General features: G+C 33.0%; 49 protein-coding genes, 1 tRNA gene and 1 riboswitch. Of the genes, 4 read left to right on the top strand and 46 right to left on the bottom strand.

What is annotated here, in order from left to right:
* The 20 genes from SPJ17_RS04465 to SPJ17_RS04370 form a co-directional block, all read right to left on the bottom strand.
* The coding region (locus SPJ17_RS04465; protein WP_321093073.1) for a hypothetical protein at nt 1–3,801 on the bottom strand (3,801 nt) is incomplete at its 3' end.
* A gap of 50 nt (nt 3,802–3,851) precedes the next feature.
* A riboswitch (cyclic di-GMP riboswitch) is annotated at nt 3,852–3,931 on the bottom strand.
* Between the two features lie 238 nt (nt 3,932–4,169).
* Complete coding sequence (locus SPJ17_RS04460) at nt 4,170–5,024, bottom strand: diacylglycerol kinase family protein (RefSeq protein WP_321093071.1); 855 nt, start codon at nt 5,022–5,024, stop codon at nt 4,170–4,172.
* Nucleotides 5,024–5,788, bottom strand: a complete 765-nt coding sequence (locus tag SPJ17_RS04455; RefSeq protein WP_321093070.1) for a TrkA family potassium uptake protein — start codon at nt 5,786–5,788, stop codon at nt 5,024–5,026. The genes SPJ17_RS04460 and SPJ17_RS04455 overlap by 1 nt, the downstream gene beginning before the upstream one ends.
* Entirely contained in the window at nt 5,785–7,137 is a 1,353-nt protein-coding gene (locus SPJ17_RS04450; protein ID WP_321093068.1) for a potassium transporter TrkG, read from the bottom strand. The genes SPJ17_RS04455 and SPJ17_RS04450 overlap by 4 nt, the downstream gene beginning before the upstream one ends.
* 128 nt (nt 7,138–7,265) lie before the next feature.
* The gene (locus SPJ17_RS04445) at nt 7,266–8,156 is read right to left on the bottom strand and encodes a DegV family protein (RefSeq protein WP_321093066.1); all 891 of its coding nucleotides are present in this window, start codon (nt 8,154–8,156) and stop codon (nt 7,266–7,268) included.
* Between the two features lie 189 nt (nt 8,157–8,345).
* Nucleotides 8,346–8,873 carry a hypothetical protein gene (locus SPJ17_RS04440; protein ID WP_321093065.1) on the bottom strand — a complete coding sequence of 176 codons (528 nt, stop codon included), beginning with the start codon at nt 8,871–8,873 and terminating at the stop codon, nt 8,346–8,348.
* Nucleotides 8,863–9,390: an NUDIX domain-containing protein gene (locus SPJ17_RS04435; RefSeq protein ID WP_321093064.1), complete on the bottom strand. Its 528-nt coding sequence runs from the start codon at nt 9,388–9,390 to the stop codon at nt 8,863–8,865. Before SPJ17_RS04435 ends, SPJ17_RS04440 begins: the two co-directional genes overlap by 11 nt.
* Nucleotides 9,387–11,129, bottom strand: a complete 1,743-nt coding sequence (locus SPJ17_RS04430; RefSeq protein WP_321093062.1) for an ABC-F family ATP-binding cassette domain-containing protein — start codon at nt 11,127–11,129, stop codon at nt 9,387–9,389. The genes SPJ17_RS04435 and SPJ17_RS04430 overlap by 4 nt, the downstream gene beginning before the upstream one ends.
* A 524-nt stretch (nt 11,130–11,653) precedes the next feature.
* A tRNA-Leu gene (locus SPJ17_RS04425) sits at nt 11,654–11,737 on the bottom strand.
* An 82-nt stretch (nt 11,738–11,819) separates the two neighbouring features.
* The gene (gene mtaB, locus SPJ17_RS04420) at nt 11,820–13,109 is read right to left on the bottom strand and encodes a tRNA (N(6)-L-threonylcarbamoyladenosine(37)-C(2))-methylthiotransferase MtaB (protein ID WP_321093061.1); all 1,290 of its coding nucleotides are present in this window, start codon (nt 13,107–13,109) and stop codon (nt 11,820–11,822) included.
* Entirely contained in the window at nt 13,106–13,843 is a 738-nt protein-coding gene (locus SPJ17_RS04415; RefSeq protein ID WP_321093059.1) for an RsmE family RNA methyltransferase, read from the bottom strand. The genes mtaB and SPJ17_RS04415 overlap by 4 nt, the downstream gene beginning before the upstream one ends.
* Nucleotides 13,844–13,845: 2 nt before the next feature.
* On the bottom strand, nt 13,846–14,496 hold the full coding sequence (locus SPJ17_RS04410; protein WP_321093057.1) for a hypothetical protein: 651 nt from the start codon (nt 14,494–14,496) through the stop codon (nt 13,846–13,848).
* Between the two features lie 96 nt (nt 14,497–14,592).
* A complete protein-coding gene (gene dnaJ, locus SPJ17_RS04405) occupies nt 14,593–15,705 on the bottom strand; it encodes a molecular chaperone DnaJ (RefSeq protein WP_321093056.1) in 1,113 nt (370 codons plus the stop codon).
* 68 nt (nt 15,706–15,773) lie between these two features.
* Nucleotides 15,774–17,600 carry a molecular chaperone DnaK gene (gene dnaK / locus SPJ17_RS04400; protein WP_321093055.1) on the bottom strand — a complete coding sequence of 609 codons (1,827 nt, stop codon included), beginning with the start codon at nt 17,598–17,600 and terminating at the stop codon, nt 15,774–15,776.
* A gap of 20 nt (nt 17,601–17,620) precedes the next feature.
* Nucleotides 17,621–18,298 (bottom strand): nucleotide exchange factor GrpE, encoded by a 678-nt coding sequence (locus SPJ17_RS04395; protein ID WP_321093054.1) that lies wholly within the window; start codon nt 18,296–18,298, stop codon nt 17,621–17,623.
* Between the two features lie 2 nt (nt 18,299–18,300).
* The gene (gene hrcA / locus SPJ17_RS04390) at nt 18,301–19,320 is read right to left on the bottom strand and encodes a heat-inducible transcriptional repressor HrcA (protein WP_321093053.1); all 1,020 of its coding nucleotides are present in this window, start codon (nt 19,318–19,320) and stop codon (nt 18,301–18,303) included.
* 198 nt (nt 19,321–19,518) lie between these two features.
* Nucleotides 19,519–20,562, bottom strand: a complete 1,044-nt coding sequence (locus SPJ17_RS04385) for a mechanosensitive ion channel family protein (protein WP_321093051.1) — start codon at nt 20,560–20,562, stop codon at nt 19,519–19,521.
* A gap of 16 nt (nt 20,563–20,578) precedes the next feature.
* Nucleotides 20,579–27,121 carry a hypothetical protein gene (locus SPJ17_RS04380; RefSeq protein WP_321093050.1) on the bottom strand — a complete coding sequence of 2,181 codons (6,543 nt, stop codon included), beginning with the start codon at nt 27,119–27,121 and terminating at the stop codon, nt 20,579–20,581.
* A 17-nt stretch (nt 27,122–27,138) separates the two neighbouring features.
* Nucleotides 27,139–28,125, bottom strand: coding sequence for a glycosyltransferase (locus tag SPJ17_RS04375; protein WP_321093048.1), 987 nt, complete (start codon nt 28,123–28,125; stop codon nt 27,139–27,141).
* A gap of 17 nt (nt 28,126–28,142) precedes the next feature.
* Nucleotides 28,143–28,910, bottom strand: a complete 768-nt coding sequence (locus tag SPJ17_RS04370; RefSeq protein ID WP_321093046.1) for a sugar phosphate isomerase/epimerase family protein — start codon at nt 28,908–28,910, stop codon at nt 28,143–28,145.
* Between the two features lie 349 nt (nt 28,911–29,259).
* On the opposite strand from SPJ17_RS04370, the gene SPJ17_RS04365 reads away from it, so the two are divergent.
* Together SPJ17_RS04365 and SPJ17_RS04360 are read left to right on the top strand one after the other, a co-directional pair.
* A complete protein-coding gene (locus tag SPJ17_RS04365) occupies nt 29,260–30,414 on the top strand; it encodes an NAD-binding protein (protein WP_321093044.1) in 1,155 nt (384 codons plus the stop codon).
* The gene (locus tag SPJ17_RS04360; RefSeq protein ID WP_321093042.1) at nt 30,414–30,905 is read left to right on the top strand and encodes a cyclic nucleotide-binding domain-containing protein; all 492 of its coding nucleotides are present in this window, start codon (nt 30,414–30,416) and stop codon (nt 30,903–30,905) included. Before SPJ17_RS04365 ends, SPJ17_RS04360 begins: the two co-directional genes overlap by 1 nt.
* Before the next feature lie 30 nt (nt 30,906–30,935).
* On the opposite strand, the gene asnA is transcribed toward SPJ17_RS04360, so the two are convergent.
* The 3 genes from asnA to rpmG form a co-directional block, all read right to left on the bottom strand.
* Nucleotides 30,936–31,943, bottom strand: a complete 1,008-nt coding sequence (asnA, locus tag SPJ17_RS04355) for an aspartate--ammonia ligase (protein WP_321093041.1) — start codon at nt 31,941–31,943, stop codon at nt 30,936–30,938.
* Between the two features lie 156 nt (nt 31,944–32,099).
* Complete coding sequence (locus SPJ17_RS04350) at nt 32,100–32,714, bottom strand: MBL fold metallo-hydrolase (protein ID WP_321093039.1); 615 nt, start codon at nt 32,712–32,714, stop codon at nt 32,100–32,102.
* A 69-nt stretch (nt 32,715–32,783) separates the two neighbouring features.
* Nucleotides 32,784–32,933, bottom strand: a complete 150-nt coding sequence (rpmG, locus tag SPJ17_RS04345) for a 50S ribosomal protein L33 (RefSeq protein ID WP_321093038.1) — start codon at nt 32,931–32,933, stop codon at nt 32,784–32,786.
* A gap of 136 nt (nt 32,934–33,069) precedes the next feature.
* Between rpmG and ispG the strand changes: the two genes are divergently transcribed.
* Nucleotides 33,070–34,107 carry a flavodoxin-dependent (E)-4-hydroxy-3-methylbut-2-enyl-diphosphate synthase gene (gene ispG / locus SPJ17_RS04340; protein ID WP_321093036.1) on the top strand — a complete coding sequence of 346 codons (1,038 nt, stop codon included), beginning with the start codon at nt 33,070–33,072 and terminating at the stop codon, nt 34,105–34,107.
* A gap of 35 nt (nt 34,108–34,142) precedes the next feature.
* Here the strand turns inward: ispG and SPJ17_RS04335 are convergent, their stop codons facing one another.
* The 22 genes from SPJ17_RS04335 to SPJ17_RS04230 form a co-directional block, all read right to left on the bottom strand.
* Complete coding sequence (locus SPJ17_RS04335; protein ID WP_321093035.1) at nt 34,143–34,496, bottom strand: hypothetical protein; 354 nt, start codon at nt 34,494–34,496, stop codon at nt 34,143–34,145.
* A 98-nt stretch (nt 34,497–34,594) separates the two neighbouring features.
* Nucleotides 34,595–35,824, bottom strand: a complete 1,230-nt coding sequence (locus SPJ17_RS04330) for a PTS sugar transporter subunit IIC (protein ID WP_321093033.1) — start codon at nt 35,822–35,824, stop codon at nt 34,595–34,597.
* A 261-nt stretch (nt 35,825–36,085) separates the two neighbouring features.
* Nucleotides 36,086–38,299, bottom strand: coding sequence for an endonuclease (locus SPJ17_RS04325; RefSeq protein ID WP_321093031.1), 2,214 nt, complete (start codon nt 38,297–38,299; stop codon nt 36,086–36,088).
* 90 nt (nt 38,300–38,389) lie between these two features.
* Nucleotides 38,390–39,094: a sigma-70 family RNA polymerase sigma factor gene (locus tag SPJ17_RS04320; protein WP_321093029.1), complete on the bottom strand. Its 705-nt coding sequence runs from the start codon at nt 39,092–39,094 to the stop codon at nt 38,390–38,392.
* A gap of 289 nt (nt 39,095–39,383) precedes the next feature.
* Nucleotides 39,384–39,959, bottom strand: a complete 576-nt coding sequence (locus tag SPJ17_RS04315; protein ID WP_321093027.1) for a biotin transporter BioY — start codon at nt 39,957–39,959, stop codon at nt 39,384–39,386.
* On the bottom strand, nt 39,959–40,645 hold the full coding sequence (locus tag SPJ17_RS04310) for a biotin--[acetyl-CoA-carboxylase] ligase (protein WP_321093025.1): 687 nt from the start codon (nt 40,643–40,645) through the stop codon (nt 39,959–39,961). The genes SPJ17_RS04315 and SPJ17_RS04310 overlap by 1 nt, the downstream gene beginning before the upstream one ends.
* A gap of 1 nt (nt 40,646) precedes the next feature.
* Nucleotides 40,647–41,552 carry an ACP S-malonyltransferase gene (locus SPJ17_RS04305; RefSeq protein WP_321093024.1) on the bottom strand — a complete coding sequence of 302 codons (906 nt, stop codon included), beginning with the start codon at nt 41,550–41,552 and terminating at the stop codon, nt 40,647–40,649.
* Nucleotides 41,552–42,475 carry an acetyl-CoA carboxylase carboxyltransferase subunit alpha gene (locus SPJ17_RS04300; protein ID WP_321093023.1) on the bottom strand — a complete coding sequence of 308 codons (924 nt, stop codon included), beginning with the start codon at nt 42,473–42,475 and terminating at the stop codon, nt 41,552–41,554. Before SPJ17_RS04300 ends, SPJ17_RS04305 begins: the two co-directional genes overlap by 1 nt.
* Nucleotide 42,476: 1 nt before the next feature.
* Nucleotides 42,477–43,352 (bottom strand): acetyl-CoA carboxylase, carboxyltransferase subunit beta, encoded by an 876-nt coding sequence (gene accD / locus SPJ17_RS04295; RefSeq protein WP_321093021.1) that lies wholly within the window; start codon nt 43,350–43,352, stop codon nt 42,477–42,479.
* Nucleotides 43,333–44,700 (bottom strand): acetyl-CoA carboxylase biotin carboxylase subunit, encoded by a 1,368-nt coding sequence (accC, locus tag SPJ17_RS04290; RefSeq protein WP_321093019.1) that lies wholly within the window; start codon nt 44,698–44,700, stop codon nt 43,333–43,335. Before accC ends, accD begins: the two co-directional genes overlap by 20 nt.
* 2 nt (nt 44,701–44,702) lie before the next feature.
* Nucleotides 44,703–45,125 carry a biotin/lipoyl-containing protein gene (locus SPJ17_RS04285; protein WP_321093017.1) on the bottom strand — a complete coding sequence of 141 codons (423 nt, stop codon included), beginning with the start codon at nt 45,123–45,125 and terminating at the stop codon, nt 44,703–44,705.
* 4 nt (nt 45,126–45,129) lie between these two features.
* Nucleotides 45,130–45,372 (bottom strand): acyl carrier protein, encoded by a 243-nt coding sequence (locus tag SPJ17_RS04280; protein WP_321093016.1) that lies wholly within the window; start codon nt 45,370–45,372, stop codon nt 45,130–45,132.
* Nucleotides 45,369–46,106 (bottom strand): flavodoxin family protein, encoded by a 738-nt coding sequence (locus SPJ17_RS04275; RefSeq protein ID WP_321093014.1) that lies wholly within the window; start codon nt 46,104–46,106, stop codon nt 45,369–45,371. The genes SPJ17_RS04280 and SPJ17_RS04275 overlap by 4 nt, the downstream gene beginning before the upstream one ends.
* A gap of 17 nt (nt 46,107–46,123) precedes the next feature.
* Entirely contained in the window at nt 46,124–46,570 is a 447-nt protein-coding gene (gene fabZ, locus SPJ17_RS04270) for a 3-hydroxyacyl-ACP dehydratase FabZ (protein WP_321093013.1), read from the bottom strand.
* Nucleotides 46,567–47,295 carry a 3-oxoacyl-ACP reductase family protein gene (locus tag SPJ17_RS04265; RefSeq protein WP_321093012.1) on the bottom strand — a complete coding sequence of 243 codons (729 nt, stop codon included), beginning with the start codon at nt 47,293–47,295 and terminating at the stop codon, nt 46,567–46,569. Before SPJ17_RS04265 ends, fabZ begins: the two co-directional genes overlap by 4 nt.
* Nucleotides 47,296–47,308: 13 nt before the next feature.
* Nucleotides 47,309–49,687 carry a beta-ketoacyl-[acyl-carrier-protein] synthase family protein gene (locus tag SPJ17_RS04260; RefSeq protein WP_321093011.1) on the bottom strand — a complete coding sequence of 793 codons (2,379 nt, stop codon included), beginning with the start codon at nt 49,685–49,687 and terminating at the stop codon, nt 47,309–47,311.
* Between the two features lie 94 nt (nt 49,688–49,781).
* Nucleotides 49,782–50,018 (bottom strand): phosphopantetheine-binding protein, encoded by a 237-nt coding sequence (locus SPJ17_RS04255; RefSeq protein ID WP_321093009.1) that lies wholly within the window; start codon nt 50,016–50,018, stop codon nt 49,782–49,784.
* Between the two features lie 547 nt (nt 50,019–50,565).
* Nucleotides 50,566–51,618, bottom strand: coding sequence for an ATP-binding protein (locus tag SPJ17_RS04250; RefSeq protein ID WP_321093007.1), 1,053 nt, complete (start codon nt 51,616–51,618; stop codon nt 50,566–50,568).
* Nucleotides 51,619–52,264: 646 nt separating this feature from the next.
* Entirely contained in the window at nt 52,265–52,540 is a 276-nt protein-coding gene (locus tag SPJ17_RS04245; RefSeq protein WP_321093005.1) for a nucleotidyl transferase AbiEii/AbiGii toxin family protein, read from the bottom strand.
* Nucleotides 52,541–52,610: 70 nt separating this feature from the next.
* Entirely contained in the window at nt 52,611–53,396 is a 786-nt protein-coding gene (locus tag SPJ17_RS04240; protein ID WP_321093004.1) for a DUF6577 family protein, read from the bottom strand.
* 322 nt (nt 53,397–53,718) lie between these two features.
* Nucleotides 53,719–53,913 carry a hypothetical protein gene (locus SPJ17_RS04235; RefSeq protein WP_321093002.1) on the bottom strand — a complete coding sequence of 65 codons (195 nt, stop codon included), beginning with the start codon at nt 53,911–53,913 and terminating at the stop codon, nt 53,719–53,721.
* A gap of 119 nt (nt 53,914–54,032) precedes the next feature.
* Complete coding sequence (locus SPJ17_RS04230) at nt 54,033–54,266, bottom strand: hypothetical protein (RefSeq protein ID WP_321093000.1); 234 nt, start codon at nt 54,264–54,266, stop codon at nt 54,033–54,035.
* Nucleotides 54,267–54,514: 248 nt separating this feature from the next.
* On the opposite strand from SPJ17_RS04230, the gene SPJ17_RS04225 reads away from it, so the two are divergent.
* Entirely contained in the window at nt 54,515–55,561 is a 1,047-nt protein-coding gene (locus tag SPJ17_RS04225) for an ATP-binding protein (RefSeq protein ID WP_321092999.1), read from the top strand.
* A 109-nt stretch (nt 55,562–55,670) separates the two neighbouring features.
* Here the strand turns inward: SPJ17_RS04225 and SPJ17_RS04220 are convergent.
* Nucleotides 55,671–55,980, bottom strand: a 310-nt coding sequence (locus SPJ17_RS04220; protein WP_321092996.1) for a DUF1016 N-terminal domain-containing protein, incomplete at its 5' end; no start/stop codon positions are given.

The raw sequence follows: 55,980 nt of genomic DNA, 5'->3' as shown, positions 1-55,980 counted from the left end.
CCATGTACCATTAGAATAATCATAATCATGACCTAAGGCAGCGATTTGAGCATTCTTTGTTTGAGTAGCAAAACTAGAATCACTAAATGTAGCTGTATAAGTCATTACTCCTGTATTCGTACAGGTTGGAGCTGTTGTGATTTCTGATGTTATATTTGCCTCTTCTATAATCTTATGACTTGCATCATTTTGACATACTCTTGTTGCAGTACAGCTTGAATTATCACTTGTCCATACATAGCTTGGGTAGCTATAGCTATGGCCTAGCTTTTCAACTTTCTCTTCGTGAGTCTTGGTATAATCAATACCATCTACAGTAACCTTTGCCGTATAGGTTCTAATACCATCCTCTAGGCAGGTTGCATCCTTAGTTATTTCGTTTGTGATTGTAGCCTGTAGAGTTGTCTTATGGGTTGGATCATTCTTACATGTTGCCTCTAGGGTTACATAATAATTGTTATGCCAATTCCATGTACCATTTGAATAATCATAATCATGACCTAAGGCTTCCATTTGAACAGTCTTGGTTTGAGTAGTAAACCTAGAATCACTAAATGTAGCAGTATAGGTCATTGTACCTGTATTCGTACAGGTTGGAGCTGTTGTGATTTCTGATGTTATATTTGCCTCTTCTATAATCTTATGGCTTGCATCATTTTGACAAACGAGTGTTGCAGTGCAGTTTGAATTATCACTAGACCACACATAAGTTGCATCACCATAAGTATGACCAATGCTTGGTACGCTTAAGGATTCTAAAGTAACTTCATTATGATTTGTATCATAAATAGCGCCACAATCATCACAAATATAATAAGCATTATGACCATTATTCTCACAGGTTGGTGCTAAAGCATCAACAAGATTTAGCTTGTGAGAAATATTTAATGCTAACGTTGTTGCACTAAAGCCATCTAAATCAACGATAATCTTTGTAGCATTATCACTACAGTGTAGGGTTACTCCATTGGTTTTAGATACTGTAATTACACCATCTTCTCTTTCATAAACACTAGAATCAAGTGAATTAAAATCATTAAATGCGACATCCTTAGTCGTTTCATCATTATAGATAATCGTTACAATTAGATTCGATAAATCTAGGCTATCGAATGCAGTATAGTTTAAATTTAAAGATTGCTTAATAGATAAGCCTATAATACATTTTGGTAGAACCTTAACTGTAACTGCAGCGGATGCATAAGAAAGGAAAGTTTCCTTATAACGGAAATAATAATTTCCAACAGCTACATTTTCCATAGTTGTTCTGGTAACATCCATCCAATTTAAACCATCTGTAGAATATTCCATAGCTGTAGTAAGCCCTGTAATTCTACCAGAATCTACTCCCATAGTGGATTGCATAGATGATTGAATGGTAGTTGGAGCATCTGCTTTAGATTTTAACTTATAGAAATATACATTCGATGCAGCAGGTGATCTTTTTGGGGTTGTATCAGTAATGTCCAAATAATATGTTCTCCAACCACTTGAATACCTTATAGTTGCCGCAGAATTCGTAAATGCTACTGTTAAGTTTTGTGCTGTTGTAGAAAGAACTTTACTTGATAGACTTATATAATAATTTTCTGAATGAATTCTATAATTCGTATTATTTTGGGTTACAGTCCATAGCATTGCATCACTTGGATCAACTTCAATATAGCTTGCACCAGATAGAGTCTTTACTGTCACATTTTGAAAGGATCCTGCATTGCTTCCGCTAACTAACGCATTTGCACTACCTGCACTACTGCTACTTACAATTAAATAGCTTGCACCATCTTCAATAGAATCTGTAAGCACATAGGTTTTAACTCCAGACCCTACTGGAGTTTCCGTAACATAGCCTACACTATCCTCTGTCTTTTTGTTATTAAACTTAGGTACAACAAAGAAATAATATGTTGTTTCATTTGATAAACCACTTACGGTAATATTGGTACTTGTTGTTTCTTGATAATAGGTAGTTGATGATGAATTAAAATCATTAACTAATCCATAATATACCTCATAGTTTGAAATCGTATTTGTTAAGTTATAGGAGTTAGAATACGTATTCGACCATGATAAATTCCAACTTAAATCTACACTCTTATCGGCAGCTATACAATCTAAGGACATACAAATTGGCTGTAATACAATATCATATGCATTTTTAGATGCATCCCATGAATTTTGCATGATATCACTTGAGGAGGATGTATCAATGGTATAAGGATTTTCTGTTGAGATGATGGTAAGCTCCTTGCTATCCTCGTTTACAAGTGTCCACACAACAGTTTCATTTTCCTTATTTGCCTTTTGAGTTGCAGAAAGTGTAATATCTGTTGTCCCCTCAGTATCAACAATATAGGAATCTCCATATACTGTACCACCACTAACCTGGAAGTCTTGGTTTACGAAAACTGTAACTGTTACAATTCTTTCGCTATCCTTCATTGCCATACCACCACCAATGGTCGTTGGAGCTATGGTTGTGCTTGAGCAAGAATCTCCTGTATTATAGGTAATATCAGATAAATTGGAATGATCAAATTCAACCTTTACTGGTGTTAGGCTTGAATTGCCAGATATTGCCATAGAATCGGATGCAATTGGAGCATAGGTAACTCCATTTTCATCCTTAACTAAAGCAACCTGATTATAGGTTAGAGTACCCTGTGAGCCATCTTCATTAATTAAGGATCCTGTCTTTGTTGCTGCAAATACAGAATCATCCTCACTTGCCTTATAGCAGGAATCCTCAACCTTAATTGCATTCGCAAGAGCTGCTGTCTTACCTGTTACTGTGCCATATACACAGCCCTCAAGCGTTACAGAACCAGAAGAATATTCATAGGCATCCTGTTCTTCTACTGTATCGCTAGAAAGATATACATTGTCTAATAAAATTGAGTTTGTACAAACTAGGGTAGAATCATTATTACCAATACCACCACCAGAAAATGTACCATTCGTTGTTGCATTACCTGCAACAGTTGAATTAATTACATATAAATTACCATTCTTACAGTTATTGATACCTCCACCAATTTCCTTTGAGGTATTATTTGCAATCGTGGAATTGTAAATATACATATAAGCATTTGTGCCATTCCCCTTGTTGTTACCCGTGTTTTCTCCACCGCCACCACCATAGGATAAGCTTCTATTTTCAGAAACGGAACAATTATCTAATATAAATGTACCTTGCTGATTTTGGAATCCAGCACCATATTCAGCAACATTTCTTGTAATTGATGAATTGGTAAGTACAATTTTACCTCCAACGGTATTTCTTATACCACCACCATGAGTGGATGCTGAACCTGAATTAGAGATTTGTGATTTATCGATATAAAGCGTGGAATTATTTGAGGTTGCACTATCGCTTGCACCATTAACGATAGCACTATTTCTTCCACCCTTAATGATACAGTTGTTAATATGTACTGTTGCATTTTTTGCAATATAGAATAGTGTGTAATTGGATGCATTGCTATTGATTACACCCTGATCGGTTGTACCTGTAACTAAAGCACGAATGGTCTTTCTTACCCCATCGTCATCTAAATCACCATCTAAGGTTGTACCATTTGTTAATGTAATCGATGCTGTAACAATAATTTCATCATACTCTGGTGCTTCAAGTGCACTCTTTAATTCTGCTTCTGTAGATACTTCCTTTGATAAACCATATACACGAGTAAAAGGATTTGAGAATAAAGAAAAGACAAGCACAAAAAGGGCAACCAATACTGCAACTACAGATAAAACTTTGGTTACCCATTTTCTAGTTGTCCTTTCTCTTGTACTCATAAATCTCACTCCTACGTTTTTGAAGAATAAAAGCCAGTCCCCCCAATATAATCGGTAACTGGCTAGCCATCTCCCTATGGCCCCTTTAGCTTTGCGTCGCTAGATTACTCTAGTTTTGCCTTTATTACTTTTTCTATACTTGTGTTTTCATAAATATTCTATATTTATGTATATCACAAAATAAAAACGTTTTCAATATCTTAAAAATGAAAATAATCTCTAAATTTATTGTCTGTTTTTTGAATAGGTACAATAACATAAATATTGTTTATGTAACAGATAAAGCCTTCGTTATAATACGAATAATAATAGAAATCAATGCAAAAATATTGTGATGCTTCCCAACCCAAAAGAAAAGAAAATCACAACTAAATTATGATTTCCTTTTGTTCTCCTGTAATAATTTTTATTGCATTATTAAGCTTATTTATTGTTGCATGGCTTGTAATATATCTTTCTCCATCCAGAGTAAAGCATATGTTTTTTCCATCTATTTTTATATCCTTACCTATAATTTCATTAGAATGTCTTTTGGCTTTAGATAGTAAAAAGAAAAGGAATTTAAACGTATCTATAAATCTATTTTTGGATAGGATGTATTTCAAATGAATCGAATCATCATTTATAGCTTCTATAGGGTATCCTGCCATGTATTTATTATCAATAATAAATGCTTGTGATATTTTTAAATTAATTCCATTTATGTTTACATCTGTCGCTTTTGATTTAAAGAAATCCTTTATACAAGCAAAATAATAGGCAAGCCTTCCCAGTTCCTTCTTTTTATCTGCTCTATAGGATACAGAAGTATATCGACCTATAGCTAGTCCATATAGGAAATACGTATCATTTACATGGTATGCATTCCTTTCTATGGAATTTCCTTTTATAATGATTTTTACGCATTTTTTAAGGTTTTTAGGTATTTTATAGCACTTTGCTACATCATTCATCGTTCCTCTTGGAATGATGGCTAAAGTAGGATTTTTCTTGCTATTTAGAATGCCTATTATAGCCTCATGTATGGTGCCATCTCCACCTGAGGCAATGATTAAATCATAATCCTTCGCATGAATAGATACATATTCTTTAATAGAGCCTCTTCCTAAAGTTTCAAAAATGTCTGTGGTGTATTCCACAGACAATTCTTTTTTTATATAATCGATTTCTTTTGTCTTAAGCCTTTTTCTACTGTTAGGATTATGTACTAAAAGAGCTCGCATTATTTCTTTTTTGTCTCCTTAGCATTCGCTTTAGGCTTAGCTTGAGCCTTTTTTTCAGGGGCAGGCTTCTTTTCTTCTACCTTTGGCTTTGACTTAACATTTAAGAATTGCTCAAACTTAGAATAATTATCCTTAGTACCCACAACAACTAAAATGTCTCCTGGAACAATTAAATCCATAGGCTTAGGAATTGCAAATTTATCATTTTTAATGACACCAACAATATTTACATCAAATAATACACGAACATTCATATCGATAATGCTCTTAGGCTCAAAGCCCTCACCAACAGAGATCTTTACCATTGTGTAATCCTCTGATAGCTGATAATAATCCAAAATGGAATCGGACATGATTTGGTTTGCTAAGGAAAGTGCTGTTGCCTCTTCAGGAATGATTACCTCTGTTGCTCCAAGCATTCTATAAACCTCTTTATGTCCTTCTTCGTCTGCACGAACCGTAATCTTTTTTACACCGAAGTTCTTTAAATTTAAAACGGTTAAAATAGATGCCTGTAAATTGTTACCAATCGCAACTACCGCATGGTCAATTTGATTTGCTCCAAGCTCCTTTAAGGCATTTGCCTTTGTGGAGTCTGCAACAAGGCAATGTGGGACAAACGGAGCAACCTTAGTTACGGATTCCTCATCAATATCAATAGCTAAAACATCTGCATCCATATTTGCTAACATCTTGGCAATATTTGCACCAAAACGACCAAGACCTATAATCATAAATGATTTCTTTTGTTGTATCTTTCTCATCCTATAATCACATTCTCCTCTACATATTTTATCTCTTCTTTTGAAGCACCAAGCCAATTCTTATTCACTACACCAATGATAGTTAATGGGCCAAGTCTACCAAAGAACATAATAAAGCATAATATAATTCTACTTGCAGCATTTAAGCTTGTAGTAATACCCATAGATAATCCTGTTGTTGAGAATGCACTCGCAACCTCAAATAGGATTTCTTGCATACCATACGTATCTGTTGTACCTGCTAAGGTTCTATCTGTCTGTACAATACTTACTGAGAAGGCACCTAAGAATACAATAAGTACACACATACCAATTAAAACAAACGCTTTAAATATTTGCTCATTGGATATTTTTCTTCCGAAGGCTCTAGCACTTTTACCTCTTGCATAGAACACAATCGCAATTAAAACGACGGCTAAAGTTGTCGTTTTAACACCACCACCAGTACCACAAGGGGATGCACCAATAAGCATTAAAACAACATACATTAAATAAGCACCTGGATAATCCTTTAAATTCGCTAAATTGTAGGTTGTAAAGCCTGCAGTTCTACAGGTTACTGACCCGAAAAGTGCCTGAAGCCATGTAAAATCTGGATCTCTTAGTGTTACTTTAATGAGTAATGCACCACCGAAGATTAAGAATAATGTCGTAACAATAGCTAGCTTAGAATGAAGAGAGAGCCTCTTCCATTTAAATCTCTTTTTAAAGATATCATCTATTACAACAAATCCACAAGATCCAATGATAATCATAGATATTGTTGTCATATTTACTAAAATATCATCCTTAAATCGGATTAAGGAATCCTCACCTAAATCGCCAAAAATATCAAATCCTGCATTATTAAATGCGGATGCAGAATGGAATAAGGATACTCCTAATGCATCCCACCAATTATCAAAATAATGTGTGAAGGAAAACATATTAATTCCAGCACATATAATTTGAACAGAAAAGGATATAATAACAATTTTTCTGACGAGCGGTATTAAACCAGATACAGAGTGTTGGTTTAATGCCTCTCTAAGTAAAAATCTATTGGAAACTCCAATTTTAGCACCAATCATCGTATAGAAAAATATAGCGATTGTAATGAAGGATAATCCTCCTATTTCCATAAGTATTACCATAACGATTTTTCCATAAATCGTAAAATTTGTAACACTATTTGTAGCAAGACCTGTAACACATACAGCACTGGTTGCCATAAATAGAGAATCCACAAATCCAATGGAATGATAGTCCTTTGTTGTAAATGGCATAACTAAAAGAATTGTTCCAACGATAATAATACTTAAAAAGCTTACAATGATTATAATGTAGGGATGAATCTTTTTGTTTTTCATATCCAACACCTCAACTTATGTTGTATTATACTATATTTTTTATATGTAAACAAGAAAAAGCCATTTTTATCATTGATTACGAAAAATATATTTTGAAAAAAAGAGCCAAATCATTTGGCTCAATTTTGTTATTCTTCAAGTTCTGGAATAGCCTTAGATATCGCCATCGCAAGTGCTCCTGTACCAATATGGCAAGAAACAGATAAGGAAAGTGGGCAGCAATCGATATGCCTATTAGGGAAAACCTCTTCTATTTCTTTAATAAATTCTAATACAGGGCCCTTATCCGTACCTGTATAGGCAACCTCTAAATATACATTATCGGTTCTACCATCTAAATCCTTTAAAAAACCATTGATGGATGCTTCACAAGCAGAAATCATAATCTTCTTTGCATTATTCAAATCGCGATTTCTCATTCTATATTTATCTAGCTTTTCACCCTTAATTGTTAAAATAGGCTTAAGCTTTAATAAGCCACCTAAGGCTGCAGCTGCAGGAGTGATTCTTCCACCCTTCTTTAAATAATAAAGAGTATCTAATGTAATATAAATATCTGAATTAAATTTTTCTCTTTCTAAGATCTCTTTAATCTCTTTTCCACTATAGCCCTTCTTTGCAAGATTAATGGCATCTAGGGTATGCTGACGCTGTGTTACAGAAATTCTTTGATCATCGACAACGAATACCTTATCCTTATACATTGCCTCAGCACTAACTAAAGCACTTTGGCAGGAATTGGATAATCCGCTAGACATAGGGATATAGACTACCTCATCATAGGATTCAAGTGCCTCATCCCATACAGAATTTACAAACCCAATGGAAGGCTGCGAAGTAGATACATTCGCCTCTCCTTTTAATTTTTCATAAAATTGTTCTTGTGTTAATGTTATATCCTCTAAATATTCCTCACCATCTATCATAAATGGCATAGGAACAACTCGAATTCCTAATTCCTTTGCTTCCTTCTGTGTGATTCCACTATTCGAATCTGTAATAATTGCTACTTTTGCCATAAAAGCCTCCTTATGTCAGAAACTGACAAACTCTCCATATCGGTTGTAGTATATCAACAAATGTAAAGCTTGTCAAACATTTTTTTATGTCATAATGTGATATAATTCAAGTTTTAAGAAACAAAAATATGAAAACTTGAGTAATAATGATATATCCTTATCTTTATTTGAAAGAGAAAAAGAGAGGCATTAATCTGCCTCTTCTGCTTCATTATCATTTCTTTTAATTTTGCCAAACACAATTAATAATAAATATAATCCACTATACATTGCAAGTAATATACCAAAGGCTACAATTGCAACTTGGAATATAACATGAGATATATTTAAAACTAATGCCAATCCTAAAAGAATATAGGGAACCTCATGTAAAAATCGCATTTTATGGTTTTTAGCTAACAGGATACGAATGAAAGATAAAAGGATTAGAAATACACCAAAAATAATAGAAATAATCATCTCATGGTTGATGATGAATACTATTCCTAAAAGAATAAATATAAGAGATGTGATAAACATATATATAAATCTTTTATTATATTTCATTTCCTTAAAGGAAAATAATAAAGGATATATGTTCACAAGTATGATAACAATACCAACAGAAATACAAATGGCATGAAGGAAATAATCATAATATAGGATACCAATGAGTGCTAAGGTAATGCCTAACACCATCCCTATAACTCCAAAGTATAAATTTCTTTTATTGTTCATTCTTCATCACCTTTATTTGCTCTATTATTTTTTCAATATTTGGCGATATTCTAGCTTTTTGAACCTGGGTTATTAGGCTCCCCTTCCAAATTTCTTTAAATTCTTCTTCCTTAAACCAATAATAAGCATCTGTTTCTCCCTTTTGTAAAACAATAGAATCTGCCTCAATATCTAAAATGGCAAGAAAGGTATGAGCTATTGCATGATCCGATATAAAGGTTTTAAAAAGTGAGATTCTATTTGGGCGTATACCAGTTTCCTCCATCAATTCTCTTTTTATGGATTCAAGGGGTTCTTCTCCATGCTGCATACAGCCAACAGTTACCTCTAAATGTCCTGCCATATAGGGCTTATCCTTACTTCTTTTTGTCATCAAAAAGGAATCATTTCTTAAGTTATAACAAACACATTCTACAATTCCAAAATAATACCCTTCAGGTATATGATTTGGACGTTCTATTAATAAATCACATGGTTTTAGGTTTTTATCATAAACCTGATAATATTCATGCATCATATCTTATAGGACTCCTTTATTTCTAGCAATTCAAAATAACGTTCCATTAAAGAATCATATTCCATAGATAAATTATCCTTTTCTAAAGATAATTCCATTAGCTTTTTATAATCCGTTTGGCATTCTTCTAATTCTTTTTCTATTTCACGGATTCTTTCTTCAATTTTAGGCATTCTACCCTCAGCCTCTTCAAGCTCACGACGAAGTGCGCTTGGCATACGGTTTGCCTTAGGCTTTTCCTTTTTGATAGCCTCTTCCTTTATCGTATTCGAATCATTCTTTGATAGATATTCGCTAAAGGATAATAAGGATTCTTCAATATAGCCATTTTTGAAAATAAATAGCTTATTACATATTTTATCTAGGAAATATCTATCGTGAGATACAACTAAAATAGGTCCTTTAAAATCCATTAAATAATTCTCTAATATTTCTAAGGTATATAAATCTAAATCATTCGTAGGTTCATCAAATAATAATACATTCGGGTTGTCGATTAGAACCTTTACAAGCTGTAATCTTCTTTTTTCTCCACCCGATAGCATCTTAACCTTAGTGTATTGTAAATCCCTAGAAAACAAGAAATTTTCAAGTAGGGTTTCTGCATCCATCTTACCCTCTAGGGTATCGATGATATTCTTTGTGTCCTTAATATAATCAATAACTCTAATTTCTGGATCAATCAATTCTAAATTCTGAGAAAAATAGCCTATTCTTAGGGTTTCACCCTTAATAAGCTCTCCACTAGATAATTGATCAAGCCCCATTAAAATACGGAATAAGGTGGATTTTCCTGCGCCATTATCACCTACGACTCCAATGATATCATCCTTAGCTAAATCAAAACTAAAATCTTGGAATAATATATGATCATTAAAGGCTTTAGAGGCATGCTTCATAGAAATAAGCTTTTTACCAAGCCTTGTTTCAATGCTTTTAAATTCCATAGATTTTTGTTCATTAAATTCAATTTCACTTAAAGCCTTAAAGCGTTCGATTCTAGCCTTATTTTTCGTTCTTCTTGCCTCTACTCCTCTTCCCATCCATTCTTTTTCGGATTTTAGGATTTGCTTTAGGTGCTTACTAGCCTTTTCCTCTTCTTCAAGTCTTTCAGCCTTTAAGGCTAAGAAGGAATCGTAATTCGCATCATATAAATAGATTTTACCAAAATCTAATTCCATCATTTTATTACAAACCCTTTGCAAGAAATATCTATCGTGGGTTACCATGAATAAGCCTTTTTTCCATTTGATTAAATATTTTTCTAGCCATAAAATAAGTTCATTATCTAAATGGTTTGTAGGCTCATCTAATATTAAAATATCACATGGAGTTACTAATACCTTAGCTAGGGCCAGTCTTTTTCTTTGGCCACCAGAAAAATGCTTGGTTGTAACACTTAAATCACTAAAACCCATCTTTGTCAAAATGCTTTTGGCTTCATATTCTATAACAGGGTATTCCTTAGTGGATTCCTCCATTACAATGGATAATAAATCCTTATTTTCATCAAATATAGGATCTTGCATCAAATAATTTATTCTCATTCCACCAGAAATGATAATAGCCCCTGAATTCGGCTTTTCATAACCCATAATAAGCTTTAGCATTGTGGTTTTTCCTGTACCATTAACACCAACAATACCAACCTTGTCTAAATCTGTAATAGAAAAGGAAGCATGGTCTAATATTTTTCTTTCGATATATTTAAATGAAACATCATCAAACGTAATATTCATAAGTGCCTCCCTTTTGTCTGTAATGAATTATAGCACAACTATAGATTGAACAAAAGTGAATAAAAATTTACTTTTGTTCTAACCGTGCCATCATTCTTAACACCGAAAAAGATCGTTCCTTCTCCAAACTTGTTTAGCATACCACAAACAGATTTCATAGCATTATTTGCTTTTCCGGAACTCTTTTTAAATTCTACATTTTCATTTTCTCTTTTTAACCTCTTGGCACCTCTTTCTACATTGTTATTATATCAAAAAAGCTTAATCTTTGTCACCAATTTTGCCACCAATTTTGTCACCAATTAATACATTTTCTTAATTTCAATATTAAAATTTAACACATTCCGAATCTCACCATTTGTTTTATTTTGTTGTCGAGACCAAGGTGAGAAAAACAACTTTGATACACTATTATGTTCAATCTTTTTACTTTGCACTGACCAGAATTTAGAAAAAAGAGCATTTTCACCACTAAAAAAGAAAAAAACTTTGATATTTAGCATATCAAAGTTGTTGTTTTCATATGGTGCCGGCGACAGGACTTGAACCTGCACGCTCGTCGCAATAGATTCTAAGTCTATCATGTCTGCCAATTTCATCACGCCGGCACGTTAATACTCTTGCAGTTCAAACTGCAATAAGTATTATACATAATGGTAAATCCTTTGTCAATAAGAAAAAAATTAATTTTTAAAGTATTTCTCCGTAGATTTTACCATTTTCTATTTTTGTGATTTTTACATTATAAAGCTTACCTATTTTATCTAAATCCTTAGGCATAAATACCTGTAAGAAATTAGAGGTATGTCCCATCATCATTCCTCCTAGAGTTTCCTGTTCTGGAATAATATCTAGGATACTTCCAATGAATTTCTTAGCGTATTCCTCCTCTAGATGATTCGATAATTCGATTAGTCTTTTCGCTCTATCCTTTTTCTCGCTATCCTTGATTTGAGGCATTAAGGATGCCTTAGTGCCCTTTCTCATAGAATAGGGGAAAACATGAAGCTTAGATAAGCCTAAATCCTTACATAGATTATAGGTTTCCATGAATTCAGCGTCCCCTTCATAAGGGAATCCTACAATGACATCGGTTGTAATAGAAATATCTGGTCTAGCACTTCTTAGGGCTTTTACCTTATCTATATATGCCCCTACATCATATTTTCTTTCCATTTTCGATAGGATTACATCACTTCCTGATTGAAGTGGTAAATGCAAGTGATTTGCAATGACCTTATGTCCCTTCATAAGAGCAATGAATTCATCATCTACCTCATTCATTTCAATAGAGGATACTCTTAGTCTTTTAAGCTTTGGTACCTCATCCAATATTCTTTTAACAAGTCCTGAAAAATTAACATCATGATCCTTGTATCTTCCTGTATGGATTCCGGATAAAACAACCTCTAAATAGCCCTCATTCGTAATTCTTTTTAATTCCTCTATTACCTCATCTATAGGCTTACATCTTACTCTTCCTCTAGCAAAAGGAATTATACAATAGGTACAATAGTTTTCACAGCCATCCTCAATTTTAACGAAGGCTCTAGTGTGATCATAGCTTGTTACACCAAGCTTTTCATACTCTGTTGTCTCTAAAATATTTAGAATATCGATTCTTTTTTCTTTTCTTTTTCCACTAATCATAGAATCAATAGTATCTACTACAGATTTCTTATTCCCATTACCGATGAGAATATCGATTCCATCAATTTCCTTTACCTCATCATTGGTTTGGGCATAACAGCCCATAACACAAATGATGGCAGAGGGATTCATTTTTATACATTTATGAATCATTTTACGGCTTTTAGAATCTGCTGTATTCGTTACACTACAGGTATTGATAATAAAGCAATCACAATCGCTATCTGCCTCACCTACTATATACCCTCTATCCGTAAGCTCGCATTTTAGCGCATTGCTTTCATAAATGTTCACTTTGCAGCCTAAGGTTATAAAGCCTACCTTTTTCATTTTTTTAGCTCCATTTCATAACTGATTGCAGATAATATATAAAATACTGCTGTTTCTGTTCTTAATATTCTTGGACCTAAGGCACAAGGAATAAAGCCCTTAGCCTTTAGGTATTCCAATTCCGCATCATCAATTCCACCCTCAGGACCAATGACGCATGCGACTCTCATATTCTCACTTAAATTGGATATAATGTTCTTAAATGCCTTTAATTCGCCATTTTTTGCAGATTCCTCATAACATACAATTTTTACATCAAAAGACGAAAAATCGATAGTTTTTAGATGAGGTATGGAAGGTATTTCTGGAATACTATCTCTATAGGATTGTTCTGCGGCCTCTTTGGCTATTTTTCTAAAGCGTAGAAGCTTAGAATGAATCTTTTTTTCTTCAAGCTTTACTATGCTTCGCCTCATAAATGTAGGAACAATTTCTTTCGCACCAAGCTCAGTTCCATGCTTGATAATTTCTTCCATTTTATCGCCCTTAGGATAGCCTTGAAATATAGATACAAAAACCGGCAACTCTGTATTACCGGCTTTTTCTTCTAATATTTCAAAAGTAACCTCATCCTTAGTAACGGTATTAATTTTTGCATAATAGGTTTTATTAGAATCACTTACCATTATCTTCTCCCCACCCTTAAAGCGTAGGACTGTTTGAATTTGGTATGCATCATCGCCTAAAATAACTCTACTTGATAAATTTTCTTTTGTGATGAAGTATTTTTGCATAATTATTGTTCTTTATACTTTCTATATTTCATTTCCATTAGGAATAATAATGGTAATCCTAAAACATCAGCTGTAATAAAGCCACATGCATAGAAACAAGAGAAATATACAGCCTGAGCAAAGCTTTGATCTACCATTGTAAAGAAAGCCATAGCCCAAATAACAAGGCCGATGGCAGCAAAGGCTAAATAAACTGCATAAGCTGTAATACGTAGGGCAGGTACGAATACGCTAATATTATGCTTTGCAGCCTTTAATACCATTTGATATGTTTCCTCATCCATTGCCTCAGTTACAATACAATCATATGCATATGGTGCCATATTCTTTTTTTCATCTACATCACCCTTGTTATTTTCAACAAGAGGGCAAATGAATACTAATTCCATAGTTTCATTATTCTGATATAGGTTATATAAGCCTTTAAACTTTCTTTTCATTTCAATTCTTGTGTATTTTGAGAAATCAATTACAGGCTCCTCTACTTGATTAAAGCAACCAGCGTTAACCAAATGGATAGCCTTCTCTGCAAGCTCTCGATTATTTTCAGCTAATAATAGCTTTTCATATTCCTTAAGTTCTTTTTGATTATCAGGAATTAAATTTTCTTCCTGTTCAACCTCTTCTAATCCTTCAAATTGATTTTGTTCCATAACAAATACCTCCAAAAGTAAACTATTGTAATTTTATCATTATTCCAACGTCAATTCAAGCATAAGAGAAAAGACCTGATGAAATCAGGCCATATCTTATTTAAATAAGCTCTTAAATTTTTCCCAAGGAGATTTCTTTTCCTTTTTTTCGCACATTTGTAGCTGAGAAATAATATCTGCCTCTTCCTTAGATAGGCTCGTTGGAACTACGACATTACAAATGACGTATTGGTCACCTCTTGAGGATCCACCCTTAGGGTTTTTGGTACCTCTACCTCTAAGACGAAGCTTTGTGCCTGGCTGAGTTCCCTGAGGAATCTTTAAAGAAACATTACCATCGACGGTTGGAACCTCGATAGTATCACCTAAGGCTGCTTGGCTGAAGGATAGTGGAATTTCAAGATAGATATCTTGGCCATCACGCTTAAATTGTGGATGCTCAGCCGCAAAAATCTTGATATATAAATCGCCATTAGGGCCACCATTAAAGCCAGCCTCACCTGCACCTGCCACACGAATGGTCATACCAGATAGGATACCTGCTGGAATGTTTACATCGACCTCTTTTGTTCTTCTTACTCTACCCTTACCATTACAATCTGGACACTTCTTTGTGATGATCTTACCCTTTCCGTTACAGTCTGGGCACTGAGCCTCTACATTGGTGTAGCCGAATATTGTCTGTTGACGCATAATAACTCGACCACGTCCACCACACTTAGGACATGTTTTTACATCGTTTTTCGATTCGGCACCAGATCCACCACAGCTCATACATTCATCATCTACTGTGATACGGATTCTCTTTTTACAGCCGAAAACTGCCTCCTCGAAGGTAATATTCATTTGTTTTTCTACATCCGCACCCTGGTGAGGTCCACTTGAGGTTCTTCCTCCACCACCAAAGAAGGAATTAATAATATCCTCAAATCCACCAAAGCCAGCACCACCAAAGCCAGATGCGCCTGCACCACCGAATCCAGCAGTAGGATCATCAAAGCCATATTGATCATATCTTGCACGCTTTTGTGGATCGGATAAAGTCTCATATGCCTCATTGATTTCCTTAAATTTTTCCTCAGCACCTGGTTCCTTATTTAAATCTGGATGATATTTCTTAGCCAAGGAACGATATGCTTTTTTTATTTCATCATCTGAGGCTCCCTTTTGCAATCCTAAAACCTCATAGTAGTCACGCTTAGCTGCCATAACTACACCTCCTATATCAAAGATAATTGAAGGGCAGAGTTGCCCTTCAAAATCTTAAACTCTATTTATTATTGTACATCCGAAAAATCAGCATCTACTGTTCCATCAGAGCCTGCGCCACCCTGGTTTCCACCATCGTTTGGAGTTCCCTGGCCCTGAGTCTCTTGATATGCCTTAATAGCGATATCCTGAGCTACCTTTTCAAGTTCTTCCTTCTTAGTACGTACTAAGTTTAGGTCATGGCTATCGATAGCCTTTTGTAATTCCTCACATAGGCTTTCTGCGTTAGCCTTTTCTGTAGGATCTACATTCTTAAGGTCATTTAGAGACTTCTTAGTCTGGAAGATTAGCTGATTAGCCTCATTTAATAGATCAGCCTCCTCCTTACGCTTCTTATCGGATTCAGCATTTTCCTCTGCTTCCTTAACCATACGTTCAATTTCAGCATCAGATAAGCCTGAACCAGACTGAATGGTAATCTTTTGTTCCTTACCAGTACCTAAATTCTTTGCAGATACATTAACGATACCGTTCGCATCGATATCGAACTTGACCTCAATCTGTGGAACTCCACGAGGTGCAGCTGGAATATCCGCTAGCTGGAATCTACCTAATGTCTTGTTATCCTGAGCCATAGGACGCTCACCCTGAAGTACATGGATATCAACCGCTGGCTGGTTATCTGCAGCTGTAGAGAATACCTGGCTCTTTGAGCAAGGAATTGTAGTGTTTCTTGGAATCATTACTGTAGATACACCACCTAAAGTTTCAATACCTAAGGATAATGGAGTAACATCTAGTAATAATACGTCCTTAACATCACCAGTTAATACACCACCTTGGATTGCGGCACCCATTGCTACAACCTCATCTGGGTTAACACTCTTATTAGGCTCCTTGCCTAATTCTCTCTTAACTAATTCCTGAACTGCAGGCATACGAGTTGAACCACCAACTAATAATACCTCATCTAGATCCTTTGGAGTTAGCTTAGCATCCTTTAATGCTCTTCTTACTGGTCCTAAACAGCGCTCAGTAAGTGGACGAGTTAAATCCTCAAACTTAGCTCTGGATAATGTTCTATTTAAATGTAATGGGCCGGATGTTGGAGACATAGAAATGAATGGTAATGAAATTTCAACAGAGGTTACACCAGATAGGTCCTTCTTTGCCTTTTCTGCTGCATCCTTTAATCTTTGAAGTGCCATCTTATCGTTAGATAGATCCACACCAGATTCCTTCTTGAATTCATCAACTAACCAATCCATAACCATCTTATCGTAATCATCACCACCAAGTACGTTATCACCTGCGGTTGCTAATACCTCAAATGTACCATCTGCTAAGGATAGGATAGATACATCGAATGTACCTCCACCTAAGTCGAATACTAATACAGTCTTTTCCTTATCCTGCTTATCAATACCATAAGCTAGGGCAGCTGCAGTTGGCTCATTGATGATACGAAGTACATCAAGACCTGCAATCTTACCTGCATCCTTAGTTGCCTGACGCTGTGCATCGTTGAAATATGCAGGAACTGTAATTACTGCCTTATCTACAGTCTCACCTAAGTAAGCCTCTGCAGTCTTCTTTAGATTCTGTAGAATCATTGCAGAAATTTCCTGTGGAGTATATTTCTTACCCTCAACATCTACACGGTAAGCATTATCTCCCATATGTCTTTTAATAGATGAAATTGTGTTAGGGTTTGTAATAGCCTGTCTCTTTGCTACATCACCAACCTGAATTTCACCATTCTTGAAAGCTACAACAGATGGAGTAGTACGTGCTCCCTCTGGATTTGTAATAACCTTTGCGTCCTGTCCTTCCATAACAGCAACACATGAATTTGTTGTACCTAAATCGATACCAATAACCTTATTTGATGCCATAATAATTCCCTCTTTCCTTATTAACTAACTAATTCTTCTTCAGAAGCTTTTGCTTCTACCTTTTCTTCTTTCTTTTTATTTACAATAACCATCGTAGGTCTTAGAACTCTATCCTTATACATATATCCTGCTTGCTTAATTGCTAAGACTTCATTTTCCTTTTTGTCTTCCTTAAAGTCTGTATCAACTACTTGCATAACCTTTGGATCGAATTCTTCACCAACGTTTGCTACAATTGGTGCTAATCCCTCAGCCTTTAGGATATCTACTAATTGGTTTGTAATCATCTGAAATCCAATAACATAATTTTGTATTTCAGGTGATGGAGCCGGCATATTTACAATCGTCTTAAGCATATCAATTGGATTGATTAATTCACCAACAACCTTTTGAGATGCATACTTACGATCCTTAATTGCTTCTTCCTTAATTCTCTTTTTGGTATTTTCAAGCTCCGCATAAGCCTTAAGATATTCATTCTTAAGGTTTTTGTAATCCTCTTCAAGCTTTTCTTTTTCAGCCTCAAGCTTTTGGATTTGCTCTTTATACTTGTCTTTCTTTTCTTTCTTTGATTCTTTTTTTACTTCCTCTTTTGATTCTTCTTTAGATTCATCTACAGATTCTTCTTTAGATTCATCTACAGATTCTTCTAAAGCTTCCTCTAAAGACTTTTCCTTAATCTCACTATCCAACATCATCACTACCTTTTATCTAATTTTTTCATACTGTTCGCTACATATTCAAGTAGTGGAATTGTAGCACGATAATTCATTCTTGTGGGACCTACGAATAGAATGGTTCCCGTTTCATTTTCATTAATCGAATATGGAATTGTTATAATGGAGCATTCCTCAAGTCCGTTACATAGATTCTCTGAGCCAATATGAATCTTAATGCCTTGAATTTCTTGTGTTGTGAAGCTCTTCATTACCTCACTATTAATTGCGGCAACAACCTTTTGAATGACCTCTCTATCTTGGAATTCAGGCTGACTGAATAGCTTAGATAATCCAGCATCATAGGTTTCGCCCTTTAAGAAATTTCCAAACGATTTAATCATAAAATTTAAGATATCATCTTGGAAATCTACCATTTGTCTTATTCTTGGCTTACAAGCCTCCTTTGATAAAACATCCCTAATTTCATAAATGCTTCTACCATACATTGCAGTATCAAACATAGAAATGATTCGCATCAAGTCATCCATTTTATATCCTTGTGGAATATAAATCTTACGGCTTTCAACATCACCTGTAGATGTAACAATGAGTAATACAGCCTCATTATTCGACTCAAGTGGAACAATTTCCATCTTTAAGACCCTCGCAAGCTCACTAGATGTACCAATGATTGCGGTATAATAACCAGTTAAATTACTTAAGAAGTTTGTAAGCTTCTTAATAGCTTCTGCCTTATCAATGGTCGTATTATCTAATATTTCATCTACATATTTAAAATATTCACTTACAACCTCATCCCTTATTACTAAATGATCTACATAATATCTATAGCCTATTTCCGATGGGATTCTACCTGAGGAGGTATGTGTCTTTTTTAAATATCCTGTTTCCTCTAAACGCTGCATTTCGTAACGAATGGTCGCACTAGAATATGTTAAATAAGGCTTTTCTGTTAAAACCTTAGATCCAACGGGCTCATTCGTTGTGACATACTCTTCAATTATTGCTTTTAAGATTAGCTTTTGCCTATCCGTTAACACAAGCATCACTCCTTTAGGACATTTGCACTCCCAAACTTCAAGTGCAACTACATTATAAGGCTTTTCTTTGGCACTGTCAATCAAAAAGTGCCAAAAGTTTAAATTTTAGTTTCAAAGGGTGTCAAAGAGTGCCAAAAAGGACCATTTTAGAAAACTAGGGTATAAGAAAAAGGCCTTCAAAATGAAGACCTCATATTCTTATTCCTTATTATCCGTTTCCATACCCTTAGAATCATCTCTTTGTTCTTTGATGAATTCTGTTGTTTCCTTCTCAAGATCCTCTGAAACATTCAAGTGGGTAGGCTCATATTGCTGAACCACAATTTGGTCATAGGAAATATCAATACCAGCATTGTGGAAGGCGATGTAATATTCTCTCATTAAATCACGCTGAACCTGGTATCTATCCTCTTCTAGACATTTTGCAATAATCGTTACAGCAATATTCGATGCACCAAAATCAGAAACACCCTTGTAGAATGGTCCTTCTACAATTCCTGGTATTTTAACTCTAAATGCTTCAAAATTATCCTTTAAAATCTTTTCAATATGCTGTACAGGTACATCATATGGGAATAGACAATCTACAACAGCTAAGGATAATTCCCTAGACATATTGACTACATTCGAAATATCGGAATTGTTAATAATCTTAATATTTCCTGCATAATCTAATAGCTTTGTTGCACGAATACCAATTTCGATTACAGTACCTCTAAAATCATCAATCGTTACAATTTCACCTACGTTGTATTCATTTTCAAAAATGATGAACATACCTGCAACGATATCGGCAATAAGACTTTGGCAGCCTAAACCTATAACTAGGGTTAAAATACCTACTGAGGCAAAGATTGCGGTTGCATTCACACCTAAAGCCTGAAGCACAAAGATAATAATTGCGATGGCACATGCGTATTTTACAAGTCCATCAAGTAAGGTTAATACCGTTTTCGCTCTATCCGATTTTTTCATTCTATATTGGAAAATCATACGAATGAGCTTACATACAGCATAAATGACAACAATATAGATAATGCTTTGAATCAAAGTAGGAAGATGTGTCATGAAATCCTTACCTATTTTTTCTGTATCTACTACATTATCCTTAATCCAAACGGATATACTAGCTCCTGGGTTTGCCATTTCAATGATGATAAATGTTAAGGCTGCAACAAGAACGACGCCCAAGATGACGAGCTCTACAATCGTAAAGCCCTTTTTCGTTTTCTTATTCTTCATTTTCTTTTCCTCCTACTTAAGAAATATAATAAGTTTTTGTACTATATCCAATTTCACTATTACCCTCAGATAGAGTAATAGAACCAACAAAGGTATTACGGCTTGATGGATTTACCTCAGTTACAACAACTAAAATCTTACCATCAGATGTGGTAACCTTCGCTATATAACCATTTAGATCATATTCACCATCGGTAAGTGAAATAATATGATCCGTTTCCGAAAAGCGAATATTTATATCCTGATTCTTATTTAAATAAGCCTCATCAAGGGTATAAGAAACATAATATTGGTTGGTATTACTATCCATTGAAATCTCTCCAGCAAGTAATGCCGTATTCGCTGGCTTATTTAGAACATATGCATAATGATCATAATAAATCTTTAAATCATCCTTTAGCTCATATACGATAATGGATACCTTATAGGCCTTATCATCAATACCTGTAAAGGTATATTCTTTATCTGTTATAAGATTCGATGTATATAATGCATTACCTGTAGTGCCAATAGAATCTATGGAATATAAGGTGATCTTATATGCATAATTTGGATATTCATCCATCTTAAAGCCTGTGTTGATACTTAAATTCATCTTATCCCCATCAAGTCTTTCCATAGTATATCCTTGATTTGCACTATCAAAGAATTGACTATTATAGTTATAATAGCTTTCATAAGGCTTGTCAAAGGATATATTATAATTCTTAGTTTTATCCTGATAGATAATATTAAATTCTAATTCCATAGATGTTGAATATTCTCTATTCTTATATTGATCCTCAAGGTAGCTTGTATCCGAATGTAAGAAAATTAATTCGTTATCAAATTCACTACCTAAAATCGTTCTTGGGTTATTTTCTAGTGGAGCACGATAATTCTTACCAGAACCACCCTTTATAACCTCTATTTCATAATCCTTATAGGAAATCTTAATAGGGCCTACATAGGCTATAACCTCGCCTACAGTCTCATATACTGCCGTATGCTTTAATTCTATATAGATAACATCTGTATCATCTACAGCTGGTGCTAAATTGCCATTTTCATCCCTATAAATTTTTGTGATTCCATCTACAGTTACTCTATCATATAAAACATCATTTACAGTATCATATACGGCTTTATAGCCTGTATAGGTATAAGAAGAATTCGTAAGACCTAAAATTTCATATTCATAATTTATATCCGTAATCTCTAATTGCTTAAGTATTTCAACCCTATAGGTAACCTCTTTATCATTATTATCACGATAAGTAACAATAAAGATAAAGTCTTCATATGCACCACTTAGGGTATGCTCATCTAATGTACCCGATAGATCATTTGTTTCTACTACATTCTTTCCATACTGAATTTCTATAGATTGTATAGTTAGATCAGTCATCGCACGAATTTCATAATCAAAGGAAATATAATCTGTATTATCCATATAGGTATAATCGGATACCGTTATGAAATCGATATAATCTCTTGATGTTATAACCTCTAAAGTATTGGTATCTATAACCTCAAAGGTATATTTTATGATACCTTCTTCTTTACTTGTATGAATGTCAAAGGATGAAGAATCAAATGTACCTTCCTCACTATTCTTTTCTCCATTTGCATATTCCTTAGTGATTCTATAGCTTAGATTCTCTGAATATGTCGCTCCTTGAAAGAATACACCATCACTATTGATGCCAACCTCTACAATAGAGGCCGCATTTAATATATGCTTACCTATAATCTCTTCATATAGAACTAATTCATTTTGACCATAGTTTCTTATGAATTTTGTCTTTATATAAACAACCGAATATGTATTTGGAATGTCTATATATGCTTCCTTATAATAGTTATAAATAGGTCCCGCACTCGTAATTAGATTTTGGTAATTCGAATCTGAATATACCTCAATTAAAGGATTATCGGCATCATTTTCGGATTGATAATCGCTATAGCCAACCGTTAAGGTATAGCCATTTTGACCTACATTATCGTTTACATAGCACTCACTATAGGTAATATTGGAATCTGCAATCGTATAGGACATGGTTTCTTTAAGCGATGCACTATTTACAATTTCACCAAATGTATTCATGAAATCCTTAGGGAAATAGCTATAGGTTACTATAGGCTTTTCGTAATTACCATCTACTACATTACCTGTAAAGGTTATTATAATTTCATAATAGGTGATATCTTCTACACTATAGAATGCAGATACAGTAATCGTTTTATTATCTATAATACTATCGTAAGTATAATATCCACCCTGATCTACATATTTACTAGCACAATATTGATAATCATAGATTGGAATAACTATATCCTCTTGATTAAAGGATAGGGTAACATTTTCTCCTTCTACCTTATTTGCATCTACATTAAATCTTATTACCGTCGTGTCATCTTCTTTATTATAATATAGCATATCCTCAGATATAGCCTTAAGCTTATCATCGATAGATAATGGACATACCTTTCTATCATAATAAGAATAAATAAATTCATTATCCTCTGTTAATACTTTATCATAGCTATTTTTATATAGATTTAAGGATAAAGGATTTACGGGTACATATTCACCATCCATAAGCTTATAATAGGATACACCCACCTCAAAGATTGAAGATACAACCTTTTCATAGGCACCATTTTGTTCTACATATAAATCTAAAGAAGAAGGCGTTACTAAGGTATAGGTATGGCTTAGATCATCATAGATATAATAGGCTGTATCTTGGAATTCCTCTTCTTGTGCGAGTACTAAGCCAAGGGTTCTTCCTTCACTAAAGCCTAAGCTCTTAGGTGTTGCAAGAATATAGCTTCCATCTATATATTGGAAATATTTCTTCTCACTATCGAAATAGGTATCCTCTGTTAAGATATAATCTTCCTTTACCATTAAGCCTAGGCTTGATGGTAGAGCCAATATATATTTTTCTTCAAAAACATAATATTGTTTATTGCTATCAAATGCTGTATCTAAAGATAATTCATAAGAAGCTGTATCTAAAGATGGATCTACAATATACTCATATAAGCCTAAGCTTTGTGGATTTACAATAATATATTCATTACCTTGGTGTTGGTAATATATAGTATTATCTATGAAGGAATCCGATGCCTCCTTGTATGAGCCATCTCCTTTTTCATATAGATTATAATTTGCTGGAGATGGATTATTCTCACCATTTATTCCTATATATTTATCTAATGCTTTATAATATATAGTTAAATTTATATTTTCTAAATCATATGGTACGGCTAGTTTATAATGTGAAGAGCTAAAATATTCTGTATGACCATATCTTGTAATACCATCTTCCTTATAGGAATAATTTATAGTACATACAATTTCACCCTTAGTTGTAGTTTTTCCTAAATCGAAATCGAAATAATAATGCTTTAGTCCGTTATCTTCTGTTACAATATAATAATTATCCTCTGGAATAGAATAATTATCTACATCATCATAGCTTGCAATCTTATTGAAGGTTCCATTTGGAATATTTATTATTTCCTTGTAGCCTAAGGATTCAATTCTTAAATCTAAATAAGTGATATTATCTGTATGAACTAGAGGTATTTTATAATATCCATTTATATAATCTACCTTATCTATTTCTTCATCATCCTTAGTAGAAATAATATATTTATATTCCATGGTTCTATAGGTTTCATAATCTAGTGGCCCTTCGGTTAAGACCATAAGCTCTAGCTCACGAGTGATTTTTACACCATCGATATATGCATCAATGTCTAAGAATGCATAATATTCGGAATTCATATAGTTTGCATAATAATCTAAGGAAACTTCAGTTTCTAAAGAAATCGTTTCCTTTTTCATTTCGCGAGAAATATGTAATGTACCCTTTTTATAATAAATGGTTGTATTATAGATAAGCTCATTCGATGTAAGATTCTCTACTCGAATACTACCCTTAGCGATTAAATCATCAAAGAGATCATTTGTACCAGAATCAAATTGAACCATTGCCGTTTCGAAGGTAGCATTATTCATTTCTATCTCATATGGGATAGTAACAATTGCATTTTCATCAATTTGATAAGGAAAGTAGGTAATATTTGCATCATCCTTTGCATAAGTATAGGATCGAATGAAATTACCATCGATATCAAAAATGGATAAGGTGATACTTGAAATATCTTCATCGGTATAGGTATTTAAATCGTAATCTAGGTCAAATACCTCCTCTAAAAAGCCAATAAATCCTCCTTCTATCTTTCTTTCCTTCTTATCGCTATAGATGAAATCAATAGAATAGGTATAGGACTTCTCACTATAGCCATCAACGGAAGAAACACTTAAGGATAGCTCTTTTTCAAGTAAATCGAAGTTTACCATTTTAAATGGATCCATAACTTCCCTCACCTGAGGTGTGAATAGGGAATTTTTAAATGTAGCCTCATATAGAAGAATACCAGCTTCTGTATTTGTTGCTTCCTTGGTTGTAGTTACTGTAGGTACTGCCACCTCAACCACCTTATGGGATGAATCATTTTGACAAATTGCAGTAGCTATAACTTCTGTGTTATCCATATTCCATTCATAGCTAATTTGAAAGTCATGACCGAAGGTTAAATCCTCTTGGATATAATTTATAGATACAGCATCAAAGCTCTTTCCATTAGAAATTGGAACAAATTCTAATATCAATTCCTTTGTTTTTATATTTTCAAATGTAAGTGTGTCCTCTATAGAATTCTTTGTTTGTAATAGGTTCCTATCGGTATCATATACATTTAATCTATAGGAATCCAAAGAATTTGCTTGTTCAAATTTTGTATCTATAGAAAGAATATTCTTACATAAATCTAAGGATACATTTTTACTATCTAAGCTATATTTTGATGTGAATTCACCAAAGCCTGTTGGGTATTCTACAACAAATTCATTGCTTCCAATAGGGATTTCTTCGTCATTCCTTTTTGTATAAACGATTATTGCAGCTGTAAAGCCATTATATAAATTTTCTATAGTGGACTCTACATTATAGCTTGTAATCACTAAAGTATCAGAATCATTATTGTTTAATAGAACCTTATAATAGAATTCCTCTCCAATATTATATGGATCATTAATTTTAATAGTATAATCTAGATTATAAATACTATGATCATAATCTAATACTGGATTAAAGGTAATGGATGCGGTTGGATCTTTCGCATCAATTCTATTTTCACTAAAGGAATAGGTGCCAATATGACGCTTAGCATAGTATCTTTTTTGATTTCCAATTTCCTTTGTTGGAGTTAGGTAAATATCAATACCAGATAGGTTTGCAGGAACATTAAAGGAGGCAATCGTATCACACCCTTCAATGCTTAAAACCAAATCATCCTCTTCTCTATTAAGCTTGTAATTGGTAAGAATAGAATCATATTCTCCCGTCTTATAGACATCAAGAATATAGCCCTCATGTTCATTTTCAGGCATAAAGCCAGTATCGATAGATATGAAATAGGAATCCTCACTTGTCGTGATGACTGGGGCTTTAAAATCAAAGGTCGATTGATAGATTTCATCTGCCATATAATCTGGATAGGTTAGCTTATAGCCTAATTCACCAATCTTCGTCAATTCATCATAATAGGTCGTATATGCAGCAAAATAAACATTTTGTCCTTCATATAAATCATTAAAATAGCCTCTAAAATAATTCTCTTCATCTAATATTTTATTGGTTTCAACCAACTTTTCATCAATATAGATTTCCAAATAGGTTTGATATCCTGTTTGATAATAATCGGAAACAAATACATTATAATCTAAATCAAAGGATCCATCCTCTATAGATATTGTAGGTTCAATATCAAATACGGCCTTAGGACATTCTAGCTTAGATGTGTAGCAATCTAAGGTATAGTAGGTAATATCACCTAAATCATCATTCGATGCGACTATAGATACCGTATATCTTCTATTTGGAATTAATCCAGTAACAATTTGTTTTTGGATACCTGCCTCATGAATTTCATATTCCGAATGAAAGGTATCATTATAAACCTTAACCTTATATAGGGTGTCTTCGGTTAATTCGGATACATCTATTTTATATTGTAAGTAGTCACTTCCTGCAGTAACCTCTAAAATTTCTACCTTAGGGGATGCATTCATTACCGTTGAGCCTACTGTAGCCGCAACAATTGCGCACGCAGAAATAATCGATACTCCACCAGCAAGCGAAGTCGATGCAGTAACTACAGAAGAGGTTGCTTCTATACTAGAGGCTGTAGAGTTTATCGTAGATATATTCCCCTCTATAGCTTCTCCATTTATATTTGCTCCTTCAGCTTCTATATTTTGACCCTCAGAGTTCATATTTTCACTTTGGCTCTTTTGATTTAGCTTTTCCTCAAATCGATTCTTAATAGCCTTTTTTTCAGGGGCAGGCTTATCATTAAAGCCTTCCTTAAATTTCTTAATTTCAGGAGGTAGTGGCGCTATTTCCTTCGGCTTATAATATTCAATTGCATCAAATCTTTTAAATTCTTTGATTTTTCTATTATATTCGAATTCCTTTTTTCTATTAAATTCGTCCTTCATAGAGTCCCTCCTTATCTTTATATTAAAAATTCATTAAAAAATTCATTTAAGCCTTTATAAATTTTTCTCAGGTTATTTCTTTCCTTAAGCTCTCTTATTTCCTTTTCATAAAGCTTAAGTAAACAATCCGATGTCACTAATTTATATATATTCTTCTTTTTAATGACATAATCATGTAGATCTTTTAAATAGGCTTCTCTTTTATCCTTTAAATCATCAAAATCAAATAAATTAGAATTTAATACGGTATAAATTCCTAATGTGGATTGAATAAAATAAGGAAATCTCATTTTACTCTTTATGCTTGTTAAATAATCATATACATATCTTGCACAAGACATAAAATCATCAAAGATATCTACCATATAATTATATTTTGATTTTTTCCTTGTTAGACTTAGCTCATTCATTTTCCATAAATAGGATACGATATCCAAATAATGGATTTCCTTAGGGCTTAATGTACCAACAAGACAGCTTGTAAAATAAGAATCCTCTAAATGTCTTACATTGGGATGAAATCTTAAATTATGATCCTTAAGATAAAATCTTTTATAAACCTTTCCATGCATCCATGGGAATGTTTCTTCTCTTTTTCTTAATCTTAAGGATTTTTGATTATCAAAATAAACCTCAACCATGATATTGGTAACTAAATAATCCGGATTATATTTTTTTAAATAATCTAAAATCTTAGAGAGTACATTCAAATCTATAAGCCTATCATCCGCATCGAAAAACATAATGAAGGGCTCATCTGTCATATCGATACCTCTTTGCCTTGTAAGACCTGGTCCTAAATTCTTATCATTCCTCAAATACAAAATATTTAATTTTTCATACTTCATTAAAAATTCATTGGATAATAAAACATTCGATGCATCATTTAGGATCGTTACATGAATGTCATGAAAATCTATATTTTTTTGATTTTCTATAGAATCTAATAAATCTTTAATTTTATGTTCATCCTCCATGTATTGTGGAATGATAATATCTAGCATAAATATCTCCCATTCTTTTATTCTATAAAGCCATTTTCCTTTAAATATTTTATAGAATTTAAAGCTTTATTATAATCGGATATCTCAATTAAAATCGTGGTTGTATCCTCTAACTTTCGAATATATTCAAATACCTTTTTAAAATCGATTGAGCCCTTACCAATTTCATCATGAGAATCCATAATTCCATCATTATCGTTGATATGAATATGCTTAATATAAGGCTTAAGCTCAGAAAACCATATATCTAAGCTTGTATTTGAGAGATTCGCGTGGGCAAAATCGAGACAAACGCCAATTCTTTCATGATTTATTTCTTTAACCAAATCTCTTAATAAATAGGGATCTAAATCAAACATATTCTCTATATAGATCTCTAAATTAGGAAATTCCTCTATTAAGGATAAATACGCTCTCTTATTATATTCAATCCATCTTCTTCTGTATTTTTGATCCTTCATCCAGGTAATATAATTCGTATGAAATATAACACCCTTACAATTGAGCTTATCTGCAATCTCTAGCGATTTTTTCACTCGATCTAAGGAGATATTTTGAATCCTTTGATCCATAGAATCTAATACAATATCAAAGAATGCCCCATGAAGTGTATCCATAGTACGATTTAATTTTTTATATTCGCTTAGGATATCCGATATTTTATTTTCATCATCTAATGTATCCGGAATAAAAAATTCATTATATTCAAACCCTAAATTGTATTTTTTAGATAATTCTATATATTTTTCTTTTTCCTTAAGATTGGGAACAACAAAATATCGCATAGAACCTCACCTCAATTGATACACTAATTATATAATTATAATTAGATTTTTTCAAATACATTTAAATGATGATATCGCTTTTTCTATTGCTTAGGAAATGAATATAAAGTGTATCCATATAGAGTTTCATTTTTTATGTTCACTTATGATATCCGATTGTCTATTTTCATCATCTAATGTATTAAGAAGAAAATATCCTATAACGCTAACCTAAATGAACACACTAATTATATAGTATAATTAGAATTTTTCAACTACATTTAAAAGAATATATTGCTTTTTCTACAATTTACAAAATGAAAGATATTATGGTAAAATAGTACATAAACGAAGAAAGGCATATTTTGGTATGGAAAAATTCAAAACAATTTGGAAAAAATTTCATATTACCGCTTTATTCATCGTAATTTCCGTTTATCTTCTACTGGTTACCTTATTATATTTTATACTGAAGTGGAATAATGTTTTAGGCCCAAATAATGAGCCTTACTCATTCATAGATGTATTCATATTTAATGTTTTAGCCTTAGCAGGAAATGATTATGAATTCATAGACAATAACCAAACAAGACTATTAGGTGTTATCTTCTTAGCCTTTGGTACAATCGCTATTTCTATGTTTACAGGTTATATTTCCTCTGCGTTTGTAGAAAAAAGATTAAATCAAGAAAGGTCGATAAAGAAAATGCAGCAAATGAAAAACCATATTCTTATACTAGGATATAAAAATGATTTAAAGGCATTAATCTTAGATATTATAAGAAAAAATGATAAATTAAAAATGGAGAACATCATTTTAATTAATAATCTAGAACAAGAAAAGCTAGATTTAATTAAAGAGGATAAGGATTTTAAGAATTTAAATATCTTAAAGGGTGATTATACGATTGAGCAAACCTTGATCAATGCGAATGTTAAAGAAGCTTCTAAGGTTTTAATTATTGGTGAAAATATAGAAAGCCTAGATGATGAATTAATTGATTCTAGAATCTTTGTTACAGCATTAATGGTAAGAAATTTAAACTCAAAATGTCATATATGCTGCGAGGTAAGAACAAAAAGATATAGAGATTATCTTTTACAGCAAAATTGTGCTGAGGTTGTTTATTCAGAAGAATATACAAGATATATTCTATCTACCTCAACCAATTATAGTGGTATGTCTAAGGTAATGTCTTCCTTCTTAGATAATGGAGATGGCACGAGTGTACAAATCCTTAAAATAGAAGATCAATGGGTCGGAAGAAAATATAAAGAATTATTTGATTATTATAAAAATGAAAAGAAATATTTATTACTTGGTGTCTTAGAAAATATGGGTGTAGAAAAGGAGCTTAAGCATCAAATATTATCCGATGCTCAAAAATCTACAAACTATGGTGAAATCATTCAAAAGATGAAAAATATTAAAAATATTGAAATGAATAATCCAAGATTAAATCCACAGGATGATTTTATCTTAGATAAAAACATGGGTGCTATCATTTTAGGGGAGGAAAAATAATGGATATTATAGAAAAGAAAAATATATTAAAAACATTCCCTCTTCTATCTACAATAGAGGATAAGGATTTAGAAGCCTTAGCCTCTATGGTTTTAGTGCAGGAATTTCATGAGGGGGATATCATCATTAAGGAAAATGATATCGATACAACCATGTATTTATTAATTGAAGGGGTTGTAGATGTCATTAAAACTACCATTTATAATGAAGAATTTGTTTGTGCAACCTTAAAGGATGATATGCATATCATATTTGGTGAAATGGCCTTAATTGATAAGGATAAAAGATCTGCAACAGTCATAGCGAAAACGAATTGTAAAACCTTCTCTTTATCGAGTGATGACTTCAATACATTTTGTGAGGAATACCCTAAGGGTGCAGTTAAGCTTTTAAAGCTAATGAATAAAAATATCATAAGAAATTTAAGAAGTGAAAATGAAAATTTAAAGCTTATTTATCAGGCTTTAATTGAAGAAATTGAATACAATTAAAAAAATCATCCGAAAGATGATTTTTTCTTTTTATAATAAGGTAATTCCGTTTTCCTCTAATAATTTTAAGTCCTTATCGTCCCATACACTAGATTGTACCTCACCAATATGAGCCTTTCTTAGCATGAACATACATAATCTAGATTGTCCGATACCACCACCAATCGTAAGTGGTAGTCTCTTATTTAGGATATCCTGTACATATGGGTTTTCGAGTTTTGTCTCCTCACCCTTAGCCTTAAGCTGGCTTACAATAGATGTTTCATCTACACGAATACCCATTGAAGAAATCTCAAATGCGATATCCAGTACATCATAATAAAGTAGGATATCTCCATTTAGGCTCCAATCATCGTAATCGGCAGCTCTACCATCGTGAGGCATGCCGTTGGATAATTTTCCACCAATACCAAGTAAGAATACTGCCTTCTTTTCTTTGCAAATTAAATATTCTCTTTCCTGTGGTGTTTTATCTGGATATCTTTGTAATAATTCCTCAGATGTAATGAAATATATATCCTGTGGTAATTCATTATATAAATGAGGGTGTACCATAGATACCTTATGCTCAAGCTCTAAAATAACAGAATAGATATCCTTAACTGTTTTTCTTAAGTATACCTCATTTCTATCCTCTCTATCAATAATCTTTTCCCAGTCCCACTGGTCAACATAAGCACTATGTAGGGTATCTAAATCCTCATCTCTTCTTATCGCATTCATATCCGTATATAATCCCGTATGAGGAATAAATTGATAGCGTGCAAGCGCATGGCGCTTCCACTTTGCTAAAGATTGTACAATTTCAACCTCAGATTCAATATTCTTAATATCAAAATTTACTCTTCTTTCGTATCCATTTAGATTATCATTTAAGCCTGTTTTAGGGAATACGAATAAAGGAGCAGAAACTCTCGTTAAATTTAATTTATCTGCAAGTAATCGTTCAAATGTATCCTTTACAAATTTAATTGCAATTTCTGTATCTAATAATCCTAATTCTGATTTGTAATCCTTTGGTATAATTAATCTTTTCATAAGGATCCCTCCAAAAAATAATTTACGACTATTTTATCACAAAAGAATTGTGATGAAAAGAATATTATTAAATTAAATGAAGAAAAATCGATATTTTTTTGAACAAAAAACAAAAATTGGAACATTTTTTGAACGAATAAAGAGTGAGGGGATTCTTTACCCTCTTATATATGGATTATGTAATTTCTCATTCTTAATGGTTGTTTTAGACCCATGTCCTGGGTATACAATAAAATCCTCTTGATAATAATTTATCATTCGATTTAAGGATTTTAAAATATCTGTATAGGAGCCTGTTGGAAAATCTGTTCTACCACAAGATTCCATAAATAGGGTATCTCCACTAAATACATAATTTAAAAAGTTGATACATATAGAGCCTTTCGTATGACCTTTTGTATGCAATATCTTAAATTTATATCCAATTAATTCTATTTCATCTAAATCATTTAATAAATGAACATTTAAATCTCCTATAGAAAAAGGACATACTCTTCCAAACATATCATAAAGGGATGAATAACCATCATATAAGGAATCACTATCTAGCTTATGAATATAAATAGGTAAATCTAAGAAATATTCGATTCCATCCATATGATCGATATGGGCATGGGTAATAAAAATCGCCTTTGGAATATAATGATCCTTAATATATTTTGCGGCATCCTTATAGCCTAAGCCTGGGTCTATAAGTATACATTCCTTTTTCTCATTCGATATGATATAGCTATTGGTATTAAGCTCTCCTGTTGTTATACATTCAATCATCGTCTCACCTCAAAAACATTATTTAAAGAAATAAAAAACCAAGCAATGCTTGGTAATTTATTTATGTTCTTACTTCTTTTCTTTATGTACAGTATGCTTACGGCAATGAGGACAATATTTCTTAATCTCCATTCTTTCAGGAGTTGTCTTCTTGTTCTTGTCTGTATAATAATTCTCGTTCTTGCATTCAGAACAGATTAACTTTACTAAGTCACGCATGTCTTTTTCCCCTCCAGACCTAAAGATTAACTTCCTAAGGTATTATATCAAAACGAAGGGATTATTGCAACAGGATTTTTATTTTTTTTATAGTTTCATACCTCGTTTTAATGTATAATAGGATTAGGTGATGGGAATGTTTTATAGAAATGATACAAAAGTTGTAAAAGTTGGTAATATTTATCTTGGTGGAAATAATCCTATTCGTATCCAAAGTATGTGTAATACAAAAACAAAGGATGTAGATAGAACCGTACATCAAATTCTTGATTTAGAGAAATTAGGCTGTGAAATCATTCGTGTTGCGGTATTAGATATAGAGGATGCATATTCCATTCATAAGATTAAAGAGAAAATTCATATTCCTTTAGTTGCAGATATTCATTTTGATCCAGAGCTTGCGATTATCGCAATAAAAGAGGGCGTAGATAAAATAAGATTAAATCCGGGTAATATTAGAGATAAGGATAAAATCAAAGAAATTGTAGAGCTATGCAAGGAAAGACATATTCCTATTCGTATTGGTGTAAATGCTGGGTCCTTACCTAAGGGATGGGATGTGAACGCAGAAAATATGATTAAGGCTGCAAAGGAGCATATTGAAATATTAGAGAATTTAGGATTCTATGATATTGTATTATCCATTAAAGCATCCAATATTAAATTATGCCTTCTAGCATATAAGCTTGCTGCAGAAACATTCCCTTATCCACTTCATATAGGTATTACAGAGGCTGGTACAGCCTTTAAGGGATTAATTACTTCTTCTATTGGTTTATCTAAGCTACTAGAGTTAGGTATAGGAAATACAATAAGAGTATCCTTAACTGGAGATCCTTTAGATGAGGTTAAGGCAGCTAAGGTTATTTTGAATGAGGAAGGATTAATGGATAATATGCCTATATTAACCTCATGCCCTACTTGTGGTAGAACACAAATCGATTTAATTCCACTCGCAAAGGCTGTGGAGGAATATTTATATACTGTAAATAAAAAAATTCATGTTGCTGTCATGGGGTGTGTTGTCAATGGTATTGGCGAGGGCAAGGAAGCTGACTTAGGTATTGCTGGAGGTAAGGGTAGTGCTGTCATCTTTAAAAAGGGTGTTCCTGTTCGAACAATTAAGGAATGCGATATATTAGAGGAATTAAAAAAAGAAATCGATTCCATGTAATTAAAAATATGCGTCTTTTGGTAGACGCATATTTTTTATGGCATTAAAGCCATTGTAATTAAGAAATAAACAGCACACATTATAATTGGGATAAAGGCTGAAATAATCTTTACAATAAATAAAGCATCCCCCTTGAAGAAATTACTCTTCATAGAATATGTCATAGCTGCAGCACCATTAACGAGTGTTACAATTAAGAAATTACCTAATACCCATAATAACATACTTGAAATAAATGGCTGAACCTTAGAGATTATTTCTTCTTTATCGATTAAGCCTTCTATTGCTCCCTTTGTTTGTACAAATCCTATAATAAAATAAATGGTACCACCGATAAACATTAGTGCTCCAATGATCGATAATAATAAGGATATCTTTCTTGAACTCATATAATATCAACTCCTAAAAAATATACATAAATACTATATCATAAAACAGCACAAAAAGAAAAGGAATTGTCGAATTTCACGACAATTCCCCATATTTCTTAAACAATTAAATCGCCCTTTTTTATCCAGCCAAGCTTATGGAATAAGAAATCAATTCCAAATACTAATGCTATCGGTAGGATAATTTCAAACCCGAATATTGCAAGCCATGTCTGCCAAGTATTTCCCATAGATGCGAATGTACCAATCTGGCCAACTAAGCCAGATGTACCCATACCAGCATTTGAGCCAACACAATAAATGTTAAATGCACAAGTTACAATAGGTCCTAAAATCGCAGATGCAAGTATGGTTGGAAGCCAAACGATAGGCTTCTTTAAAATGTTTTTAAACTGTAGCATAGATGTGCCAATTCCAATGGATACTACCATACCAATACTATTATCTCTTCTCGATTGAACGGCAAAGCCAACCATCTGACAGCAGCAACCAACAACTGCAGCGCCAGATGCAATAACTAATCCTGAATAATTTGGATTGGCTAAGGCTGCCTCTACAGATACATCCTTAGGTAGCATGAATACCATTGCCGCAATTGCAGCTGAGGATATTGGAGCTGTAAGTGCCATTCCCATGAGTACAGCAACTACAATTCCCATGACGAATGGAACAGCATTTGTACCAGCATTAACTAACCACTGAATAGCGTATGTTACATATATTGCAGGGAAACGTAAGCTTAATGCAAAAATTAATCCTAAAGTAACTGCAAATAGTGGAACAATTAAAATATCTACTGGTGTTTTCTTTCTTAATACAACATCCATCAATAAAGCAACACCAACGACAGTTAAATAAACCGTTAATGGATCTCCAATTTGGAATGTTCCATTGTTTATAGCTCCTTCAGTAAAAAATCTGGTTGATAGTGAAAAATATCCAGCAAGCTCACCCACGCCCGCTAAAACCACAGTTTCTAGTGGTTTTTTCTTAAGGGCAATCGCAATACCAACACCAATACCTGCACCAGTTAAATTTTGTAGTGCCTTTGCGCCATTACAAAGAACAGTATTTAAAAATGTGCCAAAATTTTCATCTTCTCCTGCTACTGGGGCTTTAAAAAAACCACCAATCGTTGCAATAATTGTACCAATGATTAATGTAGCAAATAAGCCATAAGCCATACCATTTAGTGTAGTAATTAGGAAGGATAATACCTTATTTTCCTTCTTTGGCTCATCTTCTTTTACTTCCACATTTTCCATCTTTTCTTGGACTTCGGTAGATTCATCTTGAGTAACCTCTAAAGTCTTTTCCTTTTCTTCCATAAAAAAATCTCTCCATATTCCTTTATTTTTAAGGACATAGTATCATAAAAGAGAACAAGTGTTAAACAAAAACGTAACAATTGATGTAAGTAAATGTTTTCAAAAAGAAAAGCAGAATGCGTTTTGCATTCTGCATATATATCTAGTTGCCAAAGAAATCGATGAGCGTATCTCCTGCTTGATCCGTTCCATAGCTTTTAGCGATAACATCTACGATTTCTATTTCTTCATCTATAATTGTTGGTTTATCATATTTTTTCATTAAAATTCTCCTAACGCTAATGCTACCTCATCGCTAATTCCAAGGGTAGCTTTATTTTGAATATAATACTGTGCAAGAGTATGCAAGCTAAAATTCGATATTTGCATATAATATTTTAATCCATCGATTTTTACATAGCACTTTGCATAAACTAAAGTAGTGTAATCTACTTCATTTGCTGGAATTAATACAGAATACTGTACATAGTTACCATTAACATTTTCTAGCTTAGCACCAATAGAATCCACATATACAGGATTTGCTAAATAATCTGTATAATTCATACCATCCTTAGATAAGGAAACTCCAAAGGATACATCCTCACCTAAGGTTAATAATCCTTGGTAGGTTGACTTTGAAATTCCACCACCAAAACGAATATATGCATTTGATATATCAATTGTAGTTCCTTTTCCACTCGTCTTCTTGTAGATTTGAACGGCTTGTTGACCTGATGCATAACAAGAGAATATTTTAGCACTAGAATTATACTTCAAATTATTTCTTGAATTCGTTCCTTGAGCTTTTATTGTACCATTTCCATTAGAATAATCCATTGCCCATGAGGCATTATCATCTATTTCATCTTGTGTTTTTAAAACATTACTACTTGAGCTTGCGGCATATAAATACCCAGAAGATGTCTTTAAGGCGAAGGTATTCTCTAAAGCTCCGCTTTCAAGTGTAATGAATTCAACATCATCACCAAAAGTAATCGTATTGGATTCCTTTGTAATTGCAGTTTGGCCACGATTATTTGTATTTTGCGTTGTACTTAATGCATAATTTGCATCACTTGCTGCAATTACAATAACATCTCCTACCTTTAGCTCATTTGTATTAGAAACCAAGGTATATGTAACCGTATCGGAAGAAGCAGTTTCTGTAACATCATAATTAAATTTCATAGATGCTTTCGTAGATGTTTCTCTAAATGTATTAATGTCCTTCATTAAAGTATTTAATTCTGCTCTTTTTTCTTGAAGAATAGAATAATTGGTAACCTTTATTTTTTCCGAAGCCGTTAATGCACTATAAGAGGATTCAATATTTAAAATATCTTCTTCTATAGAAAGAGTTACTACCTCTGGTAAAGCATCAATTAATGAAATTACATGATCCACTTTTGTTTGATCTAAGGAATCTATAGTATTTCTCGCAATAATTTCATTCCAATATGTATCTAAATCTATGGTTGAATTCGCCTTAGATTCAACTAGGCTAAATAATGTTGATACATTTGTAACTAAAGATTTATCTTTTGTATTTAATCTACAATATTTTGCATAAGCCCTATAAACATCCTCACTTGAAGAGGATTGAGTTAATGTGTTGATTGCGCTAATAACATTTTGTGTAGAATACTTTGTATTTGAATCTGTATCTTTATAACTGTTTGTCCAAATGGTATCAATCCATTCTGGATGATCAATAAATGGATTTCTATTTCCTTGAACATCCTCTATCGCGTCATTTCTTATGATTTCTTTATCCGATACAGGATCTAAATGGCTCCATTTTGTAAATAAATCCATAGCATAGCTTGTTAAATAAGGATAGCTTCCGGTAAATATCTTTTGTGCTTCTCCTACGGTCCAGCTAGATAATTGATCGCTATATCTTATAGCCATATACATATAGCCTCTTGCGATATCTCCTTTATATTCATCAATAGGCTCAAATACTGTACCATTATAGCCAGATAGCTTACTAGAGCCTAGCTTTCCACCATTACCTGAAGTGTAGGTTGAAGTGTCTACCTCACCGTATGGGTAATTACTTCTCATGCCGTTAACCTTACCGTCGGTTGCCAAAATGTGGAATACATCTGCAACCATTGGGGAGGCTTTACCAAACCAAGACTGAGGGACTGTGTGCTCACGGTTGTAGTTATCCCCCTCACCCGTGTATCCACTACTTCCTGTTTGATCTGTCCCATAGGTATATAAATACTCCGAATAGGTATCCCAAATAATGGGTGTACCTGGGAATGTATCTGTTGTCTTATATGCAGTCCATACATTCGCATAAGATAATTTTGTAGTATGTGTGTTTGTAATTAACGTATGTAGGCTTGAAGATAGATTGGATCCATTTGTGGTATTCGTAATGGGTGCATAATAATCTGAAGCTACACTAGAAACTCCTAAAACCGATGCAAGGCACATGGTCATTAGGGGAATTCCAATAAGATTTCTCCATAATTTATTCATTTTTTCAACCCCTATTTGAAAGTTTTATATTACATAAATTATACTTTCTTTCAAGATTTCATTCAATATGTTTTGATGCATTCAAAAAAATTAAAGCGACTCTGAAAAAGTCGCTTTAATTAATTCTTGCTTAAGCTGTACTAAAGCTTTAGCCTTGTATTTGGAAATCATTTGGTGTGATACAGAATATGCTTTCGCAATATCCTCTAAAGAGTATTTCGCCTCTCCAATACCAAAGGATTTACGTATGATGTCCTCATCTCTTTCAGAAAGATGGGATAGTGCAGAATCTAAGTATGGGATATAGCCCTTGAAATAGGAGTCTGCCTCTAGGTCCTCATCCGGGATGATATCACCTAAGGAGATATCATCATCCTCGCCACCCACAGGTTGATCTAAGGATGAGGTGTTAAGTGGAGTTAAGACCTTACGAACCACTTTTATAGAATAGCCAGTTTCTTTAGCGATTCTATCTAAGGATGCGTAAGGCATCTCCTCCATTTTCGCTAAGACCTTAGCTCTTGCCTGGTAGTCATCTACGGATAAGGAGATAAGTCTAGAGTTCTTAGATAAATACTCCTGAACTCTCCACTCCATAAGCTTGCAGCAATAAGTCTTTAGTGATGCACCCTTTTCATAGTTAAAGGAAGATACAGCGTCGAAGATTGCAAGAAGCATTACCTGGTTTAAATCGTCAAGCTCTTCTTTATCCATATAGGAATACTTGCGTAAAATTCCCTTCTGATGGCTCTTAGTAGCCATTACCATTTGATTAAATTCAGTCTCTTTACACATATTAAGATTGTCCTCCAAAAGTGTAGTCGAAAAATAATAGCAGAAAGAATTGAGATAACATTATACGGAATTATTAAATTGTTAAAAAATACAAATTTTGGCTTACCTAACGCATTTTTTAAAATCAATACCTTGTAATTTTCGCCCATTTTTTACCATCTATGCGTAAAATATAAGCCAAATTATATTTTTGGTGTGCATTAAGTATATATCTATGAAGTAGAATTTCGCAACTAAAAAAACAAAAAAAATTGCAAATTGAATTTTTGCAATTTTTTATCCTTTTTGACTACATTTTTGTTTCTTTTTCAATATATTCTTTGCTAGATAATTGCATATTATCTAAAATAGGACTAAGCCTTAATGAAATTATATAGGCGAATACTACACTAATAGAATCCTTTAAAATAAATGGTAGGAAGCCTACTTGTATTACATATACTATAGAAGCCTTATCGCTTCCAATATAATATTTCAATATGAAATACATATAGACAATACCAATGAAATCTAAGGCAAGTAAGCCGAATAAGCCTTTGATTAATCCAGCGATTTTTGAGTTTTTAAATACATTAGACCCTGTTATGAATGTTGATACCAAAAAGCCCAAAATAAAGCCAAAAGATGGCTTTAAAACATAAAGGAATCCTCCGCCATCACTAAATACAGGAATTCCTAATAATCCCATTAGGATATAGGCTGTAAGTACAATAGATGCTCTTTTCCATTTTAAAATATATGGAATAATTGCAACAGCGAATGTTTGAAGTGTTATGCTAATAACACCAATGGGCACTATAATTTTAGAGCATAGGATTAATATGCATAAGCATACGGTCATTAAACATACATCCTTAACCTTCATTATCTTAATGACTCCTTTAAATTAATCTCATCACAGGATATACATATCTCTTCATAATCATTTTTTAAGATTAAATACCCTAAATTAGATACACCAATAGCCTTATATAGCTTATCATGGTAATATACCATTCTACCAACGACAATAGATTTTTTCCGGTATAGTGCTATTAAATCCTTGATATCCATTTGTAATAGCTCATCAAGCTTTACTAAAATGGCATCAATAATTTCATATTTCGATAATTTTGAATTTAAGCCAATGGCATTATATTCTTCTTTATCGCTCATATTTAACCCTATACCAATAACCGCACTATGAAATGTAATTTGATATAAATCCTCAATTAAAATGCCTGCAAGCTTCTTATCCTGCATATAAATATCATTAGGCCATTTAATACCTGTATCATAGCCTAAGCTATATAGGGCTAAAGATAAGGCAAGAGGCGCTATAATATTATAGCTTGCGTTATGCTTAAGTAATATAGAAAATGTAATATCATCCTTAGATTCCCATACTCGATTATATCTACCTCTGCCCTTCGTTTGCCTCTGAGCAATTAATACAGATCTATCCGGATATTCTTCTCTATGCTCCTTAAAATAAGTATTCGTAGATTCTATTTCATCTGCAAGAAAGAAGGAATATTTTGCATCATATTCCCAATTTAATTTCTTTATCATATTACTTTTTTAATGCCTCTAATACTGCTAAATAGGATTCATAATCCGTAACAGCGTAAATATTTACCTTACGGTTTACTCTTTTTACAAAGCCAGATAAGGATTTGCCTGGTCCAATTTCAATGAATGTATCCACACCATTTTCTAATAAATATTTAATTGACTCCTCAAAATATACAGAGGAATGAATTTGATCTTCTAATATATCATTTAAGAAACGATCCGATTCCTTACCAGATACATTATAAACCATCTTATATTTTGGAATATTTGGTGTATATTTATCTAATACGGTTCTTAATTCCTTTGCTGCATCATTTAAAAGACTTGAATGGAAGGCACCAGAAACATTTAGTGGTACTACCTTAAGTGCGCCAAGCTTTGCCATATTTTCCATTGCGAAATCGACACCCTTATTATCCCCTGTAATAACGATTTGGCCTGGGCAGTTGTAGTTTGCAACCTCGCAAATACCATCTAAAACCTTTATACCCTCAAGTACCTTTTCTCTATCTAAACCAATAATGGCTGCCATCTTTGTAGTACCTAAGGGAAGTGCATCTTGCATGATTCTTCCTCTGTTTTTTATGATATCTAAGGCAGAATCTATGTCCCAAGCACCACCAAAGGCTAAAGCGGTATATTCACCTAAGGATAAACCGCAGGTATATTCTGGCTCAATGCCCCCCTTTTTAAGTGCATTTGCAATAACATAGCCTGTAAGTAGCATGGTAGGCTGTGCATAGGCGGTTTGATTGATAAGGTTTTTACTATCTTCAAAGCAAATTTCTTTAATATCTGGATATTTATCATAGATTTCCTTTGCGAAATCTAAATTCTCATAAAAATCCTTACCCTGCCCAACATATTGGGCACCTTGTCCTGCAAATAAAAACGCAATTTTCATTATAAAACACTTCCTATCTTACGGAATTTTTGATATCTATTTTCAAGTAATTCATCTGTATCTTTAGCAAGTAGCTCATTAAATTTGGCAATTAATCTTTCCTTTAGCTCTTCACTAAATTTATCCGATACATAGCGAATACCACCGAGTGGCTCTTCTATGATTTCATCTGCAATTCCATAATCCATTAAATCACGGCTTGTAAGCTTCATTACCTCTGCAACCTCAAAAACAGGAACCTTATCCTTAAATAGGATGGAGGTAAAGCCTTCTGGGGATAATACAGAATATACTGCATTTTCAAACATATAAATATAATCGGATACCGTAAGTGCTAAAGCACCACCAGATCCGCCTTCAGATAATATAATACAGATTACTGGAGTTTTAAGCTTTGAAAATTCATATAAATTTTGTGCAATCGCACGAGCCTGTCCTCTTTCTTCTGCACCCTTACCAGGGTATGCACCTGAGGTATCTACAATCGTTAGGATTGGTCTTTTGAATTTTTCAGCCTCCTTCGCAAGCCTTAATGTTTTTCTAAAGCCTTCTGGAGAAGTCATTCCAAAATTTCTTTTTAAATTATCGTTTAAATTTTCACCCTTAGCCTGGGCAAGCACTGTAATAGGCATTTCACCTAAGAAGCCTAAGCCTGCAATAATCGATGGATCATCTGAATAATATTGATCTCCATGAAGCTCAATAAAATCCGTGATGAGCTTATCTATTAAAGCTTTAGATTTAATTCTTTTTTCACTTCTTGCGATTAATACTCTATCCCATGCAGATAGATTCGAATAGGTTTCTTGCTTTAATGCCTTAAGCTCATTTTTAAGCTCTTTTGCTCTTATATCAGAAGGATCAAGGGATAAAAGCTCCTCCTCTAAGATACTTATTTTCTTTTCATTTTCTTCTAAAATCATTTTATTTATAGTTATGAAGCTTAAGTAATGTACTTAAGGTATTCTTCAAATCCTTTCTGTCCGAAATCATATCAAGGTATCCCTTTTCAAGTAGGAATTCCGCAGTTTGGAATTCCTTTGGCAATGTTTCCTTAATTGTTCTTTCAATGACTCTTTTTCCTGCAAATCCAATTAATGCATTAGGCTCTGCAATGGTAATATCTGCTAAGGAGGCAAAGGAGGCAGAAACACCACCTGTCGTTGGGTCTGTAAGTACAGCAATATATAATCCCTTTTCCTTAAATCTAGCTAAAGCTTGGCTTGTTTTCGCCATTTGGAATAAAGAGATTACACCCTCCTGCATTCTTGCGCCCCCTGAGGTTGTAAATAGAATTAATGGTAAATTCTTTTCTGTTGCATATTCAATGAGCTTGGTAATTCTTTCTCCACATACGCTACCCATAGAGCCCATCATAAAGAAGGAATCCATAACACCAACACATACGCTAATGCCATTAATCTTACCTAAAACGCACATTACAGATTCATCTTCTCCTGTATCCTTTTTCGCTTTTTCTAACTTGTTTTCATAATCAGGGAAATCTAAATAATTCTCTTTAATTGTTGTAAATAGCTCTTCATATCCTAAATCTAAGACATCGATGATACGCTCTTTACTTGTAAGTCTTCCATGATGATTACAATAAGGGCAAACCTTATGGTCTAGGATATAATTATCCTTAAGAATTAATCTTGCACACCCAGGACATTTCACAATTAAATCATCAGGGATTTCCTTTGGTACTTGTGGTGCGTATTTCTTTCTTAGGTTTAATTCCTCCATAGCAGTATTAAATTCTAGGATTTCTTGTTTTCTTTTATTGAATGAGTTTTCCATTTTCCTTTAATTCTCCTATAAATCCTTCAATAAATGAAGTATCATAATGTCCTAAAATAAAGCTTGGATGATGTAATAATACATAATCAAATTCTGTGGTTGTCTTTACACCATCCACAATTAATTCCTCTAATGCTTGACGCATTTTTCTTATGCATTCTAGTCTTGTCTTTGCAAAGCAAATAACCTTTAAAATCATAGAATCATAATATGGGGAAATCGTATAGCCTGGGTAAACTGCAGAATCGATCCTGACTCCCATTCCACCTGGAGTATGTAAGAAATTGATCTTACCTGGGGTTGGGCGGAAGTCGTTTCTTGGGTCCTCTGCATTAATTCTACATTCTATCGCATAGCCATATAGCTTAATATCGGATTGCTTAAACTGTAAGGGAAGACCATAGGCTATTTTAATCATATTCTTAACGATATCCACGTTCGTTACTGCCTCAGTTACACAGTGCTCCACTTGGACTCTCGTATTCATTTCCATAAAATAATAATTCTCTGAATCATCCACTAAGAATTCAATTGTACCAACAGAATCATAGCCGATATATTTACATGCCTTTATGGCACTATCGTATAATTTATTCTTTAATTCCTGTGAAATGGAAATACATGGTGCTTCTTCAATCATCTTTTGATTTCTTCTTTGTAAGCTACAATTTCTTTCAAAGAGATGAATCGCATTACCATGCTTATCACACATAAGCTGTACTTCTATATGCTTAGGGTGCTTAATGAATTTTTCAATATATACCTCATCATTAGAGAAGAATTTTAAAGCTTCTTCCTTTGCCTCGTTGAAGGCTTGATTAAAGTCTTCTTTCGCCTCAACTAAGCGGATACCCTTTCCTCCTCCACCGGCAGATGCTTTAATTAAAACAGGATATCCAATGGAATCTGCACAGGCTAAGCCTTCTTCTAAATTTACAGCCTTATGAGAACCAGGCACAACTGGTACACCAGCAGCAATCATAGACTGAATCGCTTCATTTTTATTTCCCATTTTCTCCATTACCGATGGATTTGGACCAATAAAAGTTAAGCCGCATTTCTCTACCATGCGGGCAAATTCAGGGTTTTCAGATAAAAATCCAAAGCCTGGGTGGATTGCATCACAGCCAGATAAGCATGCGGCAGTTATAATATTTTCAACATTTAAATAAGAATCCTTTGGAGATGCATCACCAATGCATACAGCCTCAGCTGCAAGCTCCTTGTGTAATGCCTCTTGATCACCTTTAGAATATACAGCAACAGTTTGTATACCAAGCTCCTTACAGGCTCTAATAATTCTTACAGCAATTTCTCCACGATTCGCAATTAAAATCTTCTTAAACATAATTAATCACCAATAAGGAATAAAGGCTTACCAAATTCAACTACATCATTTTCTTTAGCTAAAATCTTAAGGATTGTACCATCATATGGAGATGTAATTTCGTTCATTACCTTCATTGCCTCAATAATACAAAGCTTTTGACCCTTTTTCACCTTTTGGCCTAAAGCTACAAATGGCTTTGCATCCTTATATGGAGCTTGATGGAAGGTGCCTACAAGTGGGGCAGTGATTTCATGCCCTAAAGTCTTTTCTTCCACTTTTTCTTCTTTTTTACTAGAAACTATAGTTTCATTTGGTTTAACAACCTCATGCATAGGGCTATTTTTATCTAGGCGAATTCTTAAGCCATTTTCTTCAACCTCTAAGGATGCTAGGGTGGAATTCTCTAGCATCTTCATAAGCTTTTCTATTTCTTCTAGATTCATATGCTTACACCTCAAGCTTTCTTTTTACAATATCAACAACCTCTTGTACAGACATCATTGTGTCCATTTCATTCATTTCAATTTGAATTTCAAATTTTTCCTCTAATGCTAAAATCATTTCAACAGCATAAATGGAATCAATTCCTAAATCTGTTTTTAAGATAGAATCAGGAGTAATTTCATCATTTACATTTGCGCATTCAATAAGCATATTCTTTATATCTTGAAAGGTACATGTCTTTTTCATTTCTTTTCCTCCTGCCAAAATTGATTCAAAAATATTTTATAGGCTCCTTCGGTAAATGGTGGTTTGGATAGACCTTGAATCGTTAATGGATCTAATGCGCCATCTTTCATAAACCTTTTACCTGCTTCTATAAATTTAGCTAAAAATCTTTTTGTTTTAGCTTCTGAGTTAAGCTCAATTAAGGTTTTTACCTGTGGAACAAAAATAGGTGTATAGCCACCACTACCCACAATAAAATCAAATTGAGCCTTAATGGAATCATATACTCTATCTACTTCTGTATATGCACAAGAAGAGATAATTATAAATCTTTTATTTGGGTCATAATATCTTAAGCCATGGAAGGATCTACCATCCTCAGGTGGCTTATGACCTCTATAGGTTAGCATCATAGATAATAACCTATCGGTTAAAACCTTTAAAACACCTGGCATAGAGAAGAAAAATAGTGGGAAGGATTCAATGATAATATCCGCATTTAATATCTTTTCCTTTACCATTTTTACATCATCATCCTTTAGGATGCATTCTCCTTCTGTTCTTCCCCAGCAGGATAGGCAGTCTATACAAGGCTTTACATGTAAGGATTGCACATGGATGATTTCTAAATCGATATCTTCTTCTATCTTCATACCCTCTAAGAATGCATTCGTAATCACCATAGTCGAGCTTTTATTCAGTTTTGGACTGCCATTCAATACTAAAACCTTTTTCTTAGCATTATTCCCCCACATATAAATCACCCTTTATTCTATCTTTGGTAAATCGTATCCTTAGGAACCTTTGTGAAGGATAAGGTACCCTTTGAATAAATATTACCATCTACGAAAACCTTACAATCAAATGTTGTAATAGGTCCTAAAATCTTAGTTTTTACTACCTCAATATTTAATACATCCCCAGGAATTACAGCCTTAATGAATTTAAAGCCATCCACCTTAAGTAATACATAAATATTGTCCTTATCTGTGCCTAAAGCCTCAAATACTAAAGAGCATAGCTGTGCACAGGATTCAATGATTAATACACCTGGCATAATCGGTGATGTAGGGAAATGTCCCATGAAATATGGTTCATTTACAGATACACACTTAATACCCTTAGCACTCTCGTTTGGAGTGATTTCTAATACTCGATCAATCATTTGAAATGGTGGTCTTTGCTTAATTTTTTCGTTAATTTCATTAATTAAGATCATAAAGATAAACCTCCATCAATCGTCAAAATCTGACCTGTCATATATTTGGATTGTTCGGATGCTAAGAAGGATACAACATTTGCAATATCTTCTGTTGTACCAAGCTTATGCTGAGGAATAACTCTTAAATATTCTTCCCTTTTTTCTTCAGGAATTGCCTCAAGCATTTCTGTTTCAATGAAGCCTGGGGCAACGGCATTTACACGAATGCCATATGGTGCAAGCTCCTTAGCTAGGGTTTTTGTCATAGTATTGACTGCACCCTTTGTTGCGCCATATACGCTTTGGCCTGGTAGTGAGAATGAACCAGAAACACTAGACATATTAATAATTACGCCCTTCTTCTTGCGGAACATCTTAAGTGCACAAGCCTGTGCAGCGTAGAAATATCCCTTTACATTTAAGTCAAAGCATTGGTCTAGGTTTTCCTTAGTTAAGGTTAATAATAGCTGATCTCTAACGATACCTGCATTATTTACTAAAACATCGATAGAACCATAGGTCTTAGAAACCTCACGAACCATCTTATTCACCTCTTCTGAATTTGACATATCTGCCTTATAGATCATGCCATCTCCACCATTTGCCTTAATTTCTTCTAAAGTCTCTAAAGCTTTAGCATCATTATGAGAATAATTAATTACTACGGTATATCCATCCTTCGCAAGTCTAATTGCGCAAGCCTTACCAATACCACGGCTAGCTCCCGTTACTATTGCTACCATATTTTTTCCACCTTTACTTTGTAATGATTACAGCTGTATATGTACCACCAGCTGCATATGAAATACATAATACATTCTTTAGGGATGTACTAGAAACTAAAGTCTTAGTTCCGTCTAGTTTATGAGCGATATCCTCTTTAATTTCACCAGAAAGCATTAAGGATGCATGAGCTAGGGCTAATGCTGATGCTGCAGCTCTTGCCTCACCCACATGGTCCTTAACCTCAACTAGGTTTAATTCAGATGCATGATCTTCAAATACTCTATTCAAGGAATCGAATTCGATAGCATCTACTACGCTATTACCATTGGCAAAGCCAAATACGGTATCGATATCCGATGCATTAAGCTTTGCATCCTCTAGCGCAAGCTTAATAGCCTTATCTAAACCTAAGTCAGATCCCTTTAGCTTGCCGAATGGTACAGCCTTAGTTGCCATACCATATCCTAATACCTTAGCATACTTCTTAGCACCACGAGATTTAGCATTCTTATCATTTTCTAAAACGATAGTTGTAGAACCATCCGATAAGGTAAATCCATTTGTATTATCAAATGGCATAACCACCTTATCCGATAAATATCCAAGCTTTGTATAAAGCTCCTCTATACCTTCAATGTTTTCATCTGTACCAGATGCAAGAACATATTCTTCCTTACCCTGGCGGATAATATTTGTTGCATAAGCTACTGCCTGAAGACCGGATTGGGAACCATTCGTAACAGTAACATTGTATCCCTTAATACCACTACAAATAGATAAATAACCACCTGCAGCATTATAAACGGTATTCGGGAACTTAAATGCACTACCATTTGCGCATCCCTTCTCTACGATATTTTCCGTAAACTCTAAGCAAGTACCAAGTGCACCCTCGCTTGAGCCTTCAACAATACCAATGGAGGTTGCATTTTCATCGGTCACTGTAATACTTGCATCCTTAAGTGCCTGCATACCAGATACAACCTGAATACGAGATAGATTATCATGCTTACGGAATAATGGCTTTAAACCATATTCTACATAATCCTCAACCGTTACCTCAGAATGCATAGATGATGATTCTGGTTTAGCCTTATCATGAACCATAGATACATATTTATCTACTCCACTACCATAAGGAGTTACAATACCTAAGCCTGTAACATAAACATCCCCACAGTCATTCTTAATATCTACATTACCTTCCTTCTTAGAGAAAATAATGGATGCATTATTTCCACCGAAGGCGAAGGAATTACTCATTACTGTATCTAAATTCTTTTCATGGCTCTTATTTGGTACGAAATCAATCTTACCCGCCTTTTCCTTTAGGTTTTCTAAATCCTCTTCCGTATAGCCTAGTGTTGCAGGTACCTTATTTGTAGTTAATGCCTTAATCGCAAATACTGCCTCAATCGCACCAGCGGCCCCTAGGCAGTGACCAACCATAGCCTTAGTTGATGAAACACTTAAATTATCATTTTCGTTATCAAAAATAGTATGTAAGGATAAGAACTCTGCATTATCGTTCTTAGCAGTACCTGTACCATGAGCATTGATATAACCAATTTCATTCTTCTTAACTCCAGAAGTATTTAATGCCCAGTTGATGGCATTCATCTGGCCTTCTCCATCCTCTCTTGGAGCGGTAATATGATGTGCATCAGAAGATACACCAGAGCCTAAAACCTCACAGTACATATGAGCGCCTCTTGCCTTTGCGTGATTGTAGGATTCAACAATTACACATCCTGCACCCTCACCAAGTGTAATACCTGAGCACTTGTTGAATGGGCTACATGGATTTGCATCTAATGCATGTAGGGCTAAGAAGCCTGCGTATGGTACAGATGCGAATGCATCAGAACCACCTGCAATGACGATATCTGCCTTACCAGCGCGAATTAAATCACATGCATATGCAATAGAAATTGTACCTGCTGCACAAGCATTTGCAATATTCGTTACAACACCACCAGCATGAACATATCCTGCAATGTTCGCTGCAATTGCGGAAATAGGCATTTTAACAATATCATCCTCTGGCTTTTCATTTCTATAGTAGTGATCAATAGATACAGCACCACCAACACAAGAACCAAAGATTACAGATACTCTTGTATCATCATTAAAGAGAGAAAGCTTTGCATCTTCTAGCGCTTCCTTAACTGCCTTAATCGCAAGTTTAGAGGAGCGGTCCATTTCCTCTGTGCCTTCAATATGATTTACACAATCACAGTGTACCTCAGCTGCAAGGGTCGCATAACAATCCTTTGTGTCTACTGTAGTTGTATTCTTAATTCCAGTAATGGAATCTAAGGCATTCTTCCATGCCTCCTCTACATTATTTCCAATTGCGTTAATGGTACCTAAACCAGTAACTACGCAACGATTTTTATTCTCTGTCATTTTTATATTCCTCCTTGAGTAAAGTCAACTTTACACGCGCGTACAAAATTAATGACAACCCGAAAAACGGGTTGTCTATTTGCCAGTAATTCTATTACTGATGATCAGCAACGTATGCTGCGATAGTATCGATAGATAAGAAGTTCGTCTTGTCAACACCATTCATAGATACACCGAAAGTCTCATCAACAAAAGAGATAATTTCGATAGAATCAATAGAATCAAGACCGATTCCCTCTCCAAATAAAGGAGTATCAAACTGTAATTCGTTTGGATCTACACCTAATTCATCTACGATAAAATCCTTTAACTGCTGCTTAATTTCTTCCATAATAATTCTCCTGATTATTTTTTATTTGAAAGGCAAAAGCCTAACTAAAACTAATTATATAATAAAAATTTATCTTGTCAAGTAAACGTTACATTTTTATAGCCATTATATAGAACAAATGTTATCCGAATGAAAACCATAGATAGAATCTATGGTAATCATTCAAATTCATAAGCGGAAATTACTTTTGTAATTAACATTTTAAAAGTTACAACCTTTATCAGCGGAAATTACTTTTGTAATTAACACTATAAAAAAGCATAAAAAATTCTCTTTCTTACCCTTTACAAAACAATTATTTTTGGTATAATAAAGATGTCGTAGGACAATAACGATGTAAGGGAAAAAACGAAAAAGGAACTGTTCCAGCAGTTCCTTTTTCTCATTTCTTATTCCTCTGTATTTGCATTCTAATCTATTCCCATATAAGAATATACTAATGAATCATAATCTAGCATAGCGCAATTATTTATATCTTCTAGATATCTGAAAAGCTTTTAATCATTCCAAGTTCAAAGCGTAAAAAGGAAGGATGATTTTAAAGCCTTTATTCTGCTATTAATAATTCGTTTTGGAATAACACAAAATCTTTAAATCTAGGTAAATTAAATATTATTATTCCTCTTGTATTGGTATTTATTAATCCATTATTAAGTAGTCTTTTCTTATATACCTGCAATGCTGAATTAGATATATTAGCTTCTATTAATATGTCTTTTATTTTACCATCAGTTTTAGCAATTGCTATTAGGATATCTTTTTCTTTATCAGATAAAGATTTCCATATAATAGAATACACATTGTTTTCTAATTGAAGATCATATTTTTCTAATATAGTCTTATTAACATCTTTTAAATTATCTTTATATAATAAATTACCTAATAATTGATATGCATATGCATATCCATTCGTTAATTTAGCTAATTTAATTGATGTTTTATCATCTATATTGAAAATATCTTTATAAGAATAAGATATTTCTCTTAAACTTAGATTTGGCAGGTATACTTTTGGTGCTCTTAAGAGAAAAGTTAAGCTTTTCTCAGATTCTAAGTTAGATACATTCTTATATAATCCACTAATAATGATAAATACTTTATATTTCTCTCTTATAAAAGATTGATACGAATGAATAAATGGTCTTACAAACTCATTTGAAGAAATATCATCTATACTAATGAGCACTTTAATATTTTTCTTGTTTAGATACTCAAACATTAAATCTAATAGAGATGCAACGTTAGTAATTGGATTTTCTCCTTTAATTGAAAAAGATAATCCATGAAATGAAAAATTAAATTCAGTTTTTAAAAATAAATGCTTAATTTTGCCCTTATCATAGATTTTTGAAGCCAGCTGTTCTAACATATCGATATATGGATTTAATTCGATTGTAAGCCAATTTTTTGTTTGTTCAAAATGTTCTTTTACTTTGCTTAATAATACAGTTTTACCGCTTCCTCTAGGACCAGTAATAATATATGTTTTTGTTTCTTGTTGTTCACTTTCGAAAGTAGATATTATATCTTTCAATTCATTTTCTCTAGAAATCATGTTAATTGGTTCTTCACCAAAACTTATATTAAATGGATTAGACATAGTATAATCACCTCGTATATTAAGAATACCATTACTTTTGTCATTTTGCAATATTTTTGTCATTGTTTGTTATTTTGCAATATTTTTGTCATTTTAGAAAGAGCCCCTTTAAGCTATAAAATCTCGGTTGAAGGGGAAAATTGTGATTTTTAACAAATTCATAGAAATCAACTGGCATATCAAATGAATCTATTACTATATAATTCATTTTACCTAAAATAAACAGTAAAAATGAGGAAGATGATTTTAGAGAGTTATTACCTTACTCAAAAGATCTTCCTCTTAACTTAAATGTCACTAAATAGAGCCTATTATAGGCTTTTTAGTGTTGCCTTGGTTAATTCAGGTGAATATTTCGTTTGAATAGAGCCATCAATTTGCTCTTTTAGAACCACCTATTCACGTGAATAGAGCCATCGATACATAAGAATAGAGCCACCCGTTAAATACGGATGGCCCCTTTTTTTTAGTAGCGAATTAATATAAGCTAGATATGTTTATGTGTTCTTTCTCTCTACTTCTTATATTCTTTATTATTTGTAAGTGGATATAATATAGTTTGTAATGATTGTTCTTTTAATACTTTAATATCAGAATCACTAAATTCAATATTTAATTGTTCCTTATTAATAACATATACCTTTTTTTATAAGCGTCCTTGACATTGGGTACATATTAGTCTTTTTATAATATCTACCGGTTTTCTTTTATCCTCTTCAACTTCTATAAATTTATCATCTTTTAGAGTAAATACATCATTGCATATTCCATCTTGATCTTTTGGTTTCATTAATATATCAATATCAACGCTAAATCTATTAAAAATATTTAATAGTAGCATTAATGATGTGCCACCTTTGAATACAAAATCATAATTAAGATTTGCTATTTTTTCTAATAAATAGAACGCATAAACAACCACTCATATATTCTTTTTTTATCTATATTGTTTCCTGCTCTAGATGAAATAAATTCATCTGTAAAACACTTTTCTAATACCATTGGAATTCTCCTTCTTCTATATTAAAACTCAATGACTCAATAGTGTCCTTAACTAACTTCCAATTATGTCTTTTAGTCGCATATCGCTTTATAGTGGACATATTTAATTGATACTTTTTTAACAATTCAATTAATATATTAGATATTTCATCTGATAAAATCGTATTAAAAAATCCATCAACTATTATATCAACAAAAACTTTTTCAATTTTGGGTGGTACAATATACGAATATTCATTTTCTTTGACTCCAACTCTTGATAATCCTTTTCTAATAATTGGTGATTCATCATTAATAACTCTTACAACAAATATTTCTTCATTAGAATTATACTTAATAAAAGTATTATAATCTTTTTCAAGAACCACTTTCTTGTTAATACTTAAAAGATTATCCACTACAATCTCAGTGGCATAAGAATAAGTTTCAATAAATTTTATATTACTAAATGATTGTAGAGACATAAATTTATTCAAATCATTTAATTGCCAATACGAAATAAATACAGATGGACTTATGCTTTCTAATACTTTTCGTATGTCTTTATCATTCAAACAAGAGAAAGTAAACTGAACTCTATCTTTACATTGTTTTAACTTCCCAACATCATATCTATAAAAGATTTTGCTTTTATATAAATCTGTTAGATAATATCGAAATAATTTTTCACTTTTTTCCGGATATTTTTCTACTATATAATCCTTTAATTCAGATTCATCAATAATATTCATTTTAGAAAAGTGATCTTTAATTTCTTGCATTTCAACAATTTTCATATTACTCACCCCGAGCATCGGGGCGGATTTGTGTTTTGCCCCGTTTATCGTATTTTACATCTTTTTAAATTTTATGTCAATAAAAAGTGCGAGTATCGGGGCGGATTTACGTTTTGCCCCGTTTATCGTGTTATAGCATGTTTCGTTTCCTGGATAAAAGTTTATGGATTTAATACCTTACGTTTCCCTTGGAAATAGTTTTCTCTAGATGATGATAAATATAGTACTTCTTTAGCTCTTGTGATAGCAACGTAGCATATTCTTCTTTCTTCATCTATATTTTTATCTAGTTCAGAAGGTAAGATTCCATTATTTAATCCTATTAGTATTCTACATATGAATACTGTAAATAGAGTAATGTGGCAACAAATAAATATACTGGTATTTTTTCACCTGTTTCTTCATTTAAAATCTTCATTGTAGGACCACTCCAATCAATTTCAGTAATGATTCCAGGCTTCCTATCAATATGACTAGTGACGTTGTTTTTTTTCGATATATTTATGATAATCTTCACAAAACTTTGTATAGCCACACGGTAATTTACCAGTGTCTTTACAATCAATAAGATATTCATTCCATAAGAGTTTTAGATTCACACCAGCTCTTTTAAATTCACTATGTACACGTTCATAATTAACAGGCGCATATTCCATGGCAGTACCTAAATTTATCAGGGAAGAATTTATGATATATTTCTGCTTCCACCTTATCTTTGATTTTATCCCAAGTCAAATCAAGCTTTTGTGCTAAAGCAAGCACAAAAGCTACAGAATCCCTTGAGGTAGACAATGTAATGGCAATGTCTCTACCAGACATTCCAGAATTATCTAATTCCAGTATTTTTTTAACACTCATTTTCTTAGGCATTTAAAAAAAGCCTCTTCGTATAATATATTTGTATTAATGGCTCTATTCATGCGTATCGGTGGCCTGGATTCGCCGAAATATACACGCTATTCGGGCGAAATATTCAATATGCCAAAAAAAGACCACAAATATTCATGATATAAAGTTCATAAAAGTTTATAAAGTTTATAAAAGTTCATAAAAGTTTATAAAGTTATTGAAAGTACATTTTTTATTTGTCAAAATAGGTTTGAAGTGAGGTGGTATATATGCAAAAAGAAAATCCATTTAATATTACCTTTGGTAAAGAACCATTTTCAATTATTTCTAGAGAAAATGAATTAAGTCAAATCTATGATTCCTTTGAAAGTGAAAAACCGGATTCAAATATATATATTTTAACAGGTATTAGGGGATCAGGTAAAACTGTTTTCACAACAACCATTGTAAAGCATTTTAAAAATAAAGAAAATTGGATATGTATTGAATTAAATCCCGAAAGTGATATGCTAGAGCAGCTTGCATCGAAATTATATGATAAAGGTCAAATAAAGCATTTATTCTTAAAGAAAGAATTCAATTTTTCATTTCATGGTATTTCTTTTTCTATAAAAGGAGAAACACCCATTAGTAATGTATCTTCTTTATTAGATTTGATGTTTTCAAATCTATACAAGAGAAATATTCATGTTTTAATAGCCATTGATGAAGTAATATCGAATACCTATATGAAGGTATTTTCTCATGAATTTCAAAGATTCTTAAGAGAAAAATTTAATGTCAAATTAATTATGACAGGATTATATCAAAATATATCTTTATTAGAAAACCAAAAGAGCTTAACCTTCCTATATAGAGCACCTAAAATCTATTTAAGTTCATTAAATTTAAAATCTATAACAAATTCATACCAGAATATTTTTAATATTTCAGATAAGGATGCAGTTATCCTTGCCAAAGCCACAGGTGGTTATGCATATGCATATCAATTACTAGGCAATATTTTGTTTGAGGAAAATAAAACAAAGATAGATAAAAAGGTATTACAAAGATATGATGAATTATTATATGAAAATGCATATACTATCATATATAATGAATTATCGAATAAAGAAAAAGAAATATTAAAGTATGCTTCCATTGATAATTTAAATGCATATATATTAGACAAAACAAAGATGTCTAAAGCACAATTATCGAATTATAAAAAAGCATTAGCACAAAAAGGTGTAATCCTACAAGACAAAAATAAAATAGTAGTTAGGCTTCCTAGATTTAAAGAATTCATTGAATTCATTAAGGAATTAGAGGAATAAAGCAAAAACGAAAAAGGAACTGTTCGAGAGTTCCTTTTTCTCATTTCTTATTCTTCTCTATTTGCTTCCTGAATATTTCGCCTGAATAGCGCCAGCCTTGCATGTTTTTTTATATTGTAAAAAGCACCAGTGCTAAGTCTTTTTCAGAATAATTATTAGGTAAGTCTAAAAATTCTAATGAATATTGATCTAATATTCTAGTTGTAGGAATATCATCTTCATCTATTGTTTTAGCAGTTGATTCTAAAGCATTATTATCTTTAGATAACATATACCTATAAAAATATCCACTTGATAATTGTCTATTTAATTCTCTAGCTGAATAATTATTTTTGATACACATTCTAATATAAAATTCTTTTTCTTCCATTGTTTTTGTGCCTGAAAGAATCGCTATATTATTACTCCAACTAATTTGT

Origin of the sequence: Anaeroplasma sp. (genome assembly GCF_034179385.1) — a bacterium.
Classification (GTDB): Bacteria; Bacillota_I; Bacilli_A; order Acholeplasmatales; family Anaeroplasmataceae; genus Anaeroplasma.
Note: the sequence above shows the minus strand (reverse complement) of the source record. Positions and strands in the feature narration are given on the sequence as shown.

What these genes read in the sequence shown, in the direction of transcription:
- fabZ (WP_321093013.1), bottom strand. Translation starts at nt 46,570, where the DNA reads ATGATCTTAATTAATGAAATTAACGAAAAAATTAAGCAAAGACCACCA.
- SPJ17_RS04410 (WP_321093057.1), bottom strand. Translation starts at nt 14,496, where the DNA reads ATGGAACAAAATCAATTTGAAGGATTAGAAGAGGTTGAACAGGAAGAA.
- SPJ17_RS04310 (WP_321093025.1), bottom strand. Translation starts at nt 40,645, where the DNA reads ATGATAAAGAAATTAAATTGGGAATATGATGCAAAATATTCCTTCTTT.
- SPJ17_RS04460 (WP_321093071.1), bottom strand. Translation starts at nt 5,024, where the DNA reads ATGCGAGCTCTTTTAGTACATAATCCTAACAGTAGAAAAAGGCTTAAG.
- SPJ17_RS04325 (WP_321093031.1), bottom strand. Translation starts at nt 38,299, where the DNA reads ATGAATAAATTATGGAGAAATCTTATTGGAATTCCCCTAATGACCATG.
- SPJ17_RS04300 (WP_321093023.1), bottom strand. Translation starts at nt 42,475, where the DNA reads ATGATTTTAGAAGAAAATGAAAAGAAAATAAGTATCTTAGAGGAGGAG.
- rpmG (WP_321093038.1), bottom strand. Translation starts at nt 32,933, where the DNA reads ATGCGTGACTTAGTAAAGTTAATCTGTTCTGAATGCAAGAACGAGAAT.
- accD (WP_321093021.1), bottom strand. Translation starts at nt 43,352, where the DNA reads ATGGAAAACTCATTCAATAAAAGAAAACAAGAAATCCTAGAATTTAAT.
- SPJ17_RS04250 (WP_321093007.1), bottom strand. Translation starts at nt 51,618, where the DNA reads ATGTCTAATCCATTTAATATAAGTTTTGGTGAAGAACCAATTAACATG.
- SPJ17_RS04320 (WP_321093029.1), bottom strand. Translation starts at nt 39,094, where the DNA reads ATGTGTAAAGAGACTGAATTTAATCAAATGGTAATGGCTACTAAGAGC.
- SPJ17_RS04330 (WP_321093033.1), bottom strand. Translation starts at nt 35,824, where the DNA reads ATGGAAGAAAAGGAAAAGACTTTAGAGGTTACTCAAGATGAATCTACC.
- SPJ17_RS04455 (WP_321093070.1), bottom strand. Translation starts at nt 5,788, where the DNA reads ATGAGAAAGATACAACAAAAGAAATCATTTATGATTATAGGTCTTGGT.
- SPJ17_RS04430 (WP_321093062.1), bottom strand. Translation starts at nt 11,129, where the DNA reads ATGAATATTACGTTTGATGATGTTTCATTTAAATATATCGAAAGAAAA.
- SPJ17_RS04375 (WP_321093048.1), bottom strand. Translation starts at nt 28,125, where the DNA reads ATGCTAGATATTATCATTCCACAATACATGGAGGATGAACATAAAATT.
- SPJ17_RS04395 (WP_321093054.1), bottom strand. Translation starts at nt 18,298, where the DNA reads ATGATGTTGGATAGTGAGATTAAGGAAAAGTCTTTAGAGGAAGCTTTA.
- dnaJ (WP_321093056.1), bottom strand. Translation starts at nt 15,705, where the DNA reads ATGGCAGCTAAGCGTGACTACTATGAGGTTTTAGGATTGCAAAAGGGA.
- SPJ17_RS04440 (WP_321093065.1), bottom strand. Translation starts at nt 8,873, where the DNA reads ATGAACAATAAAAGAAATTTATACTTTGGAGTTATAGGGATGGTGTTA.
- SPJ17_RS04225 (WP_321092999.1), top strand. Translation starts at nt 54,515, where the DNA reads ATGCAAAAAGAAAATCCATTTAATATTACCTTTGGTAAAGAACCATTT.
- SPJ17_RS04255 (WP_321093009.1), bottom strand. Translation starts at nt 50,018, where the DNA reads ATGGAAGAAATTAAGCAGCAGTTAAAGGATTTTATCGTAGATGAATTA.
- mtaB (WP_321093061.1), bottom strand. Translation starts at nt 13,109, where the DNA reads ATGAAAAAGGTAGGCTTTATAACCTTAGGCTGCAAAGTGAACATTTAT.
- SPJ17_RS04260 (WP_321093011.1), bottom strand. Translation starts at nt 49,687, where the DNA reads ATGACAGAGAATAAAAATCGTTGCGTAGTTACTGGTTTAGGTACCATT.
- SPJ17_RS04450 (WP_321093068.1), bottom strand. Translation starts at nt 7,137, where the DNA reads ATGAAAAACAAAAAGATTCATCCCTACATTATAATCATTGTAAGCTTT.
- asnA (WP_321093041.1), bottom strand. Translation starts at nt 31,943, where the DNA reads ATGAAAAGATTAATTATACCAAAGGATTACAAATCAGAATTAGGATTA.
- SPJ17_RS04240 (WP_321093004.1), bottom strand. Translation starts at nt 53,396, where the DNA reads ATGAAAATTGTTGAAATGCAAGAAATTAAAGATCACTTTTCTAAAATG.
- SPJ17_RS04335 (WP_321093035.1), bottom strand. Translation starts at nt 34,496, where the DNA reads ATGAGTTCAAGAAAGATATCCTTATTATTATCGATCATTGGAGCACTA.
- SPJ17_RS04280 (WP_321093016.1), bottom strand. Translation starts at nt 45,372, where the DNA reads ATGAAAAAGACATGTACCTTTCAAGATATAAAGAATATGCTTATTGAA.
- SPJ17_RS04415 (WP_321093059.1), bottom strand. Translation starts at nt 13,843, where the DNA reads ATGCAAAAATACTTCATCACAAAAGAAAATTTATCAAGTAGAGTTATT.
- SPJ17_RS04385 (WP_321093051.1), bottom strand. Translation starts at nt 20,562, where the DNA reads ATGAAGAATAAGAAAACGAAAAAGGGCTTTACGATTGTAGAGCTCGTC.
- SPJ17_RS04275 (WP_321093014.1), bottom strand. Translation starts at nt 46,106, where the DNA reads ATGTGGGGGAATAATGCTAAGAAAAAGGTTTTAGTATTGAATGGCAGT.
- SPJ17_RS04365 (WP_321093044.1), top strand. Translation starts at nt 29,260, where the DNA reads ATGGAAAAATTCAAAACAATTTGGAAAAAATTTCATATTACCGCTTTA.
- SPJ17_RS04285 (WP_321093017.1), bottom strand. Translation starts at nt 45,125, where the DNA reads ATGAATCTAGAAGAAATAGAAAAGCTTATGAAGATGCTAGAGAATTCC.
- SPJ17_RS04350 (WP_321093039.1), bottom strand. Translation starts at nt 32,714, where the DNA reads ATGATTGAATGTATAACAACAGGAGAGCTTAATACCAATAGCTATATC.
- SPJ17_RS04380 (WP_321093050.1), bottom strand. Translation starts at nt 27,121, where the DNA reads ATGAAGGACGAATTTAATAGAAAAAAGGAATTCGAATATAATAGAAAA.
- SPJ17_RS04230 (WP_321093000.1), bottom strand. Translation starts at nt 54,266, where the DNA reads ATGCCTAAGAAAATGAGTGTTAAAAAAATACTGGAATTAGATAATTCT.
- SPJ17_RS04360 (WP_321093042.1), top strand. Translation starts at nt 30,414, where the DNA reads ATGGATATTATAGAAAAGAAAAATATATTAAAAACATTCCCTCTTCTA.
- ispG (WP_321093036.1), top strand. Translation starts at nt 33,070, where the DNA reads ATGTTTTATAGAAATGATACAAAAGTTGTAAAAGTTGGTAATATTTAT.
- SPJ17_RS04370 (WP_321093046.1), bottom strand. Translation starts at nt 28,910, where the DNA reads ATGCGATATTTTGTTGTTCCCAATCTTAAGGAAAAAGAAAAATATATA.
- SPJ17_RS04315 (WP_321093027.1), bottom strand. Translation starts at nt 39,959, where the DNA reads ATGAAGGTTAAGGATGTATGTTTAATGACCGTATGCTTATGCATATTA.
- dnaK (WP_321093055.1), bottom strand. Translation starts at nt 17,600, where the DNA reads ATGGCATCAAATAAGGTTATTGGTATCGATTTAGGTACAACAAATTCA.
- accC (WP_321093019.1), bottom strand. Translation starts at nt 44,700, where the DNA reads ATGTTTAAGAAGATTTTAATTGCGAATCGTGGAGAAATTGCTGTAAGA.
- SPJ17_RS04435 (WP_321093064.1), bottom strand. Translation starts at nt 9,390, where the DNA reads ATGATGCATGAATATTATCAGGTTTATGATAAAAACCTAAAACCATGT.
- SPJ17_RS04305 (WP_321093024.1), bottom strand. Translation starts at nt 41,552, where the DNA reads ATGAAAATTGCGTTTTTATTTGCAGGACAAGGTGCCCAATATGTTGGG.
- SPJ17_RS04265 (WP_321093012.1), bottom strand. Translation starts at nt 47,295, where the DNA reads ATGGTAGCAATAGTAACGGGAGCTAGCCGTGGTATTGGTAAGGCTTGC.
- SPJ17_RS04445 (WP_321093066.1), bottom strand. Translation starts at nt 8,156, where the DNA reads ATGGCAAAAGTAGCAATTATTACAGATTCGAATAGTGGAATCACACAG.